Source organism: Coraliomargarita sinensis (genome assembly GCF_003185655.1).
GTDB classification, from domain to species: Bacteria; Verrucomicrobiota; Verrucomicrobiia; order Opitutales; family Coraliomargaritaceae; genus Coraliomargarita_B; species Coraliomargarita_B sinensis.
The window spans coordinates 1-56,691 of sequence record NZ_QHJQ01000007.1 but is presented as its reverse complement, the minus strand read 5'-3'; the positions used below and the strand labels follow the sequence as shown (position 1 = coordinate 56,691).

The 56,691-nt window shown below is 53.0% G+C and carries 58 protein-coding genes (1 of these 58 only partly in view); 51 read left to right on the top strand and 7 right to left on the bottom strand.

Features of this window, described 5'->3' with window-relative positions:
• The 29 genes from mntA to DDZ13_RS10245 form a co-directional block, all read left to right on the top strand.
• Positions 1–13 carry the final stretch of a type VII toxin-antitoxin system MntA family adenylyltransferase antitoxin gene (mntA, locus tag DDZ13_RS10400; protein ID WP_110131393.1) on the top strand. Its footprint begins 380 nt before the window's first position, so 13 of the gene's 393 nt are visible here — the last part of the coding sequence; its start codon lies off the left edge, out of view; the stop codon is at positions 11–13.
• Positions 6–422, top strand: a complete 417-nt coding sequence (gene hepT / locus DDZ13_RS10395) for a type VII toxin-antitoxin system HepT family RNase toxin (RefSeq protein ID WP_199221101.1) — start codon at positions 6–8, stop codon at positions 420–422. Before mntA ends, hepT (DDZ13_RS10395) begins: the two co-directional genes overlap by 8 nt.
• A 977-nt stretch (positions 423–1,399) precedes the next feature.
• Positions 1,400–1,945 carry a GbsR/MarR family transcriptional regulator gene (locus DDZ13_RS10380; protein ID WP_110131390.1) on the top strand — a complete coding sequence of 182 codons (546 nt, stop codon included), beginning with the start codon at positions 1,400–1,402 and terminating at the stop codon, positions 1,943–1,945.
• Between the two features lie 321 nt (positions 1,946–2,266).
• Positions 2,267–2,662 (top strand): GxxExxY protein, encoded by a 396-nt coding sequence (locus DDZ13_RS10375; protein ID WP_110131389.1) that lies wholly within the window; start codon positions 2,267–2,269, stop codon positions 2,660–2,662.
• 58 nt (positions 2,663–2,720) lie between these two features.
• Positions 2,721–3,329, top strand: a complete 609-nt coding sequence (locus DDZ13_RS10370) for a hypothetical protein (RefSeq protein WP_110131388.1) — start codon at positions 2,721–2,723, stop codon at positions 3,327–3,329.
• 202 nt (positions 3,330–3,531) lie between these two features.
• Positions 3,532–4,791: a dTDP-glucose 4,6-dehydratase gene (rfbB, locus tag DDZ13_RS10365; protein WP_110131387.1), complete on the top strand. Its 1,260-nt coding sequence runs from the start codon at positions 3,532–3,534 to the stop codon at positions 4,789–4,791.
• 462 nt (positions 4,792–5,253) lie between these two features.
• The gene (locus tag DDZ13_RS10360) at positions 5,254–6,360 is read left to right on the top strand and encodes a GDP-mannose 4,6-dehydratase (RefSeq protein ID WP_110131386.1); all 1,107 of its coding nucleotides are present in this window, start codon (positions 5,254–5,256) and stop codon (positions 6,358–6,360) included.
• Between the two features lie 105 nt (positions 6,361–6,465).
• Positions 6,466–7,755 (top strand): nucleotide sugar dehydrogenase, encoded by a 1,290-nt coding sequence (locus DDZ13_RS10355; RefSeq protein ID WP_110131385.1) that lies wholly within the window; start codon positions 6,466–6,468, stop codon positions 7,753–7,755.
• A 47-nt stretch (positions 7,756–7,802) separates the two neighbouring features.
• Positions 7,803–8,363 carry a D-sedoheptulose 7-phosphate isomerase gene (gmhA, locus tag DDZ13_RS10350; RefSeq protein ID WP_110131384.1) on the top strand — a complete coding sequence of 187 codons (561 nt, stop codon included), beginning with the start codon at positions 7,803–7,805 and terminating at the stop codon, positions 8,361–8,363.
• Positions 8,364–8,416: 53 nt separating this feature from the next.
• The gene (locus DDZ13_RS10345) at positions 8,417–8,797 is read left to right on the top strand and encodes a four helix bundle protein (protein WP_110131383.1); all 381 of its coding nucleotides are present in this window, start codon (positions 8,417–8,419) and stop codon (positions 8,795–8,797) included.
• 93 nt (positions 8,798–8,890) lie between these two features.
• Positions 8,891–9,937, top strand: coding sequence for a bifunctional heptose 7-phosphate kinase/heptose 1-phosphate adenyltransferase (locus DDZ13_RS10340; RefSeq protein ID WP_110131382.1), 1,047 nt, complete (start codon positions 8,891–8,893; stop codon positions 9,935–9,937).
• Positions 9,938–9,969: 32 nt separating this feature from the next.
• A complete protein-coding gene (locus DDZ13_RS10335; protein ID WP_110131381.1) occupies positions 9,970–10,347 on the top strand; it encodes a four helix bundle protein in 378 nt (125 codons plus the stop codon).
• 41 nt (positions 10,348–10,388) lie between these two features.
• Positions 10,389–11,612, top strand: coding sequence for a UDP-galactopyranose/dTDP-fucopyranose mutase family protein (locus tag DDZ13_RS10330; RefSeq protein ID WP_110131380.1), 1,224 nt, complete (start codon positions 10,389–10,391; stop codon positions 11,610–11,612).
• A 121-nt stretch (positions 11,613–11,733) separates the two neighbouring features.
• Positions 11,734–12,591: an FkbM family methyltransferase gene (locus DDZ13_RS10325; RefSeq protein ID WP_110131379.1), complete on the top strand. Its 858-nt coding sequence runs from the start codon at positions 11,734–11,736 to the stop codon at positions 12,589–12,591.
• A 65-nt stretch (positions 12,592–12,656) separates the two neighbouring features.
• Complete coding sequence (locus DDZ13_RS10320) at positions 12,657–13,394, top strand: FkbM family methyltransferase (protein WP_110131378.1); 738 nt, start codon at positions 12,657–12,659, stop codon at positions 13,392–13,394.
• 53 nt (positions 13,395–13,447) lie between these two features.
• Positions 13,448–15,016 carry a lipopolysaccharide biosynthesis protein gene (locus DDZ13_RS10315; protein ID WP_110131377.1) on the top strand — a complete coding sequence of 523 codons (1,569 nt, stop codon included), beginning with the start codon at positions 13,448–13,450 and terminating at the stop codon, positions 15,014–15,016.
• A 49-nt stretch (positions 15,017–15,065) separates the two neighbouring features.
• Positions 15,066–15,926 carry an alpha-1,2-fucosyltransferase gene (locus DDZ13_RS16025; RefSeq protein ID WP_110131376.1) on the top strand — a complete coding sequence of 287 codons (861 nt, stop codon included), beginning with the start codon at positions 15,066–15,068 and terminating at the stop codon, positions 15,924–15,926.
• A gap of 1,023 nt (positions 15,927–16,949) precedes the next feature.
• Positions 16,950–17,666 carry a class I SAM-dependent methyltransferase gene (locus tag DDZ13_RS10300; RefSeq protein ID WP_110131374.1) on the top strand — a complete coding sequence of 239 codons (717 nt, stop codon included), beginning with the start codon at positions 16,950–16,952 and terminating at the stop codon, positions 17,664–17,666.
• Between the two features lie 33 nt (positions 17,667–17,699).
• Positions 17,700–18,713 carry a CgeB family protein gene (locus DDZ13_RS10295; protein ID WP_110131373.1) on the top strand — a complete coding sequence of 338 codons (1,014 nt, stop codon included), beginning with the start codon at positions 17,700–17,702 and terminating at the stop codon, positions 18,711–18,713.
• Between the two features lie 91 nt (positions 18,714–18,804).
• Complete coding sequence (locus DDZ13_RS10290; RefSeq protein ID WP_110131372.1) at positions 18,805–19,602, top strand: sulfotransferase; 798 nt, start codon at positions 18,805–18,807, stop codon at positions 19,600–19,602.
• 67 nt (positions 19,603–19,669) lie between these two features.
• The gene (locus DDZ13_RS10285; RefSeq protein ID WP_110131371.1) at positions 19,670–21,154 is read left to right on the top strand and encodes a hypothetical protein; all 1,485 of its coding nucleotides are present in this window, start codon (positions 19,670–19,672) and stop codon (positions 21,152–21,154) included.
• Between the two features lie 46 nt (positions 21,155–21,200).
• Complete coding sequence (locus DDZ13_RS15345; RefSeq protein ID WP_146209334.1) at positions 21,201–22,289, top strand: glycosyltransferase family 9 protein; 1,089 nt, start codon at positions 21,201–21,203, stop codon at positions 22,287–22,289.
• Between the two features lie 66 nt (positions 22,290–22,355).
• The gene (gene asnB / locus DDZ13_RS10275) at positions 22,356–24,230 is read left to right on the top strand and encodes an asparagine synthase (glutamine-hydrolyzing) (RefSeq protein ID WP_110131369.1); all 1,875 of its coding nucleotides are present in this window, start codon (positions 22,356–22,358) and stop codon (positions 24,228–24,230) included.
• Positions 24,227–25,426, top strand: coding sequence for a glycosyltransferase (locus DDZ13_RS10270; protein ID WP_110131368.1), 1,200 nt, complete (start codon positions 24,227–24,229; stop codon positions 25,424–25,426). The genes asnB and DDZ13_RS10270 overlap by 4 nt, the downstream gene beginning before the upstream one ends.
• A 3-nt stretch (positions 25,427–25,429) precedes the next feature.
• Positions 25,430–25,969 carry an LbetaH domain-containing protein gene (locus DDZ13_RS10265; RefSeq protein ID WP_110131367.1) on the top strand — a complete coding sequence of 180 codons (540 nt, stop codon included), beginning with the start codon at positions 25,430–25,432 and terminating at the stop codon, positions 25,967–25,969.
• Positions 25,926–26,870 carry a sulfotransferase family protein gene (locus DDZ13_RS10260; RefSeq protein ID WP_146209333.1) on the top strand — a complete coding sequence of 315 codons (945 nt, stop codon included), beginning with the start codon at positions 25,926–25,928 and terminating at the stop codon, positions 26,868–26,870. Before DDZ13_RS10265 ends, DDZ13_RS10260 begins: the two co-directional genes overlap by 44 nt.
• A gap of 72 nt (positions 26,871–26,942) precedes the next feature.
• Positions 26,943–28,061 carry a hypothetical protein gene (locus DDZ13_RS10255; protein ID WP_146209332.1) on the top strand — a complete coding sequence of 373 codons (1,119 nt, stop codon included), beginning with the start codon at positions 26,943–26,945 and terminating at the stop codon, positions 28,059–28,061.
• A gap of 65 nt (positions 28,062–28,126) precedes the next feature.
• On the top strand, positions 28,127–29,368 hold the full coding sequence (locus DDZ13_RS10250) for a glycosyltransferase family 4 protein (RefSeq protein ID WP_110131364.1): 1,242 nt from the start codon (positions 28,127–28,129) through the stop codon (positions 29,366–29,368).
• Positions 29,369–29,587: 219 nt separating this feature from the next.
• A complete protein-coding gene (locus DDZ13_RS10245; RefSeq protein ID WP_110131363.1) occupies positions 29,588–30,349 on the top strand; it encodes a glycosyltransferase family 2 protein in 762 nt (253 codons plus the stop codon).
• Positions 30,350–30,374: 25 nt separating this feature from the next.
• Here the strand turns inward: DDZ13_RS10245 and DDZ13_RS15505 are convergent, their stop codons facing one another.
• Positions 30,375–30,578, bottom strand: coding sequence for a hypothetical protein (locus DDZ13_RS15505; RefSeq protein ID WP_158279884.1), 204 nt, complete (start codon positions 30,576–30,578; stop codon positions 30,375–30,377).
• A gap of 135 nt (positions 30,579–30,713) precedes the next feature.
• Here DDZ13_RS15505 and DDZ13_RS10235 point away from each other — a divergent pair, with 135 nt between their 5' ends.
• The 10 genes from DDZ13_RS10235 to DDZ13_RS10190 all read left to right on the top strand — a co-directional run bounded on the left by DDZ13_RS10235 (position 30,714) and on the right by DDZ13_RS10190 (position 36,473).
• Positions 30,714–31,022: a nucleotidyltransferase family protein gene (locus DDZ13_RS10235; protein ID WP_199221100.1), complete on the top strand. Its 309-nt coding sequence runs from the start codon at positions 30,714–30,716 to the stop codon at positions 31,020–31,022.
• Entirely contained in the window at positions 31,012–31,353 is a 342-nt protein-coding gene (locus DDZ13_RS10230; protein ID WP_110131362.1) for a HepT-like ribonuclease domain-containing protein, read from the top strand. Before DDZ13_RS10235 ends, DDZ13_RS10230 begins: the two co-directional genes overlap by 11 nt.
• Positions 31,354–31,553: 200 nt before the next feature.
• Entirely contained in the window at positions 31,554–31,928 is a 375-nt protein-coding gene (locus tag DDZ13_RS15500; RefSeq protein ID WP_158279883.1) for a nucleotidyltransferase domain-containing protein, read from the top strand.
• Entirely contained in the window at positions 31,918–32,343 is a 426-nt protein-coding gene (hepT, locus tag DDZ13_RS10220; RefSeq protein WP_158279882.1) for a type VII toxin-antitoxin system HepT family RNase toxin, read from the top strand. Before DDZ13_RS15500 ends, hepT (DDZ13_RS10220) begins: the two co-directional genes overlap by 11 nt.
• A 415-nt stretch (positions 32,344–32,758) precedes the next feature.
• Complete coding sequence (locus tag DDZ13_RS10215; protein ID WP_110131359.1) at positions 32,759–33,067, top strand: nucleotidyltransferase domain-containing protein; 309 nt, start codon at positions 32,759–32,761, stop codon at positions 33,065–33,067.
• Positions 33,057–33,449, top strand: coding sequence for an HI0074 family nucleotidyltransferase substrate-binding subunit (locus DDZ13_RS10210; protein WP_110131358.1), 393 nt, complete (start codon positions 33,057–33,059; stop codon positions 33,447–33,449). Before DDZ13_RS10215 ends, DDZ13_RS10210 begins: the two co-directional genes overlap by 11 nt.
• Before the next feature lie 381 nt (positions 33,450–33,830).
• On the top strand, positions 33,831–34,448 hold the full coding sequence (locus DDZ13_RS10205) for a YiiX/YebB-like N1pC/P60 family cysteine hydrolase (protein ID WP_110131357.1): 618 nt from the start codon (positions 33,831–33,833) through the stop codon (positions 34,446–34,448).
• A gap of 384 nt (positions 34,449–34,832) precedes the next feature.
• Entirely contained in the window at positions 34,833–35,084 is a 252-nt protein-coding gene (locus DDZ13_RS10200; RefSeq protein ID WP_110131356.1) for a type II toxin-antitoxin system Phd/YefM family antitoxin, read from the top strand.
• Positions 35,081–35,335: a Txe/YoeB family addiction module toxin gene (locus DDZ13_RS10195; RefSeq protein WP_110131355.1), complete on the top strand. Its 255-nt coding sequence runs from the start codon at positions 35,081–35,083 to the stop codon at positions 35,333–35,335. The genes DDZ13_RS10200 and DDZ13_RS10195 overlap by 4 nt, the downstream gene beginning before the upstream one ends.
• Before the next feature lie 211 nt (positions 35,336–35,546).
• A complete protein-coding gene (locus DDZ13_RS10190; RefSeq protein WP_110131354.1) occupies positions 35,547–36,473 on the top strand; it encodes a glycosyltransferase family 2 protein in 927 nt (308 codons plus the stop codon).
• Positions 36,474–36,864: 391 nt separating this feature from the next.
• On the opposite strand, the gene DDZ13_RS10185 is transcribed toward DDZ13_RS10190, so the two are convergent.
• Positions 36,865–37,449 carry a transposase gene (locus DDZ13_RS10185; RefSeq protein ID WP_110131353.1) on the bottom strand — a complete coding sequence of 195 codons (585 nt, stop codon included), beginning with the start codon at positions 37,447–37,449 and terminating at the stop codon, positions 36,865–36,867.
• Between the two features lie 243 nt (positions 37,450–37,692).
• On the opposite strand from DDZ13_RS10185, the gene DDZ13_RS10180 reads away from it, so the two are divergent.
• Together DDZ13_RS10180 and DDZ13_RS15750 are read left to right on the top strand one after the other, a co-directional pair.
• A complete protein-coding gene (locus tag DDZ13_RS10180; protein ID WP_110131352.1) occupies positions 37,693–40,440 on the top strand; it encodes a DUF4838 domain-containing protein in 2,748 nt (915 codons plus the stop codon).
• A 347-nt stretch (positions 40,441–40,787) separates the two neighbouring features.
• On the top strand, positions 40,788–41,246 hold the full coding sequence (locus DDZ13_RS15750) for a hypothetical protein (protein ID WP_233246138.1): 459 nt from the start codon (positions 40,788–40,790) through the stop codon (positions 41,244–41,246).
• Between the two features lie 213 nt (positions 41,247–41,459).
• Here DDZ13_RS15750 and DDZ13_RS10170 read toward each other — a convergent pair whose 3' ends face one another.
• Complete coding sequence (locus DDZ13_RS10170) at positions 41,460–41,720, bottom strand: 2Fe-2S iron-sulfur cluster-binding protein (RefSeq protein WP_110131350.1); 261 nt, start codon at positions 41,718–41,720, stop codon at positions 41,460–41,462.
• On the opposite strand from DDZ13_RS10170, the gene DDZ13_RS15855 reads away from it, so the two are divergent.
• The 10 genes from DDZ13_RS15855 to DDZ13_RS10125 all read left to right on the top strand — a co-directional run bounded on the left by DDZ13_RS15855 (position 41,719) and on the right by DDZ13_RS10125 (position 51,348).
• Entirely contained in the window at positions 41,719–41,841 is a 123-nt protein-coding gene (locus DDZ13_RS15855; RefSeq protein WP_269845182.1) for a hypothetical protein, read from the top strand. The genes DDZ13_RS10170 and DDZ13_RS15855 overlap by 2 nt on opposite strands.
• Before the next feature lie 75 nt (positions 41,842–41,916).
• Complete coding sequence (locus tag DDZ13_RS10165; protein ID WP_110131349.1) at positions 41,917–42,159, top strand: hypothetical protein; 243 nt, start codon at positions 41,917–41,919, stop codon at positions 42,157–42,159.
• Between the two features lie 57 nt (positions 42,160–42,216).
• The gene (locus DDZ13_RS10160) at positions 42,217–42,570 is read left to right on the top strand and encodes a four helix bundle protein (RefSeq protein ID WP_110131348.1); all 354 of its coding nucleotides are present in this window, start codon (positions 42,217–42,219) and stop codon (positions 42,568–42,570) included.
• A gap of 157 nt (positions 42,571–42,727) precedes the next feature.
• Positions 42,728–43,000, top strand: a complete 273-nt coding sequence (gene rpsP / locus DDZ13_RS10155; protein ID WP_110131347.1) for a 30S ribosomal protein S16 — start codon at positions 42,728–42,730, stop codon at positions 42,998–43,000.
• A gap of 192 nt (positions 43,001–43,192) precedes the next feature.
• Complete coding sequence (trmD, locus tag DDZ13_RS10150) at positions 43,193–43,885, top strand: tRNA (guanosine(37)-N1)-methyltransferase TrmD (RefSeq protein WP_110131346.1); 693 nt, start codon at positions 43,193–43,195, stop codon at positions 43,883–43,885.
• Between the two features lie 21 nt (positions 43,886–43,906).
• Positions 43,907–44,275: a 50S ribosomal protein L19 gene (gene rplS, locus DDZ13_RS10145; protein ID WP_110131345.1), complete on the top strand. Its 369-nt coding sequence runs from the start codon at positions 43,907–43,909 to the stop codon at positions 44,273–44,275.
• A gap of 925 nt (positions 44,276–45,200) precedes the next feature.
• Complete coding sequence (locus DDZ13_RS10140; RefSeq protein ID WP_110131344.1) at positions 45,201–48,191, top strand: AsmA family protein; 2,991 nt, start codon at positions 45,201–45,203, stop codon at positions 48,189–48,191.
• A 281-nt stretch (positions 48,192–48,472) separates the two neighbouring features.
• Positions 48,473–49,456, top strand: a complete 984-nt coding sequence (locus DDZ13_RS10135; RefSeq protein ID WP_110131343.1) for a hypothetical protein — start codon at positions 48,473–48,475, stop codon at positions 49,454–49,456.
• Positions 49,457–49,809: 353 nt separating this feature from the next.
• Complete coding sequence (locus DDZ13_RS10130) at positions 49,810–50,874, top strand: hypothetical protein (RefSeq protein ID WP_110131342.1); 1,065 nt, start codon at positions 49,810–49,812, stop codon at positions 50,872–50,874.
• A 204-nt stretch (positions 50,875–51,078) separates the two neighbouring features.
• Positions 51,079–51,348 carry a hypothetical protein gene (locus DDZ13_RS10125; protein WP_158279881.1) on the top strand — a complete coding sequence of 90 codons (270 nt, stop codon included), beginning with the start codon at positions 51,079–51,081 and terminating at the stop codon, positions 51,346–51,348.
• Between the two features lie 169 nt (positions 51,349–51,517).
• On the opposite strand, the gene DDZ13_RS10120 is transcribed toward DDZ13_RS10125, so the two are convergent.
• The 4 genes from DDZ13_RS10120 to DDZ13_RS10105 all read right to left on the bottom strand — a co-directional run bounded on the left by DDZ13_RS10120 (position 51,518) and on the right by DDZ13_RS10105 (position 56,364).
• On the bottom strand, positions 51,518–52,990 hold the full coding sequence (locus DDZ13_RS10120) for a sulfatase family protein (protein WP_158279880.1): 1,473 nt from the start codon (positions 52,988–52,990) through the stop codon (positions 51,518–51,520).
• Between the two features lie 98 nt (positions 52,991–53,088).
• The gene (locus DDZ13_RS10115) at positions 53,089–53,385 is read right to left on the bottom strand and encodes a hypothetical protein (protein ID WP_110131339.1); all 297 of its coding nucleotides are present in this window, start codon (positions 53,383–53,385) and stop codon (positions 53,089–53,091) included.
• Positions 53,386–53,739: 354 nt separating this feature from the next.
• Positions 53,740–55,152 carry a sulfatase gene (locus tag DDZ13_RS10110; RefSeq protein WP_110131338.1) on the bottom strand — a complete coding sequence of 471 codons (1,413 nt, stop codon included), beginning with the start codon at positions 55,150–55,152 and terminating at the stop codon, positions 53,740–53,742.
• A gap of 378 nt (positions 55,153–55,530) precedes the next feature.
• Positions 55,531–56,364 carry an HAD-IIA family hydrolase gene (locus DDZ13_RS10105; protein ID WP_199221099.1) on the bottom strand — a complete coding sequence of 278 codons (834 nt, stop codon included), beginning with the start codon at positions 56,362–56,364 and terminating at the stop codon, positions 55,531–55,533.
• Positions 56,365–56,691: the final 327 nt, after the last annotated feature.

Sequence of the window (56,691 nt, the reverse complement as noted above, 5' to 3'; positions counted from 1 at the left end):
CTACTGTGCCTGACGATGTCATGTTCAATAAGGGGGCGGTCATCGAGCGCTCCCTGCGCCGCGTTTTAGAGATCTATCGCGCGGATCCGGCTTTGGCGGACCAAATGCACATCGACGCGCTGACTTTAAACGTAGAGCGCGCCTGCCAGGCAGCCATCGACCTTGCCATGCATGTGGTCGCTTCCAAACATTTGGGCATGCCACAAAGCCAGGCCGATGCCTTTCGCCTGCTGGCCGATTCTGGGGAGATCGACCGCAAGCTATCTGAGCGCATGATAGGTATGTGCGGTTTTCGCAATATCCTCATCCACCAATACCAAGACTTGGAACTCGATCTTTTGCATAAAGTTGCCACGGAGCAATGGAGAGAATTAGAAGCACTTTGCCTCGCATTCGGATTGAAAATTGCGGTGCCCGAGTAGAAGCGACACTCCTGTCGCTTTCATTTCCAGAGGTCGGGTTGTCAGCGTTAAGTTTTAAGGGTTAAGTTCCTGGTTCCTGGTTCTGCGTTGGGGGTATTGACAATCGGAATTCCAAATCGGGATCGGACAGAAGTCAGAGGACAGAGGCCAGAAGACAGAGGGCCAGATGCCGGAGGTCGGAAGTCAAGAATCCCGATCCCGATTACGGAACACTGAAGGCTGAGGGGTTAAAACTGGAATGAAAGCTTCCGGCTTCCTGTCCGCTCCGCGGAACCGCTTCAACCTTCGCCGAGGCTACGGCTTGACGTGCATCACCACTTATAGGGGAGGGTTTTTTCATAAGCGTGCCATTAGCGGTAATAAGCGGTCGCTCGGAGAGCGTTTGAAAGAAAGGTTGAGTGATGTGGGTTGAATTCCTGATTCCCGATAAGTAATTTCCTCCGATGCCGACCACAGAACACTTGAAACCGGAATAAAAGCTTCCGGCTTCTTGTCCGCTCCGCGGAACCGCTGATCACCGCTCATCACCACTTATAGTGGACAGGTTTTTCCATAAGCGTGTCATTAGCGGTAATTAGCGGTCGCTCGGAGAGCGTTGAGAAGAAAGATTGAGTGATGTGGGTTAAATTCCTGATTCCCGATAAGTAATTTCCTCCGATGCCGACCACAGAACACTTGAAACCGGGAATGAAACCTTCTGGCTTTCTGTCCGCTCCGCGGAACCGCTGATCACCGCTCATCACCACTTATAGTGGACAGGTTTTTCCATAAGCGTGTCATTAGCGGTCATTAGCGGTCGCTCGGAGAGCGCTAAAAGAAAGGTTGAGTGATGTGGGTTGAATTCCTGTTTTTTGATTCCTGATTGCTGACTGTTCCGGTCTTCTGGCTTCCGGCCTCTGGCTTCCGGCCTCTGAACACTTATCATTCTGTTCAAAAAAGCTTGAACAAAACGAAAATAAGGCCTTTCCTTCACCGAAATGACCGCGCCAAACCAACCGCAACAGCTGGCTTCCTGGGAAGTTGCGATGATTGATAGCTTCGTCCGCGCCGCGACCTTGATCGGCCTGCCGCGTTCGATTGGCGAGATTTACGGTCTGCTTTATTGCAGCCCGGATCCCCTGACCTTTGACGAGATCGAGGCGCGTCTTGGCATTTCCCGGGGGTCGGTGTCCGGGGGGCTCAAGACCCTGCGGCAGTTGGGCGCGGTCAAGCTGCAGTATGCCCCCGGTTCGCGCAAAGACCATTACGTCCCCGAGCTGTCCATGGAGCGGCTGGTCCGCGGCTTCATCGCCGACCAGTTTACCCCCCATCTCGAGTCCAGTGTCGAGCGCCTCGACGCCATCGAAACCGAGCTCGCCGACGAACCCGACGCCGCCCGCCGCCAACACGCCAGCCAGCGGCTCAACACCCTCCGCACCTGGCGCCGCCGCGCCGAAAAACTTTTGCCCATCGTCCTCGCCGTGCTTGGCGGGGGCCGGGCATTACTTTCCAAAGGCGAAGATTCCCCCGCGAATATCGTCTAACCAGAGTCCTATAGCCATTGGCCTTGCCATTAGCTATTACGCATCAGTCATTTACAAATCACCAAAGATTGGTTTCGGAAACAACCGTGCGACCAATGGCGGTAGCGTGCTTGGATTCGGTTCTTAGTTATTAGTTCTAGTTCCTAGTTCGAGTTCTAGTTTGGGTCAGAGCGGTGTTGACCAAAAAAATATTAAATAGATGTGGTAGCCGACTGCGTCGGTGACCGCTCATTTTCGCTCATTTGCGCTTATTATCATTAAAGGAAGCAAGGCTTTGTATTGTCTTTACTATACAGCGTTTGCTTTAGTAGCTATCAGCCCATGCGTGATCAATATTTGAGTGAAGAAGGTTATCAGTTAGTCGGTGCCGCGTATGAGGTGCACAAGGAACTGGGGGGTGGACTAAGTGAAGAGATCTATCAGGAGAGCCTGGAGCTGGAACTGGGATTTCAAGGAATCCCCTTTGATTCTAAGGCTGAACTCAGAGTTTATTATAAAGGACACCTTTTAAACAAAAGATATATTCCAGATTTACACGTTAACGACGAAATCGTTGTCGAACTCAAGTCTGTGAAATCTATTACCGAGGAACACGAGAAACAATTACTTAACTATATGCGTATCACCAAAAAGCCCGTCGGGTACTTGGTTAATTTCGGGCCACCCTCTCTCGTATGGAAACGCTATATTCTTAATGAGTATATCCACAAAAAATAAGCGTTAATAAGCGAAAATGAGCGGTCCCCAGCTCCGCTGGTCTTAAATTATTTGTGAAATGCTGTTAGAGCTCGAAAAAATCTTCCTAGAAAAGCCGATCGACGGAACCGGCGAATGCCTGGTCCTGGCGGAATTGGTTTTGCCGCGGCGGGCGATCGCCAGTCGCGCGGCCTTGAAGCCGGTTCGTCTGACCAAGGGAAAGCGCTCCTTGGGGCGCGCCGCTTTTGTCGACCGGGCGCTTTTGAAGGAACGGGTCGACGGGCCCTTCGGGCTCCGGGTTGCGGTCACCCGCCCGCTCCGGCGGCCGGAACTTGCCGCCATGCTGCGGACCCTCCTCGCTGCCGGAATCGAGGACCTCGGCAGCGAACTCGCCCGCCGCGTGCCCTTCGGGCCTGCCGGGGAACTGGTCGACAGCTTTGGCGAGGCCGTCGCGGATCATCTCGACGAAGACGCCCCCGACTTTATCGCCGAGGGCGCCCTCGACCTCGACAGCGAAACCCTCACCGCCGGCCAGCTGACGGTCCCGCTTAAGCTCACGGAAAGGATCCGCCAGTCCGATCTGCCCCCCGGTCCCAAAAGCAGAGAAAAACGAAGATCCGCCGCCAAGACCTACCGCAAAGGCAGCCCGGCCGGCGAGGTCATCCTGAACATCACCCCGGACGATTAGCGGAGGCCAAGTTTTAGGTTTTAAGTCCCGCAATCGGTATCGGTATCGGGATCGCAATCGGAATCGGAGAGAAGCCAGAAGCCAGAGGACAGAGGTCAGAAGCCAGAGGATAGAGGACAGCTACCGAAATACGGAAACTCCGAAACCCTGAAACTCCGAACCACCCACAACTCAACAACTCAACCACCCACCAAAATTTTCCATGAAAATTTTAATCACAGGCGGCTGCGGCTTCATCGGCTCCAATCTCGTTCGTTTGCTTATCGAGCAGAAGGACTGTCAGGTCATCAATGTCGACAAACTCACCTACGCCGGCAACGCCGCGTCTCTCGCCGATCTCGCGGACCATCCGAACTATCATTTTGAATACTGCGACCTCGCCGCGCCGATCGAGACACCGACCGAACGACCTTCCCACCTTCCCACCTTCCCACCTTCCCACGGAGATCAAAAATCGCTGAAGCAAATTTTTGATCTCCACCAACCTGACGCCGTCATGCACCTCGCGGCCGAGAGCCACGTGGACCGCTCCATCGACGGCCCCGGCGAGTTTATCCAGACCAATATCGTGGGAACCTATCACCTGCTGCAGGCGGCGCTGGCCTATTGGCGCAGCTTGCCGGAAGCAGGTGGGTGTGAAGGTGTAAAAGTGGAAAAGTGCGAAGGTGAAGCAGGGGACAAACCTTCCACCTTCCCACCTTCAAACCTTCCCACCAAGGAATCTTTCAGATTCCTTCATGTTTCCACCGACGAAGTCTACGGCTCCCTCGCACCTGACGCCCCCGGCTTTTCCGAAACCACCCCCTACGACCCGCATTCGCCCTATTCCGCGTCCAAGGCCGCGTCTGATCATCTCGCCCGCGCCTGGGGTGACACTTACGGCCTCCCGGTCCTGGTCACCAATTGCTCCAACAACTACGGCCCCTACCAGTTTCCGGAAAAACTCATCCCGGTGGTCATCCTCAAATGCCTCCGAGGGGAAACGATTCCCGTTTACGGGAAGGGCGAGAGCATCCGCGACTGGCTCTACGTTGAAGACCACGCCGAAGCCCTCTACACTGTCCTCACCCAGGGCCGGGTGGGGGAGACCTACAATATTGGTGGGAACAATGAGCAGAACAATCTCAGCCTGGTGAAGAAGATATGTGAGATTGTTGGTGACGAGTTGAGTCGTTCAGTGGTCAGTGGTGACTCTGCTGGACCACATACGACTCAACGACTCAACCACCCAACTCCCAAATCCTTGCAGGATTTGATCACTTTCGTAACTGACAGACCCGGCCACGACATGCGCTACGCTATCGACGCCCGCAAGATCCGTGACGAACTCGGCTGGGAGCCGAAGGAGGACTTCGAGTCCGGCTTCCGGAAGACCGTCCAATGGTATTTACAGAACTCGGAGTGGTGGGAGAATATTCTGAGCGGGGACTACAAGTTGGAACGCCTGGGCGATAATCGATAATCAGTAACCGGACGCGCTTCTGTTGTAGGCTTCTTCAGAGCGCGTGCCTCGTACCCCGTCATCCCGGCTTATCTCTTCTTTTTGACTACGAAAATCACGAAAACAGGCGAAACCGCTTATCAAAGAACACGCTTCCCTCATGAGTGGTAATCAGTCGCTCGTAGGACGTCTATAAAAAGTCCGCTCCGCGGAACCGCTAATGACCGCTGATGACACGCTAATTTTTGCAAAGTGTCATTGACGGTAGCCTCGTTGGTTGATCGCGGGGTCGATGCACTGAAGAATTAACGCATAAGCCTTAAAACCAAAACTTAGGCGCTGACTTACTGTGAAGAGAAAAGGCGGACAGGTCACGCCGTCCTGTCACGCCGTAGTCCCGAAGGCGGAAGTCTCGAAGAGCGAAGGCGGAAAAGCACTCACCACTCAACGACTAAACGACTCACCAAAAATCTCTGATTTTCCATGAAAATATTACTGACAGGCTGTGCCGGATTTATCGGCTCGCATACCTTGGAACGCCTCCTTGCCGACGGGCATACGGTTGTTGGGGTTGATAATTTCGATCCATTCTACAGCCGTGCGCTCAAGAATCAGAATATCGCCTCCCATCTGGAGAATCCGAATTTTGAACTCGTCGAGGCCGATCTTGCCGAGCCTGAAACCTGCACAAAGATCAAGTTCATCGCCGACGGACTAGGTGATCAGAAGCCAGATGCCGGAGGACAGGAGACAGAAGACAGTTCCGAGGGACTGAAAGCAGGTAGGGCGCAGTCTCCAGACAAGCCGCAGCAATCTCTGGCTTCCGGCCTCCGGCCTCCAGCTTCTTCAAACGAAACGTTCGACGCGATTATCCACCTCGCTGCGAAAGCCGGCGTCCGGCCCTCGATCCAGGATCCGGCCGGCTACCAGCGCGCCAATGTGATCGCCACCCAGAACCTGCTCGAATTCGCAAAAGAAGAGGGGATTAAGCAGTTTGTTTTTGCCTCCTCCTCCTCCGTTTATGGGGTTAATCCCAACGTGCCCTGGCGCGAAGACGACTACGTGCTCCAGCCGATCAGCCCGTACGCCAGCACAAAGGTTAGCTGCGAGTTGCTCGGGCACGTCTACAATCACCTCTACGGTATTCGTTTTCTCGGGCTTCGCTTTTTCACGGTTTTTGGCCCCCGCCAGCGTCCGGACCTCGCCATTAATAAATTCATACGCTTGATCGATGCGGGAGAGCCCATCCCTGTCTTTGGCGACGGCTCCACGCGGCGTGACTACACCTTTGTTGCCGATGCTGTCGATGGGATCCTCGGGGCCCTTCATTACGACAAAACAGGCTATGAAATCGTCAATCTGGGGAATGATCGGACCGTGACGCTTTCCCAACTCATCGAAACCATCGAGGACGTCGTCGGGAAAAAGGCCGTCATCGATCGCAGGCCGGAGCAACCCGGTGACGTCCCTCAAACCTGGGCGGACGTCACTAAAGCCAGACAGCTATTCGACTATGCGCCCAGTACTCGCTTTAGAGATGGAGTATCGGAGTTCTACGACTGGTGGTCTGGAAGTAAGGCATTTATCTAAGCATATATGGCTTAAGAAAATGCGTTGTCGCTTTAGTAGACCCGCGGGAAACGAAGAACCAAGCACGAAGCACTACCTAACCACTTAACGCCCCACAAACATCCTATGAAAATAGCAATCATCGGCCTCGGCTATGTCGGCCTTCCCCTCGGGCTTCGCTTTGCGGAGTCCGACGTCTCCGTCCTCGGTCTGGATGTTGACCCGGAGAAGGTCGACGCCATCAACGCGGGACGCTCCTACATTAAGCACATCGAAATGGCCCAGATCGCTGCGGCGCGCGAGTCAGGGATGCTCGAGGCCTCCACCAACTTCTCCCGGGTCGCCGAGGTTGAAGCGGTGCTCATCTGCGTACCCACGCCGCTCAATCAATACCGCGAGCCGGATATTTCCTACGTGCTCAAATCAGGTGAAGCGATTGCGCCATTTATCGGAAGTCAGAAGCCAGAGGACAGTAGCCAGAAAAAGTTGATCGTGCTCGAAAGTACGACCTACCCGGGAACGACGGATACTGAACTCCGTCAAGTCCTGGAAGCGGGATCGGGGCTCAGGGCGGGCGTCGACTTCCATCTGGCTTTCTCGCCGGAGCGGGAAGATCCGGGTCGCAAGGATCACTCGGTCAAGACCATCCCCAAGGTGATGGGAGGTTATACCGAAAAGTGCCTCAAGCGTTGTGTGGAGCTTTATTCGCTGGCTCTGGACTCGGTCCACCCGGTTAGCTCCTGTCGGGTGGCCGAGGCCACCAAGTTGACCGAAAACATTTTCCGTTCCGTAAATATCGCCCTCGTTAATGAATTGAAAGTGGTTTTCCACAAGATGGATATTGATGTCTGCGATGTCATTGATGCCGCCGCTACCAAGCCCTTCGGTTTCATGCCGTTCTACCCGGGGCCCGGACTCGGGGGGCACTGCATCCCGATCGACCCCTTCTACCTCACCTGGAAGGCCCGCGAATACGAGCAACACACCCGCTTCATCGAGCTAGCCGGCGAGATCAACACCGCCATGCCGGATTACGTGGTCAGTCGCGTGGCCGATGCCCTCAACGACGATGCCAAGTCGATCAAGTGTTCCCGCATTCTCATACTGGGTATGGCCTACAAGCCAAATGTCGACGACGACCGCGAGTCCCCCAGTTACGTGCTCATGAAGAAACTTGAGGCCAAGGGGGCCACCGTGGACTATAATGATCCCTATGTGCCGGTGATCAAGGTGACTCGCGAGCATCCGCAATATGCTGGGCGCAAGTCGGTCGAGATTACCGATGATTACGACTGCATCCTCGTCGCGACGCATCACGACGAGTATAAGGACTTCGACTTTACCGACTTCAAAGCACCGCTCGTCGATACCCGTAGCTGTGTGACAAAACGGCCGGATAAGTATTACAAGGCCTAACGCCGCTCAATCAGCTGAATTGGATACCTCTCGCTCTCCGGTATTACATGCGCACCATCCACAGCGATTATAAAGAACTCTGTATTTGTCTGCAGCGTTTTGCCAGTCAGCTAAGTCAGGTTGAATTGACGGGGCAGCTTCTCTTCGAACGTTTGAAAGCAGGTCAGACCATTTTCGCCTGCGGCAATGGTGGCAGCGCGACGGATTCGATGCATCTCTGCGAGGAACTCGTGGGTCGCTATCGAGGTGATCGTCGGCCCTTGCCCGCCATTTCTCTAAACACCGATTCCTCTGTGCTGACCTGCATTGGCAATGATTATGGATTCGATGCAATCTTTTCCCGTCAGGTTGAAGCTCTCTGCAAAGAAGGGGACATCCTCGTCGGTTTTTCTACCAGCGGAAATTCCGAGAATATACTCAGGGCCTTTCAGTCGGCGAAGGGCAGGGGAGCGACCACGATTCTCCTTTCCGGAAAGGACGGGGGCACGATCAAGGAGGTGGCCGATCATTCCATTATCGTCCCCAGCGAGAACACCGCCCGCATCCAGGAAATGCATACATTCGTTCTCCATGCCTGGCTCGAACGCGTCGAACAAGAAGAGTGGTAGAGTTTCGAGACCTGAGGGATGAAACTTGAGACCTGAAGCGTGTATTTAACAAGATGAACAACGAGGAAAGAAAGCGTGCTTTGCGAAAGCGAACCAAGAGGTTTGCAGGAGATGTTGTGCGGTTCTTTTGCAATTTGGATCGTCGGAGGGATGAGGTTAAGATATTATCAAAGCAAATGGTTCGGGCAGGAACTTCTGTCGGTGCGAATTATCGAGAAGCAAGCCGTGCCCGAAGCGATGCTGATTTTATTTCCAAGGTCGAAATCTGCGTACAAGAAGCTGATGAGACGCAATACTGGCTGGAACTTCTCAATGAGAATTGTGGGATTTCTAATAAACTCACGCAGCCAATTTGGGATGAAGCCAATGAGCTCATCAGCATATTTGTGACTATGTCAGTCAATACAAAGAAACGCATAAGTAACTCTAAGTAACTCGCTCCTCAGGCCTCAAATTTTAGCCATCAAGTTTCAAGCCTCCGGTTTTTCACCTCAGGTTTCAGTTCTCAAGTTTCAGGTTTCCAAGCTATGCTTCCCGATTTTTCATCTCTTCGCGTCCTGGTCATCGGCGACATCATGCTCGACCACTATATTTGGGGTGATGCGACTCGAATCTCTCCGGAGGCACCGGTGCCCGTGGTCGGCGTTGAGAGAGACAGCTACGTGCCGGGAGGCGCGGCCAATGTGGCTTGCAACTTGTCTGGCCTTGGTGTCCGGACTTCTTTGCTCGGTCGTTATGGGCCGGATGACGGTGGCAACCGCCTGGGTGCTCTGCTCTCGGAGCGGGGGATAGAGCTTTCACCCATTGGTTGTCGTAAAAAGTCATCGACCATCGTCAAGACACGGGTTGTGGTGCAGCGACAGCAAATGTGTCGGATCGACCGCGAACTGAGTGCCGAGGCCTATTGCCTGAGTAACGATTTAAATTCCGAGACCGTCGGAAGGCTGCTCAGTGGCTACCACGCCATCATTCTATCCGACTACGCAAAAGGCACCATCGACCAAAAACTGATTCACCTTTTGAGGGATAGCCGGGCGCAGGGAACGCGGAGCGGGGAGCTTGGAGCGGAAGGCTTGGAGCAGAGGGCCGGAGGTAGTTTTCAAGTCTCAGGTCTCAAGTCTCAGCCTTCATTCCCGCTTCTCGTCCTTGATCCCAAGCCCAAGCGTCACCTCGACCTGAATGGTATGGACTTGATGACTCCCAATCGCACCGAGGCCCTCCAGCTCGCGGGTATGGCATACGATCCACATGCGCCTTTCGATGATCAGCAGGTCTGTTCCGCTATCTATCAGCGTTTCGCACCCGAAAATCTGGTCGTCACGCTTGGAGCCGAGGGGATGCTTCTCTGTCACAAAGACAAAGTGCTCGGCCGTCTGCCTACCGAGGCAAAGGAAGTCTTTGATGTCTCGGGCGCTGGCGATACCGTGGTGGCGACTTTGACTGCGGCATTAGCCTCCGGCCTGAAATTAAAGGACGCCGCTGCTCTCGCAAATAAAGCCGCCGGCATCGTCGTCAGTCACGTTGGCACCAGTCCGATCCAGCGCGAAGCGCTGGAGCAGGGAGCGGAGAGCTGAAGCCAGGTGACAGGTAGCAGGTGATAAGAATTATGAGCGTGCAAAATGCTAAAGAATTGAAAGCTTACCAGTTGTCCTACCAGTTGGCGATGGCAGTATACGAACTGTCAAAAACCTTTCCTTCGGAAGAAAAGTATGCGTTGATTTCCCAAATACGCCGGTCCTCTCGCTCTGTTCCCATGAATTTGCGCGAGGCGTGGGCGAAGCGCCGCTACAAAGCACATTTCGTAAGCAAAATAACCGATTGCGATGGGGAGTGCGGCGAAACTGAAACGTCTCTCGATTTCGCATTTGATTGTGGCTTTATCTCAGATGAGCAGCACAACGATTTAATTGAGATGAACAACGAAGTCGGACGCTTGCTCGGTGCGATGCTTAAAAATCCAAGCAAGTGGACTTTAAAGTCCTAACCTCTGCCTCCTGCCTCCTGCCACCTGATGCCTGATGCCTGATGCATAAAAGCTTCGATTTTCTTGTCGTCGGTGCCGGCTTTTCCGGCCTTGTGGCTGCCGAGCGGCTTTGCACGCAGCACGGCAAGCGCTGCCTGGTCGTGGAGAAGCGCGATCATATCGGGGGGAATGCCCACGACTGTTACGACGAACATGGTGTTCTTATTCACCCCTACGGACCGCATTACTTCCGGACGAACTCCGATGATATTCTGGGTTATCTTTCCCAATTCACGGAGTGGATGCCGGGTAATTACAAGGTGCAGGTGTATCGTGACGACCGCTACTGGAGTTTCCCTATTAATCTCCGCACCTTTGAGCAATACATCGGACGCGAGGCCACCGCCGAGGAGATGGAAGCTTGGCTTAAGGAAAATCGAACCGATTTTGAGGCGGTCACCAATTCCGAAGAGGCCGTCCTCAGTCAGGTGGGGGAGGCGTGGTATAAAATGTTCTTCGAGGGCTACACCCTCAAACAATGGAAGCGTCATCCGCGCGAGCTCAGCCCCAGCGTCTGTCGGCGTATTCCCGTGCGCACCAACCGCGACGACCGCTATTTCAACGACAAATACCAGGTGCTCCCCAAACACGGCTACCACACACTCTTCAATAATCTGGTCAAAGCCTGTGGGGACCGCCTGGAAGTCCGCCTCAATTTGGACTACAAAGAGGTGATCGCCAACGAATCGATCCAGTGGCAACACATGATATTCACCGGCCCAATCGACGCCTATTTCGATTACAAGTTCGGGCCGCTACCGTACCGCAGCCTGCGGTTTGAGCATGAGCACTTCAGCGCCAAAGCGCTGAGGGGAATCGAAGATGGAAGCTCCCAGCTAGAAGGTAAGACCCCATCTCCCGACCCGCATCTCCCGTCTTCAGGCCTCACTCACCAGCCTTGTGTACAGGTGAATTATCCTGAAAGTAACCTCTCTTACACGCGGACCGTTGAAGCGAAGCACATTACAGGGCAAGAGATCGAAGGGACTACCATTGTTCGGGAGTATCCGGAGGACTATGAAGTTGGAAAAGAACCCTATTATCCTATTCCGGCGGCGGAGGCTCGGCAGCTATATAAGCGCTATGAGGACGAAGCCGGTCAATTGGATGACGTCTCCTTTATTGGGCGATTGGGAACCTACCGGTATTACAATATGGATCAGGTTGTTGGGATGGCTTTGAAGTTCGTCGAGAAGTTAAATCCATTTTTAATTAAACATCTGTAATCCATAAACTGTGAACTTTCCGTACCGTAGTAATGCTAGTGGTTTCTGCTACTAGAAACGCTAATAAAATTATCAATTCACCTCTTGATTTATAATTTCTAATTTACAGACATCGCCAACCATGAAGAAGCTTATAGCAAAAACAATTCGTAAGAAAGCGCCGACTCTTGCTGCTGCATTAAGGCAATTTCGTATCGAAAGAAGACTTAATCAGCCGTTTTTGAATCACCCGAGCGGCTTTGCGTTTAAAGGTAATGCGGCTATGGCTAGCGGCCGATTCGAGCCTGAGGAAACAACGCTCTTTTGCAAGTTGCTTACCCATTGTGACCGTCTGGTCAACGTGGGGGCGAACATCGGCTATTACACTTGCCTTGCTGCTCATGCAAAAAAGCCTGTTCTTGCCTTTGAGCCGATTCCCGAGAATGCTCGGCTTCTTCTTGAGAATGTATACCGAAACGGATGGAGCGACGTCGAAGTTTTCCCGTTGGCGCTCGGGGAAAAGCCGGAAATACTCCCCATGTTTGGTACAGGAACTGGTGCTTCTCTCGTTGAAGGTTGGGCAGGCATCCCTTCCCATGATCGTCGCTTTCTGCCAGTCAACACTTTGGATAACACTTTTGGCGAACGTAAGGACCTACGGAACGGGCGCACGCTATTTTGGGTCGATGTCGAAGGTTTTGAGCTAAGCGTCCTTAAAGGTGCGAGATCTCTCATCGAGGGAAATGCTGAAGCTATATGGGTCGTAGAGATTTGCATTGATGAACACATGCCTACCGGTGTTAACATTAACCCTAATCTGCTAGATACTTTCCGAATATTTTTTGATAATGGTTTTTCGGCATGTGAGGCAAGGGAAGGGTTACCATTAGTTACACATGACGACGTCGAAGAAATTGTTGCGAAGCAGCATAACCAGCTAAGTACGCATAACTTCGCCTTCCTAAGTAATTCGTTTAGAAATCAAATGCTTTCGGAGTAACTCGGTTGTGCCCTTAGGCTCAATGAAGAATTATACAACGTTTCTTGAATTAAATATATTTTGTAATGAATTCTACGCTTAGAATCGGGAAATCAGTAATAAATAGTGTTATCAAGCGAATGGGAGTGCGGCTTGTTAATTCTGATTGGGGGCCACGTGGGTTTGCTGCTACATTTGCGAAGTTAAAGCAATGTGGTGTTGAACTGAGTGTCATTTATGATGTAGGGGCAAGTGACGGTTCATGGGCGCTGGAAACGAAGAAAGTTTTCCCTCGTGCAACTTATGCGCTCTTTGAGCCCTTATCGGAATATCGAGCAACCCTTGTAAATCTTGCTGACGGAGACTCGCACATCAAATTTTTACGGTGTGCACTTGGATCTACTCGTGGAGAATTCGAGCTCAATTGTCACGATGGGCAGAGTAGCTTTCTCGAATCTACAAGTTGGAAAACTCAAAGGCTTAAAGTGCCAGTGGAGACATTGGATGATCTCGTTGAAACCAACAAGTTACCTCCACCCTCGTTGATCAAGGCTGATATCCAAGGTTATGAGTTGGAAATGCTCAAGGGTGCTGAAGAGACCCTGAAGAGCTGTAATTTCCTTTTTTTGGAGGTGTCTTGGCTTCAAATTTATGAGGGAGGCCCCTACGCTGGAGAGATTTTGGGGTTCCTTGCTGAGCGGGGCTTCCACGTGTATGACATCTGCTCATATTCTATGCGCCCGCTCGACGGAAGGTTGACGCAATCAGATGTACTCTTCGCGCATGAGCGAACCGGCTTATTTTCAAAACGCTGCTGGTCCTAGATTTAGGGTTCGATTCGATGATATTCCCGGTTTTCGAGTAGGTTCGGAGGTTTATGCGCGAAGTGCTTACGCCTATTTCTCGTAAAGTCAGTCGACGCAAGACGACTCTGTGGCATCTGGTCTTTTCATATGCTAACATTGTCCATACCGTGGTCGCGGGATTGCTTATGGTGCCGCTTTACCTTCGGTACATTCCAGTCGAGCTCTATGGTGCTTGGCTAGCCAGTGGAAACATCCTTAGCTGGCTCATGATGGTCGATCCGAGTATCTCGACCGTGGTTCTTCAACGGGTTGGAAAAAGTTATGGAGCAAATGATTTCGAGGCTGTCGGGTGCTATGCTTTTGGTGGAATTGTCCTTTCCGGAGCGATCGCCATGCTTTTACTTTTAGTCGGATGGCTTGTCTCATCCTATGTCCCTGGATGGGTTAACCTCAGCGATCCGGCGCAGCAGGTTGAGCTAAGTCACAATTTTCTGATCGCCGCTCTGGCTTCTACGATTTCCCTCTTCGCTTATGCGGTCGGGGTTGTTAACCTGGGGCTTCAGGGGAGTTTCGCCCACGGGATGGTTTTTCTTTTGGCTAACCTATTTAGTCTGGCGAGCACGGTTCTGTTGCTCTTTTTCGGGGCGGGTCTGGCAGCCATCACACTTGGACTTCTTGTCCGCGCCTCGATTTTCTTTATCGGTGGGCTTGGTTATATGCTTTTGCGGGCGTCGCGCGAATCCATTCGGTTTCGACTCCGGTGGACGACATTGAAAGAGTTACTAGGATTGATGTCTTTTACCTCCCTCGGGAAAATTGGAAGTGTGCTCTCGAGAAATATGGATGCTTTTCTGCTGGCTCGTTTCATCGGTCCGGAGGTTGTCCCGATCTTCGTTCTAACACGCCGGGGCTTCAATGTGGCCGAGTTGCTTCTTACCCGGACCGGCAATGCCATTGGCCCGAGCCTGTCCCACCTTGCGGGCGAGGGCGATACGACGAAGATGCGGGCTATTTTAAGACGATTGTTACTGATCAACTTCTGGTTGCTGGGTTTGGCTTTTGCCGGATTCCTCGCTTTCAATGATGACTTTGTCGGTCTTTGGGTAGGACCAGAGTTCTTTGCCGGATTCAGCGTGTCTACTGTACTGTGTTGTTTGATGGTCACATTAATTCTGTTCACCTTACTGCAAACGCTTTGTGTTGCACTGGGTGACATTAAGCGCAACGCGGTTGTCCAGTTCGTGCAGGCCATGGTTACATTTACATGTCTTCTGCTCGGGATCTACTATATGGGGATCCTAGGCGCAGCGCTTGCACCCCTAGTCGGGTTTTTGTCTGTTTCTGCTTGGTACTACCCAAAGACAATTCGGCGTTTGGCGCATCTGAACAAGCACGACTGGTCGATTTTGCTATGTAACTTTTTGTTTAGCCTTAGCCTGGGAATCGCAATAGGAATTCTTGGACACTTAATCCCACCCGTTCAAAGCTGGGCACTATTTGTGACGGCTGCTACGATTACGGCAACTCTCTATGGATTTTGTATGTTTGTTTTTCGCGCTGAGGCACGTGAGGAATTAGCGCTTTTGGTTAGCATCATTTTGTGCAAATTAAAAAAAATACCACTGAGGCGCCGTTGCTGAGTGTGGATCTTGCTCAAGATTACTTCGTACTGCGATTCCAGAATCTCTGATGTTATCAAAAAATAAAGAAATCTATGCTTACCTAAAAGGCGGATTAGGGAATCAACTATTTATCTACGCGACTAATCGTGCGCTTGCCCTCCGAACAGGGTCATCTCTTATCTTCGATGTTGCGACCGCCTTCAAGGCCGACAGAAGGTACCAGCGCAGATTTCATCTAAACGACTTTAAATTGTCGAGTGATATCACTTTTCGTAAGAAACGTGATCCGTTATATCGGATGCGGCGCAGATGCTGGAACCGAGGCGGCCCATGGGTTCGCCAACGCATGAGACGGTTCTACCTTCGGGACGAATATCACGGAGGGAATGATCCGAGGGACGTTGAGGTTAGGGGGCAACTGCGAACTGATGGATACTGGACAAACGAAGCTTATTTCGCAGCGTTTCATGAGCGAATTGCGAGCGAGTTGACCTTTTATGGAGAGATCGAAGGTGATGACTTAACCATTGCGGAAGTGATCGCGCAACCGGCAACGATAGGGATACACGTTCGCAGGGTTGACTACGGCTCGACCTTATCCGTGTCCTATTATCGGTCCGCTTTGGAGTTGATGCGCCGCCGGGTTCCGGTCGATCAGGTCGTTTGTTTCAGTGATGATCCTGCGTGGTGTCATCAAAACTTAAGATTGGACGCAAAAACATATTTCGTGGAAGGAGATCGCCGATCAGCGATCGACGACTTACGGCTACTGTCGAGGTGTCAGAATCTTATAATTGCTAACAGTACATTCAGTTGGTGGGGAGCATGGTTAGGGAAACAATCTGGATCGATCGTGATTCGGCCGGCTCGTTCCGGTTTCAATCAACTCGTCTACCCAGATCGCTGGCTAGCGGTGGAAGACCGTTAATGAGTAATGTCTAACTCGCTTCGAACCAAAAAATATTGCTTTGGGTGTTCACGAAAAACTCTCTAAATACTCTTAGCAATTAGGTATGACGAGAAATTCTAAATTGTTTTAACATAAAAGTATGCATCAGAATATATTACGTAGTGGTGTGACCATACTCAAATTCTGCATGCGCCGGAATTTGGATCGTTTCCCACGGCCATTCTTATGGTCAGCAGAGAGGCGAATTAGACGCCGTGGGACAAAACTTGAAGTTCTAGCCTCCCGAGAGACTGATATCGTGATCGAAGGCTTTCCGCGCAGTGCAAACAGCTTCGCAGTGCAGGCTTTTCGAACGGCTCAACACTCGAGCTGCTTAATCGCTACGCATCTTCATGCCTCGTCTAATATTGCTCGTGGCCTTGAGTTCGGTAGACCTTGTATGGTTTTGATCCGAGAGCCGAAATCGGCGATTATTTCTTATTTGACTTTTTATGCTGATACCCACGCGCGGTTACACCCGAAGTTCGAACACCTGCTAGCGAAAGAGATGATGAGAACTTACTTAGCATTTTATTCATACGTTTTATCGGTCCGCGATCAAGTCGTTGTCGCGACGTTTAAGGAAGCGATTCGAGATTTTGGTTCTATAATTTCACGTGTGAATTCCAAGTTTCATAGTGATTTTGATGTGTTTGAACACTCGACGGAGAATGTTGACGCAATTTTTAAAACCAGGCCTGAGCATCTATCTCCATCCAAACGAAGAGACAGCCTCAAGCCGGCTTTTGTGGATTTGATAGAAGATAAGCGCTGTCGCATTCTTTTGGAGCGATGCACAAGAGTATACCAAAAACTGATCGATTCAGATTCAGTCAAGTGTGCTCCGATCCAATAAAACAACACTCTGTGATCTCTAAGTTGAATTGCTCTTTATCTAGCAGAGAAAATGGTTGTTTCACCTGGAAGAAGTTCGCAGTTCAGCTATGCGGGTCAGATTCAAAATTGAGCTGACGAATTACTAAAGCAATGCACTAAGATTATATGGATGCTTACGATACTTATCGCCAATGGAAGGGGTGGTCCGACGAGCCATTCGGTACCTGTACGGATCTACAAAGAAACTACTTTGCTAAAGAAATGGTACGGGCAGGCGTGGTTGGTCCTTCAAAGATCCTCGAACTGGGGTTTGGGAACGGTGAGTTTCTTGAGTGGGCGAGGTCGGTGGGGCACGAGGTTCTAGGGGTGGAAATAATCGATTCACTTGTCGCTGAAGCTAGCGCAAATGGATTTTCCGCCTACTTGAAGGATATTACCGCTGAGGCGTTCGTCGAAGAAAGGAATATTGATGTTGTCGTTGCTTTTGACGTTATCGAACATCTTTCGATAAGAGAAATCCAGCAACTTTTGAGGTCCTTGTCTCCCGCGCTTTCACCCGAGGCGGTGATCATTTGTCGGTTTCCCAATGGCTGTAGCCCATTTTCTTCGGCGACTTATAATGGGGATATTACTCATAAGACCCTCCTGGCGCAGACGTCGCTCAGGCAAATCGTGGAAGCAGAAGGGTTTGAAGTCGCGCGCTTCGTGAACCCTGTTCGTTCTCTGGGGCGAATTCCGCCGCTAAAGTGGTTGATCTACCTCTTTCGAGATGTCCTTGAAGTTGCCCTCGGGTATCTTTATTTCAACAATCAAAGGTGGCCTCTTGATCCGTCTGCGGTAGCTCACCTTCGGCGTTGTGAGGCGGCCGAGAGCAAAGTTTGACCTCGGCTTGATGGAATTCATGTTTAAAGCTAAATGAAGATTCTGTTCATCGGTGGCTCCCGCATTAACGCTAGATTACGCGTTCGAGCGCTTGAAAAGCTAGGCCACAGCGTCGATTTTTATGAACACGATACAATCACCCCGTTTTCCGAAGTCTTTTTGCTTCGACTGTTTCGTTTTAGGCTTGCGGGAATCGTCGACCGACTGTCGGCCTTCTGTTTGAAGCGAAAGCTGCGTTTTCAAGGTCCCTATGATGTCGTTTTTCTGAATCAGTCGCGGTTGCTCGGCCCCAGATCTTATCGCATTCTCCGCGAACATACTGAAAAGATCGTCAACTACATCAACGATGACCCCTTCGGAAATTGTAGCGTGTCTTATTGGCGACTTCTACTCGACGCGTTGCCAAGTTGCGACCTCGTCGCGGTTTCCAGGGGTGAAAATGTCAGGGAGGCGAAGGAGTTAGGCGCTCAGCATGTTCTACGTGTGTTTTTCCCAGCCGATGAGAAGCTCCACTCCCCGATGGAATTGTCTGAGGGGGACGTAGAGAAATGGTCGAGTGATGTGTTATTTATAGGAACGTGTTTTCCTGAGAGAGGGCCTTTTATGAGTCGGCTTATCGAGCTCGGTGTTCCTCTGACAATTTACGGCAATGGGTGGGAGAAGTCACCGGAGTGGCATAATTTGCGGCATGTTGTAAAAGGGGGGGCGATTTATGGGAAAGATTACGTGAAAGTGATCCAGTGTGCGAAAGTTGCGATTGGGCTTCTTTCAAAGGGGAACCGGGATACTTCGACGAGACGGTCAATGGAGATTCCTGCAATTGGTACCGTTCTGTGTGCCGAACGAACGGATGAACACCTGTCGCTTTATAAGGAAGGAAAAGAAGCACTCTTTTTTGACAATGCGGACGAATGTGCGAACCGGTGCCTCAGTGTTCTGAAAGATCCAATTGTCCTTAAGGAGATCGGGTGCGCTGGTCGTAGAAGGTTTTTGAAGAATGGGACTACAAACCTGGAGATGATGAAGAAGATACTTGCTGCTGTATGATTGTTAAGAGCTTCACGGTGAAGTCTTATGTTGCCTCCTAATTACAATATAACTGGTAAAGAGTCGGGTCGCCTGTACTTTTGGAAGAATTATGTCTGCTGGTAAGTCAAATAAAACGAAACTTCTTGTCGTCGGATATCCCCGTGGTGGGACTAGCCTGGTTGGAAATTACCTTGCCGCAGCAGGGATGCGTACGGTTGTGGATGATCGTCGGGGAGACGATTATCCCGCAGGATTTATGGAACATTTGCCCATCCTTCTGTTTAACAAGGCGTGTGAACGGTTAAGGGGGAAAAGAGACAGGCTCACTGAAGATAGTCTGCTGGAAGAAAGTTTTTTGGAGATATGTTGCATGCGTAAAATGTTTGACGATGCTTATGCGGTGTTGCGGGACCCCAACATCGATTTTATCAAGAGTCCGGATTTGGCACTAGCCTTGGACTTTATGATAGAACGATTCCCCGGTCTCAAAATTCTCGGCGTCTGGAGAAAGCCCGACACGGCAATTGAGTCATTTTACAAGCGAGAGTTTGGCCGCATACCGTCTCTGGAAAACCTGTATTACTCAATCGGAACATGGAATATGTACGCCCAACGCCTGGTTGAATTCAAAAAGCGATACCCTTCTCTAATTCAGATAGTTAGCGTAGATTCTTCTGTTAACGACGCGAGTCACATTTGTCATGCGATCGAAGCTTTGGGTTTTGAACTAAAAAATAAACCTTCCATTGAGGTCGCACTCGGCAAGCGTTGGCGGACGACGAGTGGAACTTTTTGGAAGACAATTCCACTATGGGAAAAGGTTTTTCGATACCTCGGCCCTGAGCGTAACATTCCTTATTTCAGAACTTCCGCGAATCACAATCTTCTGAAGAACTTTTCGCAGTAACAACTTGATTCTCTAGAGCCAGCAAGCTTACTCCCATCAAAATTTATCTCCTGTGTAAATCTTTTTTATGTCTTATGCCTCCGCACTATCCGGCCTTTCTATTATGATCGGGGCCATAGGCTTCCTCTTTTGTTTGTTCATGGAGCCAGGAGTCGGGGCGGTCACTCTCGCCACAGCATCGTCAGCGGCGATATCCACTGGTTGTTTCATTCTTACACTTCGTCTCGAACGCGAGTTTATCGCCTACAAAGCCTTAGTTCTTTATTTTGTACTGCAACCATTCTTCCTTCTTACAACCTTACTCTCCTACCCCGTAGCGCTTCAGGAAAAATTGGCTTACTCCGGTATTTTCGACGTTCGTCCAATAGGAATATTTTTTAGCTACTCTCTGATTCCGTTTCTTGGTTTACTTTTCGCATTTATTCTAGTTGCTACTCGTGGGCAGGGCATTAAGCGCAACTTGGCCTTTTATATGCAAATTGCGAAGGGCAAGCTCGATATCCTTCTAATTTTTGCGGCGTTCATTAATTTCACAATCTGGATTACAACTGTCTACGGGGGGCCACTCACGTACTTTCTTCGGATTCTCCACAAGAGCCTTTCAATTTCTGCCTTTTTTGGGGGCTTGTATATCAAGCGGAGTAAGTATGTCACGATTGCTTGGGCTGTGAGCCTTGGTGTCGGCCTTGTATTGTCTTTCTTTACTGGGTCTAGAGGTTATGCGTTCTTCCCCCTAGCCTTCTATGGTATCGGTGTTCTCGTTCAGGCAAGAGGAGGCAAGGAGAGGCGCCTTTGGATTGTCGCGGCTTTGGTTTCGATTCCAATCGTTCTGTTATCGGTTGGCCTGATTCAAAATCTTCGTTCAGAATTAGGACGTAAGCAAATTACCGAGGTGAATCTTGAAGAATTTATGACATACGCTGGTAATGTTGTGGCGAAAAGTTTTAAAGCGGAAGAGGTCTCGCATTTGGGTCGAGAAGATTCCCCGGTATGGCACGGAATGACGCGGCTCATCGACTGGACTACACTCCTTGCCCCAACGATGACCCCTAGAGAGTCTGACTACAGAGGCTATGGTGACTTTTTACAGGAGATTAGAGGGCAATTCGTCTGGGCGGGGTTTGGGCGCTCTGAGGGTCGGTTTTATGCTTCTCGTTTGTTTGCTCGGATGTATGGATTCAATGTGTATTATCAGCGCGACTATTCCGGGAAAATTCAATCTTACACCGTTCCGTTTAACATTCTGGCAGATTCTTGGTCTCGACTAGGTATTATTTCGACTTGCATGCAGGTTGGCATAGCATTCATTTTTTTCACTGTTCTCGAGCTATTTAATCGAAAGCTTTTCAAGAATTATCCGTCATTAATAGTTATGGGTATTATCATTCTTCTTTCGATGTCGTTTAAACACCTCACGACCTACACGTTGTTGGAAACAATCCGAGGGACTATATTGCAGTATTGTTTCACTATGCTTATGCTCTATTTAGTTCTACAGTTTTTCCGAATTATTCCCCTAGGTGGATTAGATGTGAGAGCCCCAAGAGGCTAATGCGTTTCCAGGCTTCTAATTTGAACTCTTAGCGTTCATAGTTGCAGTGAAGATTTTAGTATTTCGAACCGGACAGCTTGGAGATACCTTGGTTGCTGTCCCGGGCATCAAGGCCCTCCGCCAGTTGTGGCCGAATGCATCTATCCACTATTTATATGATGCTCATTTTCGGAAAAATTATATCACAGGATTTTCAGTATTGGAAGGTAGTGGCTTAGTGGACCGCTTCATCCCTTATCCAATAGGTTATAATCTTAAAGAAAGGCTATATTCTTCTATCAAACTTTCGGTACTATTGGTTAAACTACGTTGGTCAGGTTACAGATGTGTTGTTAACATAGTCCAACCGCCACGAAGTGAATATCAGCTCAAACGAGACCGGATTTTTTTTCGCCTTGCCGGTATCAAAAAGCAATATGTGGCAGCGCCTTTTGAGTTTCGAGGATTGCCGGCCGAAAAACGTCCCCTCCAAACGATACAGCATGAATCTGATTTTCTTTTTGATCGGTTGAAAGAAGAAGGGCTATTTGAAGCGCTCCCAGACGACTTTCATAGAGATCCGACGCTTGCATCGACGAAAGCTGAACTCAACGAAGTTCATGAATGGCTGAGCCGGCGGGTGCCATCCGAGGCTATTGGGCTTGTCGGAGTCGCGATCGGCTCAAAAATGCAGGCAAAGGTATGGCCGGGAGAAAATTTTAGAAGTGTTTTGGAAACGCTCTGGGTTAAGCATCGTATATGGCCGATCTTTATCGGAGGGGCTTCGGATGTTGCTGAGTCGGTTAGCATCAAATGCGCAATTGGGGCGGGGGCAGTCGCTGCGGGTGAGTTTTCTATTCGTACATCGTTGGCTCTGTTGAGGCAATGCTGCTTTTACCTCGGAAACGATACCGGAACGATGCATTTAGCGGTTGCAGCTGGCCTGAAATGTGTAGCCGTCTTCTCTGCCCGCGATCAGCCGGGTCGCTGGTATCCTTATGGTGAGGGGCATTTTGTCCATCGAAAAGCTGTGGGTTGTGAAGGCTGTATGTTGCTTGAATGCGTGGAGCAAAAGAAGAAATGTTTAACGCAAATTACTTCTGAGGAAGTTTACAATTCCTGTGTTAAGTTACTTGAGCGAGAGAATAACAAATGAGCCCTGCCACCAACGCAGAATGACTGTAAAGCAGTATTTTTATTATTCAGTGAACAAGTATCGACAATGTGTGGGATAGCGGGAAAACTAAGCTTTGATGCGACATTTTGTGATGAGGGCATCTCGTGGATGATGGATGCGATAAGTCACAGAGGGCCGGATGATTATGGCACTATCGTGTCGCGCTGCCAGCGGGTGGTATTTGGTCACCGGCGTCTCTCAATCTTAGATCTTTCTGAGGCGGGACATCAACCCATGGTATCTGAAGATGGAAATACGCTTTTAGTATTTAATGGAGAGATTTATAATTATCGTGAGTTGCGTGAGAGGTATTTTCATGATGACAGACCATTTCACTCCTCGGGTGACACCGAATTGTTGCTACGCCTATGGGAGAAGATGGGGTCGGAGTGCATCTCGCATCTTAGAGGTATGTTCGCCTTCGCTATTTGGGATAGTCTGGAGGAAGCACTTTTTTTAGTGCGGGATCCCTGTGGAATTAAACCACTTTATTACACATGCGCTCCAGGTGAAGATGGAATTGGCTTTCATTTTTGTTCGGAATTGAAAGGCCTTCAGGCTTTTCCCGGGGGGTTGCAGCCGGATTACGTATCTATGGGCTTATTCTTGAAATGGGGTTCCATCCCAGCTCCTGCGACGCCCTTTAAGGGGGTCAAAGCGCTCGAGGCGGGAACCATACTCAAAGTCACAAGGGATGAAGTGACGCCTACACAATACTGGAGCTACGGAGATATACTGGCTAGAAGTTCCGAAAACTCCGTAGATTTACGCTCATGGCCTGAGGCAGTTGAATACGTTCGCAAGTGCCTGTTAGACACGGTTCGATCACATCTTGTGAGTGACGTTCCGGTGGGGGCCTTTCTCTCAGGCGGCATCGATTCATCGGGGGTCGTCTCCTTGATGCGTGCACTTGGCCAGAAACACGTTGGGACTTTTTGCATCGGTTTCGAGTCAGAAGATTTTGATGAGTCTTCCTATGCGCAGGTCGTCGCAGAGCGTTTTGGAACCGATCATACCAATTGGACACTAACGAGAGAGGACTTTCTTGGTTATCAGGAGCGGTTTTTCGATGCGATGGATCAGCCTAGTGTGGATGGTCTGAACACCTTTCTCGTTTCTGATCTAGCCCATCGTTCCGGATACAAAGTGGTTACTTCCGGTATCGGTGGTGATGAGCTATTTGCTGGATACAACCGTGACTTTCGAAAACTGCCGAAATTTTGGCATCTAACGCAATCGGGTGGTCCGTTTTTGCGTGGGCTGGCCCTTTCAGCAGTTAGCGCTGGATCCGCTCTTGGTCTATTGAACGCCCAGTGGAGACGAGTGGAAGCCTACCTTTCGGGGGAGCCGACGCTGAGCCGTTGCCTGAATATGGGACGAGGATTATTCGCCCCTCAGGAAGTCAGTGCAGCCTTTTCCGATGCACGCATTGGCGAAGCAGCTGCAGCTGTAAATGAAGAGAGTTTTCTTCCTGATTTGTCAGATTCACTGAGTGCTCGCGATTCGGTATCCTGTTTTCTGCTGTATCGTTATCTTGGCTCCCAACTACTTAAGGATTCAGACACTTACAGTATGGCTCTTTCACTGGAATTAAGGACTCCATTGGTTGATGCCAAACTTTATGAAGATCTTGCTCGTATCGCGAATAAAGAACTTTTTTACGAAGGCGAAATTCCTAAGTCTCTGTTTGTTGATGCAGTTGGCGATTTGCCAAAAGAAATCACGCACCGGGCGAAAAAAGGGTTTACGCCACCCTTCAAAGCATGGCTTCTGCAAGTTAACTATCGTAGCGAATCAGACTTTATTAATTCAGAATTTTTCGACAAAGCGGTTTCATCTTTCCAGTCTGGTAAGTCTCACTGGAGCCGGGTTTGGAGCCTAATCGTATTAGACCGCTTTCTTGCGCGTAATTTCGGATGAAAATCCTTCTTTCTATCGGTGCTTGGAATCCTGCTCATGGTGGTCCTTTTTTCTCAGTTGGGAATTTGGCGAAGGCGCTCGCAGCAAACGACCACATTGTATCGCTATTAGCGGCTGATTATCCGCACATGTCAGCTGAGGCACCACCTGAAGGCGTGCCACTGGAATTAGTGTACGGTCGTTTGGTTCCCGGTATAAGGCAGACTGTGATTCCTAGGGCGTCCCGCAAAGTGGATCAGATAATTGTGGATTCCATGCCCCAAGTGATCCACGACAATGGTCTATGGTTAACTTTAAATCATAAGATGGCCCAAGCGGCACAGCGTCACTCGATTCCGAGAATGCTTTCCCCACGGGGAACGTTGGATCCATGGGCCTTTCAGTACCGGAATTGGAAGAAACGGATCGCCATGGAGCTGTACCAGCGCAAGGATCTAGAACGGGTCGATTGCTTTCATGCGGCTTCAGCTTTAGAAGCTGGAAATATCAGGAAATTTGGATTGAGGCAGCCGATCGCAATCATCCCCAACGGCGTTGAGGTTCCCGGGCAACCGGCACATTTTCGGGTAGCAGAGAATATTTCTGGAGATAAAGAAAATGCTTTGGCAACTTCCAATCTCCCAAAAGAGCGGATTGCCTTATTCATGGGGCGGATGCATCCGGTCAAGAACCTCCCTGCGCTGATCCAAGCCTGGGCAAAGGTGCAACCGTCAGGTTGGCGCTTAAAACTCGTGGGGTCCAGTGAAGTGGGGCATCGAGAGGAACTCGAAAAGCTTGCCGAACAATTAGGTGTTGCGAAAACCGTAATGTTTTCCGGACCGGTTTACGGGGAAGAAAAGACGCGGCTTTTTCGTGATGCCCAGTTGTTCTGTCTGGTCTCACATTCCGAGAATTTTGGAATCGCAGCGGCCGAAGGGCTCGCGGCAGGATTGCCCCTGATTGCGTCCAAAACGATACCCTGGGAGGCGGTAGTGAAAGAGAGGGCCGGATGGTGGGTCGACGGTAGTGCGGAGGGACTTGCCGAGGCACTTGCCGAGGCAACCAAGCGGCCTCCGGATGATCTGGAGGCGATGGGCTTGCGCGGGCGTCAGTTTGCGATGAGCAAATTCGGATGGAAAGCGATCGTCGAGAAATTTATTTCGGTATATGGTTGGATGAACGGCTTGTGCGAGCGCCCGTCCTGTATTGAGCTTTAGATTATGTCAGTCGCATTGCAGCAAAGCTCTTTAAGCAAGAAAAACAAAATCGCGCGTGGCTTGTGGGGCGTTGCGTATGTACTACTGTTTCGCCCCTCGCCACGGCCGTTTTTTGCCTGGCGGCGTTTATTGCTCCGGATGTTCGGGGCATCCGTCCAGTCATCTGCATTAATCTATTCTTCAGCGCGAATCTGGGCACCCTGGCAGTTGCGCATGGAGGCGGGTAGTTGCCTCGGGGATTTCGTCGACTGCTACAACGTGGCTCCTGTTCAACTGAAACAGGGGGCGGTTGTGAGCCAATACTCCTTCCTTTGTACTGCGACGCACGATTTCGACGATCCGGCCCATCCGCTTATGACGGCGCCGATAACATTGGAGCGCCGAAGTTGGGTGGCTGCAGACGTCTTCGTCGCGCCGGGTGTGACCATTGCCGAGGGCTCGGTTGTGCTCGCCCGCTCCACCGTGCTTAAGGACACAGAAGCATGGATGGTCCTTGGGGGTGTCCCGCTCCGGAAAATTCGAGAACGGAGATTCGAAGTTTAACACTTATCATCATTTTTATATGAATTCCTCTACTGACTCCCTGCTGCGCGAGCCAATCATCATTATTGGCGCGCCTCGTTCCGGCACTAGCTTTCTAAGCCGTTTGCTGTCGAAACATTCCCAGCTTGCCATGCTCGTCGAGCCGCGGCTGACCTGGAAATACGGGAACGATGCCAAATCGGATTTACTGAAGTCGAGGGATGCCCGGCCCGAAGTGATCGAGTACATCCGTGGCAGATTCGGTGACTTTGTGGCCAAGGAGGGGAAGTCGCGTCTGGCAGAAAAAACACCGAGCAATGCCCTGCGTTTGGGATTCGTAGATCAAATTTTTCCTGATGCGAAGTACATTAATATCATACGCAATGGTAAGGACTCGGCGCTCTCGATCCGCAGCTTCTGGGAAAAATCATCGACCGGCTTTTCGGGGGTGAATCCGGGACGCTTGAGCCAACGCTTAAAAGAGATCCGACCGAAGCAGATCCCTTATTATGCGAGGGAATTCGGCCATCGAATGATCGGTGGCGTTTTCACGAAGAATGGCCCTGCCGTGTGGGGGCCGCGGCTCCCGGGAATGGCCGCATTGGCGGCCGAACTCGATCCACTCGAGATGGCTTGTTTACAGTGGCGAACCTGTGTTGAACTATCCTGTGATTATGGGCGGCGATTACCGTCACAGCGCTACCTCGAGCTGCGCTTGGAGCAACTCGACAGCTTGGCGATTGAAAGAATGCTTAACTTCTGTGGCTTGGGTGCCGAGCCCGCGGTCGAGGCCCTTTACCAAGACAGATTTAATCAGGAAAAGGCTAGCGCTCGGCAGAAAAAGATGTCTAAGGATGAAAATAGAATCTTAGAACGGTGGCTGCAACCTACCTTGGAATGGTTGGATTATTCGGATCAGTGAATCTCGTAGGTATTTATACTAACGAACAAAAGCTTGAATGTGTGAGGGCCATTTCCATGCTATACAAAAATAATGGTTACGAGATTAGTATTCTACATTCTTTTTTTGTTAGGTGTTTTGCTGCAGGTACAAGCTGTCTCGGTCTATTCGATTGGGAACAGCCACACAGGCGACAGTGCCATTTTGAAAAAGCAGGGTATCTATCAATTGGCTCAGGCCATGGGAAAACCGTTTACCCATGGATGGCACATTCGCTGCAGTCGTGGGCTCGACTACATGTGGAACAATCCCAACGATGTCTGCGTTGAGCCCAACGCGTATGGGCTCTTTACCGATGCGCTGACCAATTACCAATGGGATGTCCTCATGCTCCAACCGTTCGATGTCTACACTTCGGACGCGATTCCCGAGAACGAACGTGAGTTGCAGGCGGCCATCCATTTCGAAGAAATCTGCGCCGATCCTCCCGGTCGGCTATTTTTATATACGACTTGGGCCTCAAGCGGAGCATTGGATGACGACGTTTATGTGCCGGACGAATTCACCGATTTGTGGACGGAGCCCTACGCGGTCAGTTCGGAAGAAGTTCTTAGGCGTCAGGGTTTCATGAACTGGTATTATGCAGAGCTTAAGCGCTACTGCGACGCCAACGAGATCAGTCTCACCGTAATTCCTGGAGGAGAATTGATCATGGAGTTAGAGCAGCGAATAATGAAGGGCCTAATCCCAGGGATGGATGCAATTGATGACGTGTTCCGTGATTACATTCACATGGACTTAGCGGGGCGCTACCTTATGGCCGTGGCAATTTGTTCCGAGCTGTACGGTGTGGCGCCGACGGATGTGCCGCTGGTCAGATACTTTACCGGCGGTGCCGGTTGGGGGACGCCGGTCACGGAAGCACAGGCTGAGGAACTCAAAAAAATCGTCGATGCTGTCATGAAGCGCGAGCCATTTGAACCCGAGAACATCCCGGTCGAATTTGCCACATCGGTCGAAGAGCTTGATGACTTGAGGCAAATCAAAATCGACTGGTCGGCCCTATCGGGCTATACCTACGAGCTGAAAGCCTCGACCGATTTGGGTTCCTGGGACAGTATTGCAGGGCCTGTAGTGGGTGATGGACAGAACGAGAGTGTGAGCGTTGATCTCGACAGTGACAGAAGATTTTTTCGTTTGTCCTGGTACTAATTTTCGGCTCGGATTAGGCGTTTATGATGGCCTAAGGTTTCCGTTGCGATAATTGTTTGAGGCCAATGAACATCTGGCTCATCAATCCCTTTTCCGATCTCCCGAACGAAGGCGCCTCCGAAGGGCGCTTTTGTTGTTTGGCCCGGATGCTGGTGGAGCAAGGGCACCACGTGACCTGGTGGACGGTGGATTTTCATCATCGGACGAAAGCGAGGCGGGAACCTGTGTTTGAAGGTGGGAAAGAGGAAAAGTGGGAAGGTAATCGTGGTGGGTCTTGTCAGATTTTTCTGCTGCCCGTTCCGGGGTATAAAAAAAACATTAGCTTTGCGCGCGTGCGGAGTCACCGGGCATATGGTCGGGAATTTGCCAAAACGGCGGAGGCGCGCATCGCGGAGGGAGAGCGGCCGGACGTGATTCACCTCAGCACGCCACCGCTCGACTGTATTGCTCCGGTCCTGCAATTGCGTCAACGCATCGGCTGTCGGGTGACTGTGGACGTGATGGACCTCTGGCCCGAGACCTTCTATCGCACCCTGCCGCAAGGGCTGCGCTGTCTCGGCAAGATCCTTTTTGCCCCTCTCCATGGCGCAGCGAAGCGAGCTTACAAAGAAGCCGACGGGATCAGCGCTGTGTCTCAGGAGTATCTGGACCATGTTTCAGAGGTTAGGGGCCGGGGATCGGGAGTCGGCAGTCAGCCTTCAGATCTCCACTTGTGCTATGTCGGCGGCGAACGGCTCCCTGCTCCATGCTCCGCGCCACATGCGCCTCGCTTCCTCTACGTGGGTGCCATGACTCCGACCTACGATTTGCCGACCATTCTCGAGGCGGCCGAGTCGTTGCAGAAAGACGGGCATCGTTTCGAAGTCTGGTTTGCTGGTGGCGGTGTCTCCGAGCCGGTTTTGAAAGCTGAGGTTGAGCGAAGGCAGTTGAGCGGAACCGTGAAGTTTCTTGGTTTTCTCAACCAGGAGGAATTGAAGGATGTCTTGGGTCGTGCCGATGTCGGCCTCAATGCCATCAATCCCGGGGCATACATTACCATGCCTCATAAACTGAGTGATTATTTATGCGCTGGCTTGGCGGTGATCAACAGCACGACCGGCGAACCGGCAGAGCTTTTAAGGCAAGCCGATGCTGGCTGTACCTATACTGCGGGCCACGTCGCTTCGCTTCGCGCGGGCATGAAGCATTATATCAACCAGCCCGAGGCTCTCGAGCAACAGCGAGAGAACGCCCGCCAGCTCGCTCAAAAATACTTTGATCGCAACAAGACTTATTCGGCAATGATCGATTTCATTCTAGGGAAGTAGGGCTTACCAAAACGGGTCGCGATTAATGCGATGCACCTCTCATCACCACTTGTAGTGGAGAGGTCTTTTTCATAAGCGTGTCATTAGCGGTAATAAGCGGTCGCTCGTAGAGCGTTGGAAGAAAGGTTGAGTGATGTGGGTTGAATTCCGGATTTCCCATAAGTAATTTCATCCGGCGCCGATCACTGAACACTTAAAACGTAACACTTAAAACTCGAGATGCTCATCTCCGTCATCACCGTGTCCTATAACAGTGCCGCGACCATCGCGGACACCGTGGCGTCTGTTGTCGGTCAGGCCGGCGTGAATGTGGAATACATTGTGGTGGACGGTGCTTCGACCGATGCCACCCTGGAGAAGTTGCAGCCGTATCGCGACGAAATCGACATTTTGGTGAGCGAGCCGGACCGGGGGATGTATGATGCCATGAATAAGGGAATCGCCCGCGCGAGCGGGGAGGTGGTGGCGATCCTGAACAGCGATGATGTGTACGCGGACAACCGGGTCCTGGCCCGGGTGGCCGAACAGTTCTACCAATCTGGAACCGACTGCGTTTACGGCGACCTGAACTATGTCTCGTCGGACTTGAGTCGGGTCGTTCGCGACTGGCAGTCGGGCGGGTATCGGCCGGGTCAATTCCGCCGCGGCTGGCATCCCCCGCATCCGGCCTTCTTCGTCCGGCGGTCGGTCTATCGGGAACTCGGTGGTTTTCAGCTGAACCTGCCCATTGCGGCCGACTACGAGTTCATGCTCCGGGTGCTACAGACGCACGGCCGGTCCGTGGCCTACCTCCCCGAGGTGCTGGTCAAGATGCGTACCGGCGGGGCGAGCAACCGTTCCGCCCTGAATATATTGAAGGCCAACTGGCAGTGCTACCAGGCCTGGCGGATGAACGGCTACAGCCCGCTGGCCGGGGCCTGTGCCGTGGCGCGCAAGCCGGTCAGTAAGCTGAAGCAGTTAAGGCGACGGGCGCAGTGTTAAGTGCTAGGTTTTAAGTTTTAAGTTCCTAGTTCCTAGTTCCTGGTTCTGCGTTGGGGGTATTGACAGTCGGAATTCCAAATCGGGATCGGGATCTGAATCGATTACGTTTTTCTCCGATACCGATACCGATACCGATACCGATACCGATACCGATACCGATACCGATACCGATACCGATACCGATACCGATACCGATACCGATACCGATACCGATACAGATACCGACCACTTAAAACTTAACACTTAAATCTTAAAACTGAGCCCCGCGCCCACTTAACACCCAAAACTGAGTGCTTAAAATTGAGCGCTCCGCTAAGGTAGATTGCATCTTTACGCAGTACGAGAAATTCATACTTTATTACCTATGTTGAATCAATTGCTGCAGTCCAATCTCCACAAGATAGAAGAACTTTGTCGGGCGAATGGGGTGATTCGTCTGGATGTTTTCGGTTCGGTTTTGACGGAAGATTTCGGTGCCGAAAGTGACGTCGACTTCCTGGTCCTTTTTCGTCGTGACGCACAAACGAATGCATTCCATCAGTATTTCGATTTTAAAGAAGCCCTTGAATCCGTTCTAGGTCGAAAAGTGGATCTGGTTTGCGAGAACGCGATCCGGAACCCCTATTTTAAGCAAGAAGTCGAAGAGACCCGAAAGCCGCTCTATGCCGCGTAAATTAGAAAAACTGTTGGAGGATGCTCGTGGTGCCTGTCATGAGCTCCGTTCCTTCACACAGGGAAAAACATACGAGGATCTTTTGGATGATCGAGGTTTGCAGCTCATTCTCGAACGTTTGTTTGAGGTCTTGGGCGAAGCGCTCTTCCGTTTGCGAAATTTAGACGAAGGCTCCTTTGAGCAGATTACGGACGGCCATCGAATCATTGGCACCCGTAATCTTTTGGCACATGGTTACGATATCGTGGATCACGAAATCCTTTGGGCGGCTGTCCAATCAAGTCTAACTCCTTTGGAAGAAGATTTAGAGCGCTTACTCAATCAAGGCTAGTAAGTCCCTTGTTCTTCGTTCTGCGTTCTTCGTTGGGGTAAAAAATCGGAATTCCAAATCGCTATCGGGATCGAAATAGAATAGATTCCGTCGATACCGATACCGAGCACTTAAAACTTAACACTTAAAACTGAAATGAAGCCTTCCGGCTTCTGCTTCTGCCTTGAATCGACGCCGAAAAAAGGTAGCACTATCCATCGATGAAGGAGTTGGTTGATTTTTTTGAGGAGCAGGATGATGTGGCGATTGCCTTCCTCTTTGGGAGCCGCGCCCGGGGTTCGACTGATTCTGGTGACTGGGACTTGGCGCTCTTTTTCGGCCCTCAGGTGTCTTCGCGTTTGGAGCGTTTGGCGCGGTTGGAGCGACTTCGGTCTTCGCTGGCGGGTCGGGTCGGCTGCTCTGGGGAGTTGATTGACTTGGCGGACTTGGAGCGAGCGCCGATTGGCTTGTGCATCACGGTTGCTGAAGAGGGGACCATCCTCAAGGGGCATGGGAGTCTGGAATTATTTCGATTTTATCAACGCGCGTGGAGCGCACAGGAGGAATTTCACTTTCGCAAAGCCCATGGATTATGAGCTCTACCATGAGGCCACTTTGGCCATGTTGCGTCGTCAGGAACGTGCGCTCAGCGACGCGAAAGCACGAATGCAGTCGGAAGCTGGCTTAAGCGAATTGGAGTGGAACGGACTCGAACATGCGCTTCAGCTTCTGGTGGAAAATGCGATCGGTAAGGCCAAGCATCTTTTACGTCTGGCTGGATACTCGCCCGCACCGGTCAATGCGTACGACGCTTTCGTTGCTTTACAGGAAGCGGGCATGTGCAGTGAGTCGGATGTCGACGTTTGGGCCAAGGCGATTGGCATGCGGAACGCCATTGTGCATGAATATTTAAAAGTGGATCGTGCATTGATCCGGGAGGTGTTGGACTGCGGTGCTTATCGGCATGTGACTGATTTTTTGGAGCGGCCTTTTGAGCATTTCTTGAAGTGAACGATCGGAAACAGGGTTAAGTTTCAAGGGTTAAGTTCCTAGTTCCTAGTTCTTAGTTCTTCGTTGGGGGGTATTGACAATCGGCATTGAAGCCAGAAGCCAGAGGACAGAGGCCGGAAGACAGATGCCGGAAGCCCATCGGACTCGTCTTCACGCGAAAATCGATACTGAAAACTGAACACCTGAAACTTAAAACTGAAAACTAGAATCCGCCAGAGGGCAGGGGGCATCCAGAGCCGGGGAGGTTGTTTTTCCATTGATCAAAATCGATTAGTTTTCTCCGATACCGATACCGATACCGATACCGATACCGATACCGATACCGATACCGAGGACCTAAAACTTAAAACTTAACACTTAAAACTCGATCTTAGCGTGGCTTTGACAAAGCAGCGACGGTAAGCAAGATACAAGCATGGCCATTGAGGAAGCAGCTATCGAGAATGAGGTCCGTCGTGTTTTCCTCGACCGGGCGGAGGCGCTTCGGGGGCATCGCATCCTTATGTTTGGGTCACGTGTTTCGGGAACTGCGGGACCGCTTTCTGACTTTGATATCGGGGTCGACGGGGCTGAACCGTTGGACTTGGGCCTCTTCTATGAGATTGAGGAGGCGTTGGAACAGTTGCCGACCTTGCACCGCCTGGACTGGGTGGATTTGAACCGGGCTTCCCGCAAGGTTGCCGAGAGTGCCCGCCGGGAAGGCCGTGTCTTATATGAAGCCTGAACAAATACTACCTGATTTTAAGAATGCGCTGGAGCGTTATCGCGAAGCGATGGCTTTGGATCCGGTCGATGATGTGCATCGTGCTGGATGTATCCAGTATTTTGAATTCACGTTCGACCTCGCGTGGAAATCGGTCCAGGCGGTGGCCGCATTTTACGGAGTAGAGCCGGTGAAATCACCGCGGGCGGCCTTCAAGACGGCATATAGCCAAGGATGGATCGATGAACAAGCGCCTTGGTTGAGTATGCTGGAAGCGCGCAATCGAATGGCCCATGTCTACAACGCGGAAGAGGCGCTGATGATCTATGAGAATCTCCCGCAATTCATCCGCCCTTTCGAGCAACTTCACCAAAAGCTCCTCAGCTTAATACAAGACGATTGACGGAAGCTGGAAGTCAGAAGTCAGAAGTCGGAGGTCAGAGGCCGGAAGACAGAGGCCAGAAATGAATGGAGCGCGGCCCCTTCTGTCTGCGTTAGACCCCTTGGTAAAAGAGTCGCACGTAGCCTCGCTGGTGACAGCGGGGTCGATACTTAAACCAGCTTCCGGCTTCTTGTCCGCTCCGCGGAACCACTCATCACCACTTATAGTGAAGAGGTTTTTTCATAAGCGTGCCATTAGCGGTAATAAGCGGTCCCGCGGAGAGCGTTGAAAAAAGGTTGAGTGATGTGGGTTAAATTCCTGATTATCGATAAGTAATTTCATCCGATACCGATACCGAGAGCTTAAAACTTAACACTTAAAACCTAAAACTTAATCCTTCGTATGCACTACCAAGCGATCCGCCCCAAGCTCCGTTCCGGCGACCTTTTGCTTTGTTCCGGACGCAGTACGTTTTCGCGTTTGATTCAGGTTTCGACTGGCAGCGAGTGGAGTCATATCGGGCTGGTGCTGCGGCTGGAGCGCCTCGACCGGGTGATGCTTCTGGAGAGTGTGGAGTCGATGGGCGTGCGGGCGATCCCGCTGAGCCGCTACTACGAGAATTACGAACAGACGGGGGCGGCCTATCCGGGCAAGCTGGCCATTTACCGGCATCAGGACTTTCCGGGCGAAGCCGATGCCGGTACGGCCCTGACAAAACTCGGTCGCTTTGCCGTCGACCGGCTGGGTTGGCCCTACGACGGCAAACAGATCGCCGAATTGGCCGCGCGTCTGGCCCTGCATTACGTGGAAGGCGGAGCGCGGGGCGGTGAGCCCCGGGCCGGGGGCATGGAGCATGGAGACAATGTCCTGCCCGACGGCAGCCTGGAGAACCAGGCCTACATTTGTTCGGAGTATGTCGCCGCCTGCTACCGCACCCTCGGACTGGAGATCGCCTGCAACGCCTGCCCCTACGTCACGCCCGGGGATTTTGTTGCCGACCGGAAGGTCGGTTTGGTGTGAGGTTCCGCCTTCGCTGAGGCTCCGGCGGACAAGTGAGTGGTTGAGTGGTAGAAGCGACACTCTTGTCGCTTTTATCGAAACGCGCCGATTCAGTCCTGACCAAGAGTCATCGAATGGGCTTTGGGCCGATCTCTAGTCCTCGGGTATTGGCCTGGAAAGCGACAAGAGTGTCGCTTCTACGGTCGATGATTAAAATCGACCCACCAAATCCACCACCCACAACTCAACGACTTAACCACGTACTAATCCGCCCCACCCACAACTCAACGACTTAACCACGTACAAATCCGCCCCACCCACAACTCAACCACTTAACCACGTACAAATCCAGCCCCACCCAACAAACCGATTGACTGTCCCGAGTTGTCCAACATTCTGTACATCATGAATGCCATGACTTATTCCAGTGCGAGGGAGAATTTAGCGAAGACTATCACCGACGTTTGCCGGAACCACGACCCGGTCATTATTACCAAGAAGGGGGTCGAGTCAGTCGTTATGATGTCGTTGGAGGATTATGAGTCCATGAAAGAGACGACCTATCTGCTCCGTAGCCCGAAAAATGCCCGCCGTCTCCTCGAATCGATCCAACAACTGGAGGAAGGGAAAGGACGGGAAAAGGATTTGTTGGAATGAAGAAAATCTTTTCGGACTGGGCGTGGGAAGATTACCTCTACTGGCAGAAAAACGATAAACGCACGCTGAAAAAAGTGAACGAGCTGATCAAGGACATCGACCGGAATCATCATGAGGGTTTGGGCAAGCCAGAGCCTTTAAGGCACTCCCTTTCCGGCTATTGGTCGAGGAGGATCAATCAGGAGCACCGGTTGGTCTACCGAATCAGCGAGGATGCGATCTACATTGCTCAAGTAAGATACCACTACTAATAAGTGAACCGGAATAAGCTCATTTGAGGACAGAGGACAGAGGACCGTTCCGAGCGACTTGTCCGGCGAAGGCGGAAAATCCGAAACACCGAAACACCGAAAGCAGCCCTACCCACCACTCAACGACTCAACCACAAACAAAACACCCACCACTCAACGACTCAACCACAAACAAAACACCCACCACTCAACCACTGACCAATTAAGCCCCATGCCCATCACCATCATCATCCCCGTGAAAAACGAAGCCGGCAATCTGCCGGAGTGCTTGTCGCGGCTGGAGGACTTCGAGCATGTGGTGGTGGTCGATTCGGGCAGTACGGACGAGACGGTGGCGATTGCGGAAAAGGCGGGGGCCGAGGTGTTGCATTTTCAATGGGATGGCCGATTTCCCAAGAAGCGGAACTGGGTGCTGCGCAATTATGACTTCAAGACGGACTGGGTCCTCTTTCTCGATGCGGATGAATTTGTTACTCCGCGCTTTGTCGAAGAGTTGCGGGCCGCTCTGGCGGATGGGAGCAAGGTGGGTTACTGGCTGAACTACGAGCGCTGGTTTCTCGGCAAGCAGTTGCGCTACGGAGACGAATTTCAAAAGCTGGCCCTCTTCCGGGTGGATGCGGGGGAGTACGAGCGTATCGAAGAGCTCAACTGGAGTGCTCTCGATATGGAGATCCACGAGCATCCGGTGGTGGATGGCGAGGTCGGTGAAATCAAGGCGCCGATCGAGCACAATGAATACCGCGGCCTGCGGCACTACATCGCCAAGCACAATGAATATTCGTCCTGGGAGGCGAACCGATACCTGCGGCTATCGGGGTATGAAGGTGGGAAGGTGGAAAGTGGGAAGTTTAAACCGACTTCGTTAGGCGACGCCGAGTCAAGAGGTAGAAGGTTTGGCGGCTCTGAGTGGGAAAAGTTGACTGAGCGCCAAAAGAAAAAATACCGACACCTGACCAAGTGGTGGGCGGCGCCGGTTTATTTCCTGCGGGGCTATTTCTGGAAGCGCGGTTTTCTCGATGGCGCCGCCGGCTTTCATTTCGCCTTCCTCAAAGCGGTCTATTTCTACCAGATCCGTCTGAAGATTAAGGAGAGGTTGGGGGGTGGTTCCGGCTTCTCTGCGATACGCCGGGACAAGTGAGTGGTTGAGTGGTGTTTTGGTGGGTGGTTGAGTGGTTGAGTGGTTGCCTGTGGTTCTTGGCTCTGGGAAGGAGGTCGTGACAAATGAGTGTTGGTTGAGTGGTCTGTGGTTACGCCGGGCAAGACGGCGTGACAGGTCGGTTGGCTCTTCCGTACCATAATCATAATCGTAATCTTACTCTTACTCCAAATCGGTACCGGATAGACCTCTCCGATCGCAGACGTACCGTAGAAGCGACACTCTTGTCGCTTTTTTGTATCCCGAATACGCGAATTAACCCGCCAATGGGAGACCATACGATGCCCCCGGCCCCCTTCCCCACAACCGGAACTGGATGCGCGGTTCGGAAAAAGCGACAGGAGTGTCGCTTCCACGTGGAATACGACGTCGGTCATAGGTCATGCCGGCGGATATAGGCCCGGATTCGTTCGAGTGCCATCGGGTTTCGAACGATATGATCGTAGTATTCTTTTTGCCAGAGAGGGCCGGATCGCTCAAGGTGGCGGTTGATGCGTCGTGCGGTGACGCCTTTCCAGCTCTTCATGATTTCGGGTAAGCGATGACCTTTTCGAGGGGCAACCAGCGCGTGCACGTGGTTGGCCGAAATGGTCCACGCATCGAGACGGTAGTAATGCGGATCCTGGAATGTCAGACAATCGGCAACAATATCCCGGCAGGCGGTCTTTTTTAGGCAGCAATCACCATGACCTGCGTCGAGCCAGCGTTCCACTTTGCGGGCGAATTCGCTCAGGTACGTTTCGTGTTGCTGTTCGTTCCATGGCTTGGGGTTGGCGCGCAACCAGTTTTCATAATGGATACGCCAATCACGTAACTTTTCCCGGGGAATCGAGTCGTTGAGCCGGAATGTAACAAAGTAGAGGACGCGTTTTTGTTGCCAGTGTGGAAGGTTGGCACGCGTCATGGCCACTTCGGCATAAGGATTGAAAAACTCGAAATCCTCTCCAGGAACTAACATTGTTCTCGTTTTACAAACGTAAAATAAAAATGGCAATAAAAGAGCGTGGAAGCGACACTCCTGTCGCTTTTTTTATATTCCGAAACGCGAATCAAACCGAAACTGGGAAATCGTATGCCGCACTCGTCCCCCTTTCCGGCAAATCGGAGCTGGATGGGCGATTTTGGAAAAAGCGACAGGAGTGTCGCTTCCACGGGCTGACTTGTCATTGATGTCGGTAGAATTATTTCATCTCATTTTCTTATGTCCCTGAGTCACGTAATCCGCTTTGTGTTTCTGCTCTCGATTTTCATCGCGGGCAGCGCGCTGGCGCGCACGGTTTCATGGAAGCCGGAGCGGACGCTTGGTTCGGCTCAGCTTGCGCTGGACGAGCTTCGTGGGATCTATCTGCCTGACGAACCATCGGAGCGTTTGCAGGCGGCCGCGGACGATCTGCTCGCGCACTGGCCGGGTTCCTTGGAGCGAGCAACCGGCGAGCCGACGAAGCGCGCGCTTGTCCTGGTGCGGGATACGGGATGTAGCCGCGTGAGGCGAAGCCTTTTACGCGGAGGGATGCAGGATACAGGCGGCTTTACACTTCGACGGGACCGGACGCGGGTATACCTGACGGCGGCGACGGACGAGGGGCTGGCGAACGGACTGTACGCCATCTGCCGCGAGTTGCTCGGATTGCGCTGGTACTGGGCGGGCGAGCTGGGCTTTGAGACGGTGGGCGAACCAGCGGATACATTTCCGGATCGGGTCTGGAGGGAAGAGCCCGCCTTCGTGCAGCGCGCACTCCATCCGGTGAACAGTGATTTCGGGCGGCGCAACGGCTTGAACCGGGTCTATTCCTTTAACCACAACCTGGCCCGGATCTTTGACGCAGACGTCTACGAGGCCCACCCGGAGGTGTTTGCGGAAATCGGAGGTGAGCGTCGTCCGCCGCGTGGCAGTGCCGGAACCGATCCCCAGCCCGACTTTACGCACCCACTCGCGGTCGAGCTGGCCGCGGAGGCGGCACGGGCGCATTTTGCAGCGAACCCAGAGGCGAACAGTTTTTCCCTCTCCATTAATGACAATTCGCTCTTCGACGAAGGGGAGCGAACCGCGAGAGCGGTGGTCAAAGGCGGAGACTTTGAGTGGGAAGGTAAGAAGGTTGAAGGTGGGAATGTGAGAAAGTGCGAAGGTGGCCTCGCTGGTGACAGCGGGGTCGAGGCAGCACGGCTCGAGGCAGCACAGCTCGAGAGCCGGACCAAATCCTCGCAAGAAAGCCCCGCTGTGACCAGCGAGGCCACGAAGGATCTTGGCGAGGTCGAGTATTTCCGCGGCCGGCCGAACTACACCGATCTGGTCTTCGGCTTCATGAATCAGGTCGCGACACGGGTCTTCGACCCGCGTAATGACCAATTGCGGATTGCTGATTCAAGAATTCCAGAAGTTTCACCGACCACTGACCACTGCGCACCGTCAACCGCTGCCAAAGCGCCGTTTTTGACCGCGCTGGCCTACTACTGGACCGAGCAATCGCCTTCCTTTAAAATCCACCCCCAGGTCATGCCGGTGCTGACCTCCGACCGGGCGCAGTGGCATGATCCGGCTTATCGCGCTCAGGACAAAGCCTTGATTGATCGCTGGGCCAATTCCGGGGCCGGGCGGATCGCGACCTGGGATTATTATTTCGGAGCCCCTTATCCCTATCCGCGTCAGTTTACCCAATGGATCGGGGAGAGTATCGCTTATCTGCACGGTGCCGGCGTGGATGTGTTCTATTCCCAGTTGCCTTCGGTCTGGGGGCTGGACGGGCCCAAGGCCTGGCTCACGGCGGAGCTGCTGCGTGATCCGAGGCAGGACGTGGGCGCGCTGCTGGATGAATATTACCGCGAGTTCTTCGGCGCCGCGGCCGAGCCAATCCGGGAGTTTTACCGGATTGCGGAGCAGACGCGCAACGAACGGGCCGGGACCGCCAACTGGATCAAGTTCTACAAGGATGAAGCCGGAATCGAGTTGTTTGATAAGGCAAAACTTCAGCGGATGCGGGAATGCTTGGATCGGGCGGAGGCGCTGCTTGCAAAAGACTCGGGACCGTATTTTGGGAAACTGGCATCCACAAGCGGAGCCTCTACTGGGATAGATCGTTTCAAGAAACGTGTTCAAGTCGTATCCGAAGCCTTTGCCTATACCGAGTCCTACGCCGACTATCACCGCAGTCGGTTGGCACTGGTTGACGAGGCCATGGCCCGGCTCAATCGCTCTGCAGCGCGGGAAGGGGCCTCGGCCTTACTCGATGCCCGGAGCGAATATCTCCGTGCGAAGCAATCCTTTGACGACTTGAAAGGCAGCCTGGCTGCCCGGCCTATGCATGGCGGATTTAAGCTTTTTAACCGCTTGGCGCAATCGGACCCGATGCCTTTGGTTCGGGCCGCGCTGGCCCATGCCGGTATCGTGCCCGAAGACAGCGATGAGGAACAGAGGTCGATGCTTCAAGCCCGGCAGGCCGGCGAGGCTCGGTATATTCGTGCCGGGGTTAATCCCGGACTGAAACATGACGGGGTGGAACGGCGCAACTTTCTCGGTCCGAACCTGCCCGTGGTCGAGGGGTGGGGGATCGAATACCGCGCCAGCGAAGGACTGAACATCACTGCGGCCAGAGGACAGGAAGCTGCCGGGCTGAGAATCGAGCACGCCGATATCGTCGGGCTGACAAAGACCTATCCAGTGCTCGGCGAAAAGACCTATCTTCTGGAGATCGACGCCAGCTGGCAGGTCAGCCCGGATAACCGCACCCGGATACAGTTGAACTGGAAGTCCGCTGACGGGCAAAGCCTGCGCACCGATATTCCCCTGCGACTGCCGAATGGTGACTCCGGCGGGATTCAAAAGCTGCAGTTTGTCTTCCAGTCGCCGGTTAACGCGTATGACCTGAAATTCGCCATCGTGACCAACCGCCAATACGAGGGAGATTTCCTCGAAATCCGCCAGGTGGCGTTTGGCTTGCTCAAGTCGGACTGAACTAGCCGCCCCCGCTGTGACCAGCGAGGCTACGTAGCCTCAAAACTCAGTTTTGGGGTAGGATCGACATGAGGGGGAAGCTCGAAAGGCATCGACCCCGCTGTCACCAGCGAGGCCACGTAGCCTCAAAACTTAGTTCTGGGGTCACATCGAGACGAGGAAAAGGCCCGACCCCGTTCTCACAAACGAGGCCACGCAGTTGGTTCAAAAGGCCCGCTCGCCGCCGTGGCCCGCGAGGTAATCGATATTTTGTTGCTAGCTTCGGTAAGAATAACGATAAAAAACTTATGTGGGATAAGCGTCGATTGCCGCGACTGGCGCCGGAGTATTATCAAGGATTCGCTCATGTGCATTGGACTCATGTCAGTAAGAATCGCCATTCCATCAGTTGGGATGCGAGCTTGTACGGGCATTTTCGCGAAGTGCTTTTACATGCCTCCGCACGCTACGCTATGGGATGTGCCCGGTATGTCTGTATGCCGGATCATATTCATCTCATCTGGGTGGGGGCGTCTTCGGGAAGTGATCAACTGAAAGCGACGCGTTTTTTGAGGCGCCACTTGGATGTTTCCTGGCAGAAGCAAGCGCATGACCACGTGCTCCGGGAATCAGAGCGATCCCGGGGGGCTTTTGTCGATACATGTCAATATCTGCGCGAAAATCCGGTTCGTGCGGGACTTGTGGCGAGGGTTGAAGAATGGCCTTACGCAGGCAACATGGTGCCGGGCTTTCCGGATCTGGATCCTTGGGATAGTGACCAATTCTGGAAATGCTTCTTGGCTTATCGGACGTCTCAGGCCGATTGAGCCGGGCATTGAATGTAGCAAAGGCCTCGTAGCCTCAAAACTCGGTTTTTTGGGTAGGATCGAGACGAGGAAAAGGTTCGCAATGTCCGACCCCACTCTCACGAACGAGGCCACAAAGGCCATGTAGCCTCAAAACTCGGTTTTGGGGTTGGATCGAGACGAGGGGAAAGCTCGAAAGGCATCGCCCCCGCTGTGACCAGCGAGGCCACCGACCTAGGCGTCGATGACGACGTCGGCGTCGCCTTTCGGCTGGGAGCAGCACATCAGCTCGTTCCCTTCTTCCGGCTCGCCGGTGTGGCCGTTGGGGTATTCGACTTCCCCGGAAACCACTTTTTGCTGGCAGGCTGTGCAGTTGCCCATGCGGCAACCGTAGTCCAGGTCGAGGTCGTTGGCTTCGGCCAGTTCGAGAATGCTTTCTTCGTCACCCGTCCATTCGGCGGTGACGTCGGATTTTTGGAAGATAACTTTAGGCATGATTGACGGGATAACCGGCTTTGCGCTGATTGCAACTCGCGATGTGGGATACGGGATACGGGATGCGGGATGCGGGATGCGGGATGCGGGATTGGAAATTCTGGTTGACCGCCTGAATTAGGTCTTAAGCTCAATCCGAGATCCGAGATCCGAGATCCGAGATCCGAGATCCGAGATCCGAGATCCCCCCGAAAACATGCCCAAAATCCGCCAGATCGACTACGCCACGCCGCGCATTCTTGTGTCTTACAATGGACGACGCCATGTCCGTCTGACCGGGGAGGATTCGCGCTATAAATTTTCCGGTGTGTTGGTGGATGGAAAAGAAGACGAATTCGCTAAAATCGGTGATGAGCGCAAGGACTGGCAGAAGAGCGCCTTCCCGCTGCCCTGGACCGATTCCCCCGAGATGGTGGTGCCGGAGGGGCATAGGGCATAGGGCATGGAGCACAGAGCGGAGAACACCGAGTGGAGAGTAGGGAGGTAGGATTATTTTATGGGACAGTTTAGGTTTGAAGATCTAAAAATATGGCAGCGGGCTTGTGACGTTGGCGACGAGCTCTGCAACGTCGCGGATGAGCTGGAGAAGAAACGGCTGTATCGTTTTGCGGAACAAATGCGCGGCGCCGCGGTTAGCATTTCTAACAACATCGCCGAAGGCTCTGGTAGCACATCAAAAGCTGAGTTTAAGAACTTTCTAAATTACGCCCGCCGCTCGGTTTTTGAATGCGCAAGTATGACCGCATTTTTTGCTCGGAAAGGCTATATCGACGATGACGTGCGAAATAATCGACTTCGTGAACTTGACGAAGTGTCTAAAATGATAACGAAATTCAGTCGTTCTCTGTAGCACCATAGTACGGGCTCTTCGCTCTTCGCTCCATGCCCTAAGCCAAACCACACCCCAAATTCCCCGCTTGACAGTCTTCCCGGAAAAGCCTTTTTTCTGCGCTTTTCTCTAAATCCGGGGTCTCGCCGGGCATTTTTTATTTTCAACTCTTTCCGATATGGCACTCAAAATCCGTCTCCAACGTCATGGTGCAAGCCACCGTCCTTTCTACCGCATGGTTGTCACTGAGGCAGCTGCCCGCCGCGATGGCCGTTTTGTCGAAATTCTCGGCACCTACGAGCCGCAGGCCAAGCGTTCTGAAGAAGAACTGAAGCTGAAGCTCGACCGTGTGGATTACTGGAAGTCTGTAGGTGCCAAGCCGACCGACACCGCAGCGAGCCTGATCCGCAAGGCGCGCCGCGAAGCACCGGCCGAGAAAGCCGAAGCCTAGGTTTCCCGGTTGGCACAGGCCAAAAGATCAAGCCTGTTGTCAGTACGTTCAAACGGAGGCGGGACATTCCTGTCCCGTGGGTCAGGGAATTTTTAATATCTTGATTCCAAGTTCGAGCGGAGAGGTGATCCCCACAGACCACTCAACCACTCAACGACCTCCGAGCCGGAAAGGCGCAGGAGAAAGGCCCCCATGCAGCTCGAATTCGACATTTTAACCCTCTTCCCGGAAATGGTGGAGGGTTTTTTTACGTCCAGCATGATCGCCCGTGGGCGCAAGAACGGGCTGATCGACGTGCGCGCCCACCAGCTCCGCGACTGGGCCAAGGACAAGCACCAGCGGACTGATGAGATGCCCTACGGGGGCGGTGCGGGCATGGTGATGATGCCGGAGCCGATTTTTGCGGCAGTGGAGGAACTCCGCCGCCCGAAGACGAAGGTCCTCTACATGGCCCCGGATGGGGAGCCGCTCACCAGTCCACTGGCCCGCGAATTGGTGCACGAGGAGCACCTGCTCATCCTCAGCGGGCACTACGAGGGCGTGGACCAGCGGGTGCGCGACGAGCTGGTGGACCGCGAGATCAGCATCGGCGATTATGTCCTGACCAACGGCACCCTGGCCGCCGCGGTGCTGATCGATTCGGTCAGCCGATTCATCCCCGGATTTTTAGGTGATGAAAAATCCTTGACGGAAGAATCTTTCATGAGCAGCTTGCTCGGCTTTCCTCAATACACGCGTCCTGCCGACTTTCGCGGAATGCGCGTGCCCGAGGTCTTATTATCAGGCAATCACGCCGCTATTGAGAAATGGCGCCGCGACCAACAACTCGACAAAACCAGGCGTTTACGCCCCGACCTTTTAGACCAAAAAGACCAAGACAGTTAAAATTTAACGGAAACTCCAGCTATGAGCCAAGCCATCCTAGACGAAATCACACAAGATCAACTTATCGATGACCGCACAGACTTTAAAGTCGGTGACGGTGTTCGTGTTCACCTGAAGGTGAAGGAAGGGGATAAGACACGTATCCAGATTTTTTCCGGCATCGTTATTTGCCGCAAGGGTGGTGGCGTGAAAGAGACATTCACGGTCCGTCGCATCGCATCCGGCGTCGGGGTGGAAAAGGTTTTCCCCGTGCACAGCCCGACGATCGAAAAAGTCGAAATCGACCGTGAGTCGGTCACCATGCGCGCCCGCATGTACTACATGCGCGACCGTATCGGTAAGGCTGCGAACCAGGTGAAGGAAAAGCGCCTCGTCGAAGCAGGCCGCTAAGCGACGCCAACAAGTATTTCATGAAAGCCGTCCCAACCCGGGGCGGCTTTTTTGTGGGCGGGCAAGCCCTCGTAGCCTCGTTTGTGAAAACGGGGTCGATGCGTATCGAGGGGCGTCTCATTTCAAAAAAAAAGAGAAGGCAAAATGATTTCCTTGGGCCAGCGTAGCTGCGACCGCTTACTGTTTGGGAGGGATCAGGATATTGGATATGGGTTAACGATTTTCGATTTCAGATTTTTGATCTTTGATTTGCTTTTAACTGGAACGGCTGTCGTCGATCCGAGGTGACTCGAAAAAGGCTACCTTAATCTCCACACTCCCGCTTCCAATTTTCCAACAGGTGCCCGTCAAGCGAACACGCAACAGGATCGGAGTATCGATACCGATACCGATTTGGAATTCCTATTTGATGACACGCCTAACCAGGAACGAGAAACGTAGAACAAAGAACAGCGCTTCAGTGCTCAAACGGAGCGTGGACATTCTTGTCCACTTTTCCGATCGGATGGGATTCTAACGCATTGCCGCGGCAGACATTTCTATCCGTGGCTCGGATATTTTGCGGATTACGATTAAGAGTAGGGTTACGATTAAGAAAACTGACAAATCGTCACGCAGGAACCAGGAACGAAGAACCAAAAAACTTTGTCCTCGTAGCGACGTTGCGAGAGCAAGGTCGATCGATGCGAGCTCCGCCTACGCTCAACGAGGCTTCCGTCTTCACCGGGTGCGCCGGACAAGACGGCGTGACATGTATCGTGCCATCAGCTACAGGTGAACCTGCCGGGACCGACCTTTCTGAATTCGCTATAAGTCGTCTAAACGAAATCTAATCGGCAATGAAAAATCCAAAATCGCCCACCTCATCAGCCTTCCCAAGGAACCTTGCGTCCGGGGCTTTTTCCGATAATCTGAAACCAACTTTATGAAAACATTCCTCAAAATCTTTTTGTTCTTTTTCGTCCTGGTGGTGCTTTTCGTCGGTGCGGGACTTTTCGTCTTAACTCGTCCCGGGGTGCAGAAAAAAATTATCGAGGGCCAGTTGCCGGAGGGGAGTTCGGTTCGCACGGTGCGGATCTCCACGAGTTCGCTGGAATTGTCCGAGCTGAAACTGGCCATGCCCGACGGCACGGTGGTGCGTCTGGCGACGCTGGATACGGATTTTAAACCATTGGATGCGCTCTTTAATCATACGGTCAAAATCGGTGCGCTCAATGTGGACGGCTTGGTGGTGGAGGTTCCCGGGGCGTTGATTCAAAGTGAAACCCCGGCGGAGCCCTCGATAGCGCCGCCGAGCACCGGTACCAGCACATCCGGCCAGGCAAGCGATGTGCCCCGGCCTGCGAAAGGCGAGGCTCCGGCTCCCAAAGCCTCGGGTTCGCCGGTTGATGCCCTCTATGCGATCGGTCAAATCGACTGGCTGCTGGATATCGACTCGATTCGACTGCAAGGGGAGCTGCGGGACGGTGCCGGTAGCCGCTACGCGATCGATTTGAACGCCGGGCCGATTCGACCGGGCGAGGAGACTACGATCGAGGCCTCACTTAAGTTGAGTTCACGGGAGGCGCTGCACGCCGGGCTGAAGGAGTTTGATGCCAACGCGCGGGTCTTTTTGAAACAAAATCGCGACGGTGGTTTCGAGCAGGTGCGGGTGGAGTCGCTGACGAATGCCAGTGATCAATCGGGCAAGAACCTGCTCAGCGTCAGTCAGGAGCTGGACCTGGCGGTGCAGGGCTTTGAGGAGCGCGCGACACTGGCGGTGGCATTTAATGCCGACCTGCCGCGCCCGGAAATTTTCCTCCCGGAAATGGCCGGCGTCGGCGCAGTCAATGTGCAGGGTAGCCTAACCGCGGAGGCCGGGGGCGAGGAACTGACTTTACAGGGCACGGATTTGCTGCTGTCCGCATCGGACGCCGAGGTGGTGTCCGTAAAGCTGAACAAACATTTCACGCTCGGAGGGAAGCAGGACCTGAGCGGGAATTTGATGGACGTGCGCATCACGAATCTTCCGCTTGCCTGGCTCCGGCCATGGATGCCGGAAGGGCTTTCGGTGTCCGGCAACGATCTTTCGGCCCAACTCAATTTAACCGGTCTGCCCGGCGGTGTGCTGCAACTGAGTCCGGTCGCCCCGCTGCGCCTTGGGCCGCTTTCCGTCTTTCAGGATGGTGCGCCTATGCTGAATCAGGTGACGATTCTTGCCCAACCGGTCATTCGTGTTGAGTCCGACCGGTCCATCGCCTGGGAGTTGAATGACTTTCAGGTGTCGGACCAGTATGGTGCCATTCTCACGGGGCAAAGCTCCGGTCGCTACGGAGCCAGCGCGACAAGCGAAGGTTTCCTGCCCGCGGGACTGCAGACACGGACCAAACTCGACTTCGGGCTGCAGCAGATTACCCAGCAGCCGGCTCTGGCCGGATACACCTCGATCCTCAGTGGGCGGGCCAAGGTGGACCTCAATCTCGATCCGGCGAATGACTATCCCCTGCAGGCGCAGGGACGCATCGATGCGATTTCTCCGCGGGCTTATCCCGGACAGAGGCAGGACTACCGTTTCGCCCTGCAGCTGAACGAACCGAAGCCGGGCGTGTTGGCGCTCGGGGCGAATCTCGAAGCCGGCTCGGACAATCGACCCAGCTCCAACCTTCAGTTCGCCGGGCAGGTCCGCCCCAAGGTGAGCCCGTTGGAATTTCAAGCCGATCTCACCGCTTCGAGAGTGAGCCAGCGGGATATCGAATTTCTCAGTGCCGCTTTTCAGCCTGAGGAGCGGGCGGCGACGAACGCAATGCCGGAAGGGGTGAGGCCACCGACGCCCTCGACGACGCAAACAACTTCGGGGCGCCCACAAGTGCCGGATACCGCGCAGGTGGCGGGCCCCCCGTGGGCGGGTTACGATGGCGAGGTTAAAGTGTCCATTGCGGAACTGCTCCTGCTTTCCGGAGAGGTGATCACCGACTTGCAGGCTGAAGTCGTCGTGACCGAGCCCCTGCTCAGCTTGAAGAACCTGGAGGGCGGGTTTGAGGGCGGGCGGCTCTCCGGCAGCAGCGAGGCGCGCTATTCGCAACGTCAACGGATGGCCTACGCGATCAAGACGGACCTCATGTTTGACAACGTGGATCCGGCAACCTTCTCCAAGAAACCGTCCAAAGATTTTCCGGTGCGGGGGACATTCGACGGCCGAGCCAAATTCTCCGGACAGGGGGCGACGCTTGATCAGGCGATCGATGCGATCGAAGGCGAATTGGCCGTGAACGGTCGGGAAGGTCTGCTGACCGCATTTAAGCTCGATACCCGGAGCAATCTCGGGCTGATCGGTGCCGGCCTGCTGGGGCAGAGCTTGAACCGACCGGGCATTACCGCTCTGGCAAGGGCGGTGCCATACTTTGAGAATATGCCTTTCAGTGACTTTACGCTCAAGCTCACCCGGGGTGCCGATAAGCAGATCAAGATTCCACAACTCAGTTTTGTCGGGGAGAACCTCCTGATCGACGGGGCCGGGAGTATCGCCGCAAGCAGCCTGAAGGAAGCGATGAGCCAACCGCTTGACCTGACACTTAACCTGGGAGCGAAGGGGCAACTCATCGAATATTTGGAAACCCTCGAATTACTGGGGCCGAATACCGCCGAGGACGGCTTCCGGCGCTGGGCCAGCACCATCCAGATCAAGGGCACATTGAGCGATCCGGACACTTCCGCCCTGGAACGAATGCTCAAACAAGCGGCCAACCGCGCTTTGACTCAGCCTGCGAAGCAAAAAGACGAGCCCGCTGCTGAAGGCGAGACCCCGGCCGAGCCGGGGACGGAAGACGGCGAGGCCCCGAGCGAGCAGAACCTGAAACCGAAGCCATCCAAAGAAGAAAAGATCCTCCGGGATGTGGAAACCGGCTTGGATCTCCTGAATTCGGTCCTCGGGGGATGAGATTCAGTTTCCCGGTTTTCAGTTTTTGCCTCTTGCCATAATTCAATTATCTTATGCTACCGCCTACGGCTCACCGGCCTGTTTCTTGGTTAAAAAACCGTAAAGCATGCAGGCTGGCTGGCAGTGCTGAAGCTGTACAATAGCCTATTACGCTTTACACGACACGGATAGGAGAGTTTCTTGATATCTCTTATCCCCTAAACAGATATCATTTGAGTCTGTCTCGTTGATAAAGTGATTCTTTTCTCTAATATTTACCACGATTTACACGTCGTTCTTCTATGAAGCAGTTTTTCGGAAGGAAATCCCGCAGCGCCATGGCGACAGTCCTGGTTGTCAGCCTCGTACTCCATGTCGTGGCCGTACTCATTTTCGGCACGATCAAGTTCGTTTCCGATGTGCTGCGTGAAGAGACTGTATTCGAGGCGGCGGAAATCGCGCCACCGCAGCAAAAAGAGCCGGAATACCAGGTCAATATCCAGCAGCGAAATCAATCAGTGCCACCTCCCCGGCCTCCTGCGATCGTGGTGAATAATCCTTCGGAACTGAGCATTCCCAGTCTGGATATCGACGTGAATGTCGACAGCAGCTCGGTTTACGGACGTGGTGGCGGTGGCTTCGGTGACGGGCTTGCCGGGGTACGTGAAATGGCAATCTCCGCCAATCTATTCGGCAAAACCGTGCAGGCGGAAACCCTGGGCGTGATTCTAGATGTCTCCTTTTCGACGCACAACGTGCTCAGCGCTGTCATCGATGAAATTCAGTCTGCCTTCCCCGATGCCATTATTGTTTTTGCGCCCGGTTGCGCTATCGACAGTCGAAAAAACGAGCTTGTGCCGATCAAGGACTACGAGAAGACCGCGGAGGATTATACGGGCGGACGTTATGCCACCAAGCCATTCGTGGATCGTTTGCTGAAGCGGGAGGATTTCAAGGAAATATGGGACCGTACGCGCCGTCGGAACAAGGGTTTTGTCGTCTTCTCCGAAATCCGTGGCCCCAATGGTCTCTCCGGCTGTGATGTCGCCATGAAATTCCTCGTCGATAATGGGGCGGACCTGATCTACTGGTTCGCCGATTTTGATGACAGTATCGATGCTGATTTGGCCGACGACGTGGCACGCTATATGCGCAGAAAAGATACCAAGCTCATGCTCCACGATTTCAAGGGTAACTTGGGGAAAGGGAACAATCAGGAGCCGCTTGAGATGATGGCACGCAAAACCGGCGGAGAGTTTTTCCTGAAACTCTTCAAGGATAAGTAGAATCCGAGTAGCTGAAAATCCCAGCCTTTTTCGTGAGGACGGGGCGCAAGGGTTTCGAATAGAAGACCTGGCCCGCGAAGTGACGCCAAGGTACGCCAAGAATTGCTTTTCACTTCGCGTAGCTTGGCGCGACTCTTATTTGTCAGAGGTCAGAGGTCAGAGGTCAGAGGTCAGGGGTTAGAAGCGAGATAATATGCAGAGGGTGCAACTGGAAACGGACAAACGGGTAACCGGAAAACTGAACTTATCCACTGCTCCAGCTATACCGCTGAGTGGAATGGTTGATGGAGGGACTCTCTGGTTTTATGACTAGTGCTGAGACATTTTTTATAGTACTCCTGTCCGGATAGATTATGAAGCAGTTTTTCGGAAAGAAGTCCCGTAGCGCCTTGGCAATGGTCCTGATTGTCAGCTTCGCGCTGCACATCGTCGCCATTATTATCTTTGGCACAATTAAGTTCGTGGCCGATGTATTGCGTGAGGAGACGGTTTTTGAGGCTGCTCCCGTGGAGCAGGTGCAGCAAAAAGAGCCGGAGTATCAGGTTAATATCCAGCAGCGGAATGAGTCGGTGCCTCCTCCTCGGCCGCCGGCGATCGTGGTGAATAATCCTTCCGAGTTGAACATCCCCAGCCTGGATATCGACGTCAATGTGGACAGCAGCGCGGTCTATGGACGCGGGGGCGGCGGTTTCGGTGGCGGACTGGCTGGTGTGCGTGACATGGCCGTGGATGTTAATTTCTTTGGCGCCTCCGCTTCCGGCTCCAATTTCGCGGTTTTAATGGACCTATCGCTTTCCGGGGGCGGAGTTTTTGAGCAGACACGTGCCGAAGTACTAAAAACTTTAAGTACCATCAAGAAGGGCGATGCCAATTTCATGCTCATTTTCTTCGGTGGCCAGAATGCCGGGCACATGCCGAAAGGGGCTGGAAATAATAAGGATTTTACCGAATCGGACTTTTGGTTTCCCCGCGGCATTTCTGGCAGGAGGTGGTTGAAGGGTAGCGGTAATGATATCAACAAGGTGATTGAAGAGCTCAATTCAGTGGATATCAGGAACCGATCCACCTGGACTGGTTCCCCTCAGAATATGGAGGAAGGTGGTATTTTCCTCAGGACCGGTACGCAGTATTGGGGAGCAATGAATGCGGCTTTCGAATTAAGCCCGCCACCGAGCACGGTTTTTATATTGGTTGAACCCGGTATTGGTTTGCCCAATGAAAAAGTCGTGGAGGCAAACTGGGAATGGTACCAGAAATATGGTAGGCCAAAACCTGCAGAGACTGATGTGCATGTCATTATTGGTAAGCCTCCAAACAAGACCAATACAGCAGCGGCTGAGCTCATGGTTGATTTGATCAATGGTGGCAATTTGAGTGATCGGAAAATCAAAGGTCTCCTCACTTACGTGGATTTGTAGATCGTCGGGTGATTGGGCGTTTTCTCTTCACGTGACGACTCTCGGAAAGGCAGGGGCTTGATCCATATTGATGTCTTTGAACAGATCGGTGGTCGTTGCGCTTGCTCTGATTATGTTTGGATCCACGGGCTTTTTGACTGCAGGTCGTCTCGACGGTGTCGCGAGAGAACCAATTGAGCCTGTCCTTAAGGATGCGCGCGAATTTTGGAGTTCGCGGCGTTGCCCGGCCGCTTTGCGCTGCTCCAAAATCGCACTGCCAATTTTTCCACCTTCATGGTGACCAGCGATACGGTCGTGCCACTGGAGGAGAATTCCGGAGGCATTCAAGAGCGCTATAAAGCGCTCGGCGGTCCGATGCAGCTTCGAGTTATACCACTTCTAAAAATTCTTGATCCTATGGCGCATCGCACAGCGACAGGAGAGAAATCGGCTCTGGCGGCGTTGGTCGATTATGTCTTCGGGCATGCACGCTGAGGTGCGGGTCGTCGTAGGTGTTTAGAGCGTGCCGTACGTACTTTTGGGCTTGCGATGTCGCCTCAAAACTCGCCCGTCATGAGCTTGTTGAATGAGTGATGGAATTTTGAACCAGGAGTCAAAGCACACAGCCCCGACTCCACTGTAATCATTATGGTCCCGACCACTTCTATAGCTCAAGGGCTTCAAAGAAGCGCTTCCGGGCCGCAGTCTCACTCCACTGGCTGGGGTCGTCTTTGATCTGGTTCCAGCGTTCGACAGTCATCCAGCCACGACCGAAGGGGCGACGGGCGTGATGACCGCCGTTGGTGTGGGGGATAAGTGCCTCCGGTGGCCGAACTGGTTTGCGGGGTTCTTCCATTTGCGAGAGCCAGTCGGTATAGCGCGCTTCCAGTTGAGCTGCGATTTCCGGGTAGCGGTCCGCGAGATTGCGGGTCTCGCTGGGGTCCTCTTCGATGTCGTAGAGTCGCCAGCCTTGGTCGCGGAACTGCACGAGGCGCCACTGTTTCCAGCGTACGATTTCGGAGCCGTGGGTGTTCCAGAAAAAGATCCGTTCGGGGTCGGGGGCTTGCTCGCCGGTGAGAAGCGGGAGCATGTTTTTACCGTCCAGGTGGTCAGGTGCCTCAATGTCGGCAATCGCTGCCGCGGTTGCGTAGAAATCCAGCGTGCCGGACATGCCTTCGTAGCTTGTGCCCTCGGGCAGACGACCCGGAAAGGAGAAGATTGTCGGCATACGGTAGTTGCCCTCCCATTGAAGGTTATAGCGGTTTTTGCCGCGCTTCCCGCCGCGATAGGGATCCGGGCGGTGCTGGCCAGCAGGATCACCACCGTTGTCGCTGCTGAAGATGACCAAAGTATTGTCGGCCGCGCCGGTCTCATCCAAAGCTTGGAGGATGCGCCCGATCTGGATGTCCAGGCAGAGCAGATTGGCACGCAGGTATTGGCGGGGCTTGTATTTGCCGACATGATCGGGGTAGAGCATATCCAAATACTTTTGGGGGACTTCGAACAGCGGCGTGTGCACGGCCAGCGGAACGTAGTAAAGGAAGAAGGGCTTGTCTCCATCCGCGTGTCGTTGGATGAAGTCGACACAGTAGTTGCCTTCCACCTCGGTGCCATACTGGCCGTAAAGATCGAGTTGCCAGGATCTGTGGCCATAGCCCTGCTCATTCAACTTGGGCACACGCGGGGGCTGCATCCCGGCTTCCATAAAGCCTTCGTCGAGCGCGCCCTGGTCCCATTTGCCAATGTCCCACTTTTCAAGGCCGACGATACCGGTCATGTAGCCGGCATCGCGGAGGGTTTCGGCCATGGTCGGCTTGTCCTCGGGAATGGGGACACCGCGGGAGAGACCGTACTTGCCAAACCGTTGGGTGTACATGCCCATCATCACTGCGGTGCGACTCGGGCAGCAGGGGGCGTTGTTGGTGTAAGCGTTGGTCAACATTACGCCCTGCTCGGCCAGGCGGTCGATATTCTCTGTGCCCGGGTCGGGGCAACCGAATGCCCCGACATCGCCGCGGGCGAGGTCGTCGACGTAAATAATGACGATATTCGGCCGGTCGCTATCGGTTGGCGCCGTTACCTCGGCATGAAGACCAAGCCCGAAGGCGAAGAATAGAATGATGAAACGATATATCATGTATGCTTGTTGTTTAAATAAATGTGATGACGCTTGAGAAAGCAGCACCTCCTGAGATTGAAGGATAAGTTTGGGTCTTAAAAGTTCCAGAAGTGGCTCTAATCCAGCAAGGCTTTGGCAATTTCGATCCATTCCTCTTCCAGTGATGCGTCCTGATCTGCGGCGGGTTTTCCGGCCCGTGAATACCAGTAGCAGGCGTTGCCGTAGTCGCCTTCCTGGCGATGCAGCCAGGCATGGATCCAGGACCCTGCCGGATCGTGCAGCGTTTGGCAGAGATCGTGCGCTTCATCCCAGCGTCCGGCCCTGGCCAGCCAGAGCGAGCGTTCGGTGTCGTTTAGACCCTCCGGTTCGGGAGCGTTCTCCGATGCGGTTTGAGTTAAAGTTTTAAGATCCATTATGTCTGGGATACGCCTTAAGGCCGCCGAAGCAATAGAATCCTACGCGGAGCGCGGATTGAGGGCCGAGGGCCGAAGTCAGGCCACAGGGATCCAGAGGCCAGACAATATGCAGAAGATACAACGGGGAGTGGGCGAACTGGGAAACCGGACACCGACAAACTGAATCGCATCCGCAGTCCTGTTCGTGAGTACGGGGACGAGGCATTTCCCAATAGAAGACTTGGCCAGCGAAGTGACGCTAAGGACGCCAGGAATTGCTCGGCAATTCACGTAGCTTAGCACTCTTAGCGGGCAGCAGGAGGCCGTTTTGGGAAAGTGCGTCAGGTCGATGACAGCTGGCAAAAATCCTTTTTACTTCGCCAGCTCCTCTTCCAGTATCTTCTGGAGTAACTGTACGACTTTCGGGTTTTGCCCGGCTATATTCCGTGTTTCTTTTTCCGGCGAGGCGTGGTCATAGAGTTCCTGCTCACCGTTTTTGTGGGCGATATACCGATAGCGGTCCGTCCGGACTGTTTTTGCCGAGCCTATGTAAGCGATAGCCGAATGTCCGGGGGTTGCCGGATCATGAAGCATGGGCAGGAGTGATTTGCCCGTGGCGAAGTCGGGCGTTTCGACTCCGGTGAGGTCGCAGAGGGTCGGGAAAATATCCAGGGTTTCCACAACACCATTGGCGGCCGTTCCCGGCTTTTCGACTTCCGGCGAAATAATGATCAAGGGGGAGTGCAACGATTCTTCAAAGAGGGCGTGTTTTCCCCAGATGGTATGCTCGCCGAGATGGAAGCCGTGGTCGCCCCAAAGCACGATCACGGTGTCGTCCGCGGCGCCGGATGCTTCAAGTTTTTCAATGAGCATGCCGACATGATCATCCACATAGCTGACGCAGGCAGCATAGTGGCGCCGGACGGCATCCGCGAATTGCGGGTCGTTGTTGGGATTTTTGCCCCAGCGCTGATACTTCATGAACTCGCCGGAGCGATGCCAGGTGGATGGGCTTCCGGGTTTGTCCGGATGGGGGATCGGGGGCAGATCGACGCCTTCGTAGAGGTCGAGAAATCTTTTGGGCGCACCGAAAGGCAGATGCGGGCGAATCAGGCCAACGGCCAGGAAGAAAGGTTCGTCCGACTTGGCCAGATCTTCGATTTGACGCATCCCTTCGTTGGCGATGAGTCCGTCGGGGTAGATCTCGTTCGGGCCTTCTTTCGCTTCAAAGACCGGATGTTCGCCCGCCCGCTTTCGTATGCTGCCATGAGCCAGACCATGCATGGCACCTCTGGGATGCTGCCATTCACCGGAGGGCATCAAGTGCCGGTCCCAGGCGTTGGGCATTTCCAGCTTACTACCGTCATCCCAGTTACGGCCACCCCGCCCACCGGGATGATGGGAAATCTTTCCCACCGAAACGGTGGTATAGCCGTGCTTGCGAAACCACTCCGGCATGCTGGGCGGGACAGAGGTTTCGTCCTTTTCCAAGCGCTCCGCACGCACGAAGAGGGCGCCGTTGTGCGGCGGTCCGTATTGCCCGGTCAGCAACGTGTAACGGGACGGCCCGCAGCTCGGTGCATTGACGTAGTGTCGTGTAAAGGCCCGGCCGGTAGCGGCCAGTTTGTCGATGTTCGGCGAGTGGATGTAGTCGGCCCCGAAACTTTTCAGCTCCGGGCGGAGATCATCAACGCAGATCAACAAAACGTTTTTCGGCGCGGCAACTGCCGAGCAGGCGATCAAGATGATGGCAAGTAAATGAAACCTTAGGGTAATCTGTGGCATTTGTCTTTAAGTCGATTAGGAAGTACTAAAAGTTCCACTTTGACATCCGCTCGTAAGTACCGCGATAGAAATCGCCGTTTTGTTCTTGCTTGCTACTGACCGCACAGATCGGAACCGGGTTCTACCATGTTTGGCCGAGTGCTTCATCAAATAAGTTTACACAATTTTAGATCGTAGCGATGGCACGAGAGTGCCGTCGATTTGGAAGATCCTTGGCCTATCTAAAGACCTTGCTGGCGCAAGTTCTCTACATGAATGAAAAACTTATTTGATCCTTCACCAGTTCGTCAGAACAGGGCCAAGTGGCAGGAGCCCTTCCCGATTCAAAAATTATGCCGCACGACCGCAGCGTGAGTGCGATGCGGTCGTGCGGCGGCCTTAAGCATTTACTTCCTCGACCGAGCCGGTGGTGAGTTTATCCGAGGTCACATGTTTCTCCCCGAGGTAGAATTCCTCGGGAATGTCGGCGACGCAGTCACAGATCAGGTCCGGCTTGTAGGCGAAGCGGGAGATGCCGGCGCGCGTGGTGTGGCCGCTGAGGACGAGAACCGTGCGATAGCTGACCTGTGCGCCGCCGAGTATGTCGGTATACATGGTATCGCCGACCATGATGGTCTCGTCAGTACGCAGGCCGAGTTGCTTCCGTGCGGCACGCATCATGACCGGGCTGGGTTTGCCGACGGAGAAAGCGGTGCGATTGGTCGCGCTTTCGATCATCGAGACGATGGCGCCACAGCCCGGACGAATTCCGTTCTCGGTCGGGCAGGTGGTGTCCATGTTCGTGGCGATGAGGCGAGCGCCTTTCTCGACCAAGCGAACCCCACGTTCAACCATTTCAAAGTTCAAGGTGCGGCCTTCGCCCACCACGACGTAGTCGACATCATCGTCCGCAATGGTGTAGCCGTTGCGATGGAGTGCATTGACCAGGCCGTTTTCCCCGATGACGTAGGCGGTGCCATTCGGTGTTTGGTTGGCCAGAAATCGGGCCGTCGCCATGGCGCAGGTGAAGACGTCGTCCTCGCAGGCTTCGATGCCCAGCTTGCGCAATTTATGGGCCACGTCCCGGCGGGTGCGCTGACTATTGTTGGTCAGGAAGAGATAAGGGATCTCGCGCTCACGTAATCCCGAGATAAATTTATTGGCACCGGGAATCAGCTGATTCCCGCGGTAGATGACACCATCCATGTCTAAAAGAAATCCAATTTTATTCATAGCCTACCGCAGCTAGCGCTTCGCGTGCCAATGCATTGGGATGCGCAGGATTAATGCGTGAATGAGCGAGACTTTAACAATGCACCGGCATTAAGCTCACGAGTAGATTATAAGATTATAAGGGACAGGCTAATAATACTTGACAACGACTTCAATTTGAGCGATTTCCTTATCTAAGCATGCGAACCCGGCGTCTAAAAGTAAGTGGCAGCGATGCGACCTATCACTGTATGACCAGGACGGTGAATGGAGAGCGTTTGTTTGGTGATCGGGAGAGGGAGATCCTGCGGAAGATGATCTGGCAGGTGGCGGATTTCTGCGGGGTCG

Coding starts and splice junctions, on each gene's coding strand:
- DDZ13_RS10295 (WP_110131373.1), top strand. CDS start 17,700: ATGAAGATTCTGTTCATCGGTGGCTCCCGCATTAACGCTAGATTACGC.
- DDZ13_RS10105 (WP_199221099.1), bottom strand. CDS start 56,364: ATGAATAAAATTGGATTTCTTTTAGACATGGATGGTGTCATCTACCGC.
- DDZ13_RS10285 (WP_110131371.1), top strand. CDS start 19,670: ATGTCTTATGCCTCCGCACTATCCGGCCTTTCTATTATGATCGGGGCC.
- DDZ13_RS10335 (WP_110131381.1), top strand. CDS start 9,970: ATGAGCGTGCAAAATGCTAAAGAATTGAAAGCTTACCAGTTGTCCTAC.
- DDZ13_RS10320 (WP_110131378.1), top strand. CDS start 12,657: ATGAATTCTACGCTTAGAATCGGGAAATCAGTAATAAATAGTGTTATC.
- DDZ13_RS10195 (WP_110131355.1), top strand. CDS start 35,081: ATGAAGAAAATCTTTTCGGACTGGGCGTGGGAAGATTACCTCTACTGG.
- DDZ13_RS10200 (WP_110131356.1), top strand. CDS start 34,833: ATGAATGCCATGACTTATTCCAGTGCGAGGGAGAATTTAGCGAAGACT.
- DDZ13_RS10120 (WP_158279880.1), bottom strand. CDS start 52,990: ATGATATATCGTTTCATCATTCTATTCTTCGCCTTCGGGCTTGGTCTT.
- DDZ13_RS10205 (WP_110131357.1), top strand. CDS start 33,831: ATGCACTACCAAGCGATCCGCCCCAAGCTCCGTTCCGGCGACCTTTTG.
- asnB (WP_110131369.1), top strand. CDS start 22,356: ATGTGTGGGATAGCGGGAAAACTAAGCTTTGATGCGACATTTTGTGAT.
- DDZ13_RS10255 (WP_146209332.1), top strand. CDS start 26,943: ATGGTTACGAGATTAGTATTCTACATTCTTTTTTTGTTAGGTGTTTTG.
- rplS (WP_110131345.1), top strand. CDS start 43,907: ATGAGCCAAGCCATCCTAGACGAAATCACACAAGATCAACTTATCGAT.
- DDZ13_RS10375 (WP_110131389.1), top strand. CDS start 2,267: ATGCGTGATCAATATTTGAGTGAAGAAGGTTATCAGTTAGTCGGTGCC.
- DDZ13_RS10265 (WP_110131367.1), top strand. CDS start 25,430: ATGTCAGTCGCATTGCAGCAAAGCTCTTTAAGCAAGAAAAACAAAATC.
- DDZ13_RS10315 (WP_110131377.1), top strand. CDS start 13,448: ATGCGCGAAGTGCTTACGCCTATTTCTCGTAAAGTCAGTCGACGCAAG.
- DDZ13_RS10185 (WP_110131353.1), bottom strand. CDS start 37,449: ATGTTAGTTCCTGGAGAGGATTTCGAGTTTTTCAATCCTTATGCCGAA.
- DDZ13_RS10135 (WP_110131343.1), top strand. CDS start 48,473: ATGAAGCAGTTTTTCGGAAGGAAATCCCGCAGCGCCATGGCGACAGTC.
- DDZ13_RS10180 (WP_110131352.1), top strand. CDS start 37,693: ATGTCCCTGAGTCACGTAATCCGCTTTGTGTTTCTGCTCTCGATTTTC.
- DDZ13_RS10355 (WP_110131385.1), top strand. CDS start 6,466: ATGAAAATAGCAATCATCGGCCTCGGCTATGTCGGCCTTCCCCTCGGG.
- rfbB (WP_110131387.1), top strand. CDS start 3,532: ATGAAAATTTTAATCACAGGCGGCTGCGGCTTCATCGGCTCCAATCTC.
- DDZ13_RS10290 (WP_110131372.1), top strand. CDS start 18,805: ATGTCTGCTGGTAAGTCAAATAAAACGAAACTTCTTGTCGTCGGATAT.
- DDZ13_RS10325 (WP_110131379.1), top strand. CDS start 11,734: ATGAAGAAGCTTATAGCAAAAACAATTCGTAAGAAAGCGCCGACTCTT.
- DDZ13_RS10345 (WP_110131383.1), top strand. CDS start 8,417: ATGAACAACGAGGAAAGAAAGCGTGCTTTGCGAAAGCGAACCAAGAGG.
- DDZ13_RS10210 (WP_110131358.1), top strand. CDS start 33,057: ATGAAGCCTGAACAAATACTACCTGATTTTAAGAATGCGCTGGAGCGT.
- DDZ13_RS15500 (WP_158279883.1), top strand. CDS start 31,554: ATGAAGGAGTTGGTTGATTTTTTTGAGGAGCAGGATGATGTGGCGATT.
- DDZ13_RS10300 (WP_110131374.1), top strand. CDS start 16,950: ATGGATGCTTACGATACTTATCGCCAATGGAAGGGGTGGTCCGACGAG.
- DDZ13_RS10360 (WP_110131386.1), top strand. CDS start 5,254: ATGAAAATATTACTGACAGGCTGTGCCGGATTTATCGGCTCGCATACC.
- DDZ13_RS10330 (WP_110131380.1), top strand. CDS start 10,389: ATGCATAAAAGCTTCGATTTTCTTGTCGTCGGTGCCGGCTTTTCCGGC.
- DDZ13_RS10245 (WP_110131363.1), top strand. CDS start 29,588: ATGCTCATCTCCGTCATCACCGTGTCCTATAACAGTGCCGCGACCATC.
- DDZ13_RS16025 (WP_110131376.1), top strand. CDS start 15,066: ATGTTATCAAAAAATAAAGAAATCTATGCTTACCTAAAAGGCGGATTA.
- DDZ13_RS10215 (WP_110131359.1), top strand. CDS start 32,759: ATGGCCATTGAGGAAGCAGCTATCGAGAATGAGGTCCGTCGTGTTTTC.
- DDZ13_RS10250 (WP_110131364.1), top strand. CDS start 28,127: ATGAACATCTGGCTCATCAATCCCTTTTCCGATCTCCCGAACGAAGGC.
- DDZ13_RS10160 (WP_110131348.1), top strand. CDS start 42,217: ATGGGACAGTTTAGGTTTGAAGATCTAAAAATATGGCAGCGGGCTTGT.
- DDZ13_RS10340 (WP_110131382.1), top strand. CDS start 8,891: ATGCTTCCCGATTTTTCATCTCTTCGCGTCCTGGTCATCGGCGACATC.
- rpsP (WP_110131347.1), top strand. CDS start 42,728: ATGGCACTCAAAATCCGTCTCCAACGTCATGGTGCAAGCCACCGTCCT.
- hepT (WP_158279882.1), top strand. CDS start 31,918: ATGGATTATGAGCTCTACCATGAGGCCACTTTGGCCATGTTGCGTCGT.
- DDZ13_RS10165 (WP_110131349.1), top strand. CDS start 41,917: ATGCCCAAAATCCGCCAGATCGACTACGCCACGCCGCGCATTCTTGTG.
- DDZ13_RS10170 (WP_110131350.1), bottom strand. CDS start 41,720: ATGCCTAAAGTTATCTTCCAAAAATCCGACGTCACCGCCGAATGGACG.
- DDZ13_RS10140 (WP_110131344.1), top strand. CDS start 45,201: ATGAAAACATTCCTCAAAATCTTTTTGTTCTTTTTCGTCCTGGTGGTG.
- DDZ13_RS10380 (WP_110131390.1), top strand. CDS start 1,400: ATGACCGCGCCAAACCAACCGCAACAGCTGGCTTCCTGGGAAGTTGCG.
- DDZ13_RS10370 (WP_110131388.1), top strand. CDS start 2,721: ATGCTGTTAGAGCTCGAAAAAATCTTCCTAGAAAAGCCGATCGACGGA.
- DDZ13_RS10235 (WP_199221100.1), top strand. CDS start 30,714: ATGTTGAATCAATTGCTGCAGTCCAATCTCCACAAGATAGAAGAACTT.
- DDZ13_RS10230 (WP_110131362.1), top strand. CDS start 31,012: ATGCCGCGTAAATTAGAAAAACTGTTGGAGGATGCTCGTGGTGCCTGT.
- gmhA (WP_110131384.1), top strand. CDS start 7,803: ATGCGCACCATCCACAGCGATTATAAAGAACTCTGTATTTGTCTGCAG.
- DDZ13_RS10115 (WP_110131339.1), bottom strand. CDS start 53,385: ATGGATCTTAAAACTTTAACTCAAACCGCATCGGAGAACGCTCCCGAA.
- DDZ13_RS10270 (WP_110131368.1), top strand. CDS start 24,227: ATGAAAATCCTTCTTTCTATCGGTGCTTGGAATCCTGCTCATGGTGGT.
- trmD (WP_110131346.1), top strand. CDS start 43,193: ATGCAGCTCGAATTCGACATTTTAACCCTCTTCCCGGAAATGGTGGAG.
- DDZ13_RS10130 (WP_110131342.1), top strand. CDS start 49,810: ATGAAGCAGTTTTTCGGAAAGAAGTCCCGTAGCGCCTTGGCAATGGTC.
- DDZ13_RS10190 (WP_110131354.1), top strand. CDS start 35,547: ATGCCCATCACCATCATCATCCCCGTGAAAAACGAAGCCGGCAATCTG.
- DDZ13_RS15855 (WP_269845182.1), top strand. CDS start 41,719: ATGATTGACGGGATAACCGGCTTTGCGCTGATTGCAACTCGCGATGTG.
- DDZ13_RS10110 (WP_110131338.1), bottom strand. CDS start 55,152: ATGCCACAGATTACCCTAAGGTTTCATTTACTTGCCATCATCTTGATC.